We start from the raw sequence: 55,928 nt of genomic DNA on the forward strand, positions 1-55,928 counted from the left end.
GAGGGCGACATCGATGGGCGAAAATGCCGGCACGCTACATCTGGGGGAGGCCGCGATGGCCACGTTACGGCGCAGACTCGTCACCCTCTCCGAACACAGATTGAAGGTGGTCGATGACTTCGCTGTGTACGCGGACCTCGCGAGTCTGTTCTCAGACATCGGACGCATGGCGGGGAATGGGTCGTCGGCGAGCAGTTCTCCGGACCGGTCACGGCGGACAGTGCGTCTCGAAGTGGCGAGGGCGGTGTGGGTGTTACGTCAGGATCCGGCGAAGCCTTGGTCCGTTCGCGCTCTCGCTTCCGAGGTCTCCCTATCGGAATCGCAACTGACACGACTCTTCCGGGAGGAACTCGGAATCGGGCCTGCTGCATTCCTCTGGAACGTGCGGATCGATCGCATGGCCGAGCATTTGGTGGAGAATCACCTCTCTGTCGCGGAGGCATCGCGTGAGACTGGCTGGTCGAGCCGCTCCGCTGCGAGTCGCGCATTCAAACGACGCTATGGGATCAGCCCGGTCGAGTTTGCGCGTGAGCGGGCTGAGCGACTGCTAATTCCGGAGTGACTCGGACACTCGGGCGACGTCCGGAGTCGGCAGTAGGCGTTTGCAAGAGGGATCGCGGCAGGTCGGCTGCTATGTCAATGCTGGAGAGGGCTCCGGAGAGTGACCCGTCCAAGTCCTCTACTCCTGCGAGAGAGCGCTTGGGCTGTCGATAACGAAGCGGAACCGCCCGATCGTCGTTTCTCCAGACCTTCGCTCGGTAAGCGAGAGGCCGACGACGACGGTGTCGTCTCTCGCCCAGCCGATGTGGAAGGACTTCCGATGTCTATTTGGCCAAGACAAGGTGAGCTTGCCGCCGCGCGTGAGCCGCCATGTCCCTGTAGTCGTGGACAGCCCTCGGGTATGAACGGTGCGGCCATCGGCGTAGAACCGGTGAGTCGATTCGTCGTTGTAGACCAGGTCCGCTCCGAGAAGAGCGGAACGGTAATCCGCGAAGCACGAGCCGACGAACATGTCCTCGGGTGTATTGAGAGGCTCAATATCCATATCTGCTGTGTCCGGCCGGCAGTGCGCAGCTATTCGGCCAGGTGCGCGAAGAGGAACCATCGGTCCTTCGCGAGCGTCTGCATGACGGCGATCGCGACGTCGTGACTTGGAAGGTCGACTCCGTCGAGACCTTCGATGGCAGCTTGCGTGTCGTCGATCACGATGTCGAGGTCCGCAACCAGAGCTCGCACCGCGTCGTCCCACTGACTGAACCCAGCGGTGACGTGCGTCGAAGTACTCGAGGCAAGCCGTTCTACGCGTGCGTCGACCGGCATTCCCAGTGCGATGATCCGCTCGGCGGCTAGATCAGCACTGGCGTGGGCGTTATCGACGATTGAGTCGAGAAGTTCGTGGATCGCGAAGAAGTTCTGGCCGCGTACGTGCCAGTGTGCATGCTTGCCGTTGACAGCGAGAGCCTGGAGCCCAAGCACTATCGGCGCGAGAAGTCCCGACGCCACCACCGCGTCGGGTGCGGTCTCGAGGGTCGATTGAGTGTCGGACATCTTGGCGCGCCTCCGCATCGGCAGTCTCCGTGTACTTGGTCCATTGTGGTCCTTAAGGTCCAATCATGTCTAGTGTGGACGTGTAGCGTCGACCGTTGCAGACACCATTACGGATCTGTCCTACGAGGGGGGAACCCGATGGAAGCCGATCCAGAAGACCGCTCGCCGAGCGTGGCGGAAGCGCGTCGGTCGCTCTTGGCTGCGGGACTCACATGCGCTGACGTGACAGATGCGTTGGGACGAGTACATCGACACCGAGCACACGTCACCGGGCTGATAAGCCCCGTTCCCTCGCGCGGCATGTTTGGCCGAGTCATCACTATCTCGTTCTTCCCCACTTGCGCCGAGCGGCTGAACCCCGGGGAGTTCAATTTCGGCCGGTTGTTTCATCGGGCGGTGCACGGCGCATCAGCTGATCCTGCGCACACTGTTCTGGTGATGGCGAGCAACGGCTACACGGAGACGTCACTCGCTGGAGGAACCAAACTCTCTCGACTCGCCAATGCCGGACTCGCCGGAGTGCTGACCGACGGTCGACTCCGTGACTTCGATGAACTGGCAGACGAGCCCTACGCTGCCTGGTGTTCGGGGGAAGCTGTGGCATGGGGTGGAGGTGACGTCACGCCGTTCCAAGCAAATGTCCCCGTCGTGATCGGGGGAGTCGGTGTACATCCTGGACAGTACGTTCTCTGCGACTCATCCGGCGCGGTGTTCGTTCCCGAAGTCGACATCGACGCGGTGCTTGAGACCGCCCATCAGATCCGAAGAGATGACGCCGACTTCCGCAGCGTGATCGCACGGGAGAACAGCGATGAGGCGCACGGGACTGAACGTTGACCCATCAAACGCAAGATCGCGCGACGCCCGACCTCGAGTCGATGACTCTAGGGGACCTCCTCGAGCGGGTACCAGAAGGCTGGACGCGTGCGATCTACAACGGGCGAAGCTACGGATTGGCGCGCTCCACTCGCGCACACGGGCGAAGCGTCACGATCTCGGCTCGAGAGCTCGGTGGCACCGATTACGTGAGCGCGAATATCTATCGAACCGCCGCTGCGGATCACCTACGAGCTTGTGAAATCCCCCCATCCAAGGTGGTCGCGTTCCTCCGTGCGTGGACGCCTGCATGACTCAATCCCTCAGCGCTGCATTGCTTGCTGCCTTCGCCGCGCTCGCAGAAGAGCGACGACCAGGCTCGTGGGCGGAGATGGCTGCTGTGGACCTCGCTTTCGAGCGGTCCCGGACCCGTGACCATGGCGACTGGGCCTCCAATGCTGCCCTCAAGCTCGCTAAGAGCTTCGGAGCCCAGCCGCGCGAGCTCGCGATAGAGATCGCGCGGCGTTTGACCGAAACGCCAGGTATCGCGAACGTCGAGGTCGCGGGTCCGGGCTTCATCAACGTTCGCCTAGACACGGCGGCTAACGGCGCCATTGCCAAGACGATCGTGGAAACAGGAAAAGCGTTCGGTTCGAACTTCACACAGCGCGGTCGACCAATCAACCTCGAGTTCGTGAGCGCGAATCCCACCGGGCCGTTGCACATCGGCCACGCCCGTTGGGCCGCACTCGGCGACTCGATCGGGCGGCTGCTACTCGCCAGTGGCGCCACACTCGTACGGGAGTTCTACATCAACGACGCCGGGGCTCAAGTGGAGCGTTTCGGCCGCTCGGTGCTCGCCGCGGCGAAAGGTGACCCGACGCCGGAGGACGGCTATCCCGGCTCGTACATAACCGACCTCGCGATGCGGGTGATCGCTGCGCACCCTGACTTGCTCGGGCTGTTGGTGGAAGCGCAGCTGACGACAGCCCGCGACCGCGCCTACGACCTCCAATTGAGTGATCTACGCTCCTCGCTCGCGAAAATCGATGTGCACTTCGACATGTGGTTCTCGGAGCGCGAGTTGCACCCAAAGCCTGAGAACGGCGGTCCAAGCCTCGTGGACCGGGCCGTCGCCCGGCTGAGCGAGAAGGGCCACGTGTTCGACGAGGAGGGTGCGGTGTGGGTACGCACAACCGACTTCGGCGACGATAAGAACCGAGTCATCCGGCGGTTCAACGGCGACTACACGTACTTCGCAGCCGACGCCGCGTATTACTTCAGCAAGGGTGACCGCGGCTTCGCCCATAAGATTTACCTGCTCGGTGCTGACCACCACGGCTATGCGCCGCGGCTCAAGGCTCTCGCCGGCGCCGCCGGGGACGACCCCGAGAAAGACATCGAGGTGCTCGTCGGACAGCTTGTGTCGATCGATGGTGCGCGCCTGAGCAAGCGCTCGGGCAACATCATCGAACTCGACGACTTGCGCGACTGGCTGGGCACTGACGCCCTGCGCTATTGGCTCGAGCGCTATCCCATGAGCTCGCCGCTCTTGCTAGACGCGGAGATTCTTCGCAAACGCACGAACGACAACCCGGTCTTCTACGTGCAGTACGCGCACGCTCGCACGCATAATGCTGCGCTCAAGGCCGCAGCATCAGGCGTCACGCGCGACGAGTTCTCCCCCGGCCTGCTCGCACACGAGACCGAGTCGGTACTTCTGGTCGCGCTGCACGAATTTCTTTGGATCGTGTCCCTTGCCGCGGAACTGCGCGAACCGCACCGCGTCGCCCACTATCTGGAGGAGCTCGCAGGCCTCTACCACCGCTGGTACGACCAGTGTCGAATCACTCCAATCGGCGGAGAAGCCGTCATGACAGTGCACCGATCACGGTTGTGGCTCAATGATGCGACCGGCCAGGTCCTCCGCAACGGGCTCTACCTACTGGGCGTAAGCGCACCGGAACGGATGTAGACACCACGTCCGGGCGCAGGTGAGAACGGTCGACTGTCGTCAGGGACTGACGGCGTGGGCGCCCACCCTGGCTGCCACCTTCCAGCCCTGATCGTTGATTGCCGATCGTGTGGAGCACTTGGAGTGGGGCCCGGGCGTCCGCTGGGTCGACGACCGAAGGGGTGATCGGGAAGCGGCGGCATGGGTGCTCGGCGGGCGTTCGGGTGGGCGTACCTGGCTGGCACGGGTTTCGCCGGGCAACGGCGGCGAACATGCTCTGAGAGCAGGTACTCCATGCCGCACGAGGTTCCGCATGCCTATGGGTCCGGCGATCTTCCTGTCGAGATCGACCGGGACGGAGCGGTCATCTTCGGTGGGGACGCTGTCGGGGTCCTTCCCCGGCTGGCCGCCGGAGTGGCGGATGCGCTGGTGACAGACCCGCCCTATGGCCTGGAGTTCAACGGGCACGCTTGGGACGGCGCCGCGGGGTTCGCGGAGTCGCTGCCGGACGTCGACCTGTCGACCATGACCGGGCCGGAGGTGTTCGAGGCGTGGTGCGCGGCGTGGGCGCGCGGCGCATTGCACGCGTTGAAGCCGGGCGCGCACTTGGCGGCGTTTGGCGGCACCCGCACGTGGCATCGGATGGTGCGCGGGATCGAGGACGCGGGGTTCGAGGTGCGCGATCAGATTGCGTGGCTGTACTCCTCGGGGATGCCCAAGAGCATGGATCTCGCGTATGCACTGGACAAGCGCAACGGGGTGCTGCGCCCGGACCGGGTGGTGCAGGAGTCAGAGCGGGAGGGAGTGCTCGGGACGACACGTCGTGTCGTGCAGCAGGGCGCACCGGTCAGCGAGGACGCGAAGCAGTGGGCGGGCTGGGGCACCGGGTTGCGGCCATCGTTCGAGCCGATCATCATCGCCCGCAAGCCCGTCCCAGGCACGGTGGTCGATAGCGTGCTGACGCATGGCACCGGGGCGTTGCACATCGACGCGGCACGGTTCGGTGAGGGCCGGTGGCCGGCTAATGTGGCGTTGGATGGCGCGCAGGCCGAGGCGCTGGATCTGCTGACCGGCTCGTGGCGTGGAACGCCGGCCTCGAGTCGGTTCCCGATCTTCCGTTACGAGCACAAGGCGCCGGGAACGGAGCGGCCGCGCGCGTTCGGGGTCTCGCATTCGACGGTGAAGCCGCTGTCGTTGATGCGGTGGCTGGTGCGCCTGCTCACCCCGCGGGGCGGCCTCGTGCTCGAGCCGTTCGCCGGCTCGGGCGCGACGGTGGAGGCGGCGCTGGAGGAAGGGATGCGGGTGGTCGCGATCGAGAAGGACCCCAGCTTCGTCCCGCTGATCGCCTCACGCATCGACCGCGTCGCGATGCGGCACACCGACCCCTGACCCGCCGGCCGGGCGAACACCCGGAGCGGGTTGAGAAGACCGCGGAAGGAAGCGACCATCGAACGCTCGTGAGCGGCGCCTACCTCTGTGATGTGCGCGAGGAGTGCGCACCAGAGAGGTAGGAGGGACCATCATGGCGGAGCTTCCCGATGACGGCGACCGTGGCGAGCTATGGCGCGTGCGGGTACCGGTCGTGTTTGACATCGCCGCACGCTCCTGGGCGCAGGCTCGCGGGATCGTCGATCAGGCGCTCACCTCACGGTCTATCGGAGCGCTGGCCGCGCCCGAGGGACGCGAAGGCATCCGCGGCTGGTCGCATCAGGAGGACTCCTACCCGGGGTTGAACACGTCGGCGTCCACGCAGCAGACGTTCCTCGCAGACCTGACAACGATCGAGGTGCTCCGCGCTCTCGTGGAGACCGAGGCGCAGGAGCCGGGCACGCTGCGCGTGCTGACCGACGCGGAGGTGCAGCAGCTGCGCATCACTCTGGCGGCGACGGACCGGTACGTGGAGATCCCGAACCCGGAGTACCCCGAGTCCGATCCGCTGTTCGCCGGCCACGCCAGCGAGGCGGCACCCGAGTTGCCCGACGGGTTGTACGAGGGCAAGGACTTCAGCGGGCGGCCGGTCCGACTCGCCGTGGGCCCGTCCCGCCTGAGCCCGCTCGGGCGCACGGCCGCAACCCTGCCGGTGGGCAACGTGGACTCCCGTTCCTTGGCCCAGATCGCCGAGGCGCTACAGGACTACGACCGCACCCAGCACCCGTCCGCCGCACTGGAGCAAATCTCCCACCTGATGCGGGCCGCCGGTCACGACGGCCTGGACTCCCGGGAGCTCCTCGCCAACCGCGCGGCGAGAACGCGGCCACAGGTCGTCACGGTCGGGTTAATCACGTGGTCCGACGACCCCGACGTCGAGCCCTCGATCCTCATCGGCTCCCGCAGCACCGATCTCGCCCGCCGCGTCGCGACCCAGCTCTACGAGGAGCTCGCAGAGTCCGAAGCCTTCGCCGGCGGCCGCGAGTTCATCGACAAGCACACACCGATCCAGCAGTGGAACACACCCGCGGACGTCGATCTGTGGCTCGAGGCTCTCGCCGACGAGACCCCGATGCCGCGGGCGACCATCACCCAACTGCCCGTCGCCGATCTGACAGGTTCCGGTGGGCAGTACGCGCGGGACCTGTCCTACGCGCTCGCCCGCCGTGCCTCGCAGCTCGCCGCGGGAAAGGCAGCGCCGTCCCGCTCGGACGCCGGGCCGGCACGCGAGCTGTGACCTACCTGACCCTCAGCGCCCACGGCAGGACGAGGAGCACACCATGACCGACGCAGAGCAGAAGTTCACCATCCCGGTCGTCTTCGAGGTCGCCGGGACGACGCGGGAGCAGGCGGCACAGGTGCTGCACGCGCTGCTGTCCCGAGCGGACCGCTTGTTGACCGACGCTGCACCGCTGCGCGACCTCGGCGACGTCTTCTCCCCGCTGGAGGATCGATGGTTCCCCGAGGCCGGGCTGAAGCACATCGACGGGAACAGTCACGCCGACCTGCGGCTGCGAGAACCGCACGCGTTCGCCGACACCTATGCGGAGACTCCTGTGTTCGACATGCTCGCCGAGATCTTCCCCGAGGAGCCGGACCCGGATGCGTTCCGTGATGAGCACGGTGAGGTGGATGAGAACGCCTACGGGGCGGCGTTCGACGAGTTCACCGAGCAGGCACTGGATATCGCCATGTACCTGCGGCGTCCCACCTACCTCCTCGAGCGCGTCGAGGAGGTCCAGCGGCTACGCGAGGGCATCGCGGCACTGCTCCAAAAACACCCGTTGCCGGCGGAGCCGCGCCGCCAGGACTACCTGGTCACGATCGCACCCGGCTACGAGGGCGAGATCGAAGGAGCCCGTTACGCCTGGGACCACACGCAGTGGCAGGCAGACTTCACCCGGATCGCTGGGGCCCGCGAGCAGCGGCTGCGCCGCCTCCTCGACACCGACACCGTGAACGCGACCTCTTCACAGTCCAACCACCGTGTGGCGCCAGCTCAGCAGGCCAAGAGAGCCGAACCAGAGATGAACGAGACGGCTCGGTCTGCTCGATCGACCACACCGGCCGTAGACGCCTCACCCGCGCAAACCCAGCCACCCGAAACGAAAGAGCTGTGGACCTATCGCGTTCCGGTCGAGTTCGAGGTGTCCGCGCACACCGCACACGAAGCGCGCACGTTGGTCGACGACGGCCTGACCGGCGACGCTCCCCCAGGAACACCCGCGGCCGTGCAGCAGCGGCAACGTGTTCTCGCAGATGGTGACGTGCACGGAGTGCTCGGCTGGCGCCACCTCGGGAACCACGACACACTCCCGTCGCTCTCCTCACGTCTCGAGCGGGGAGCGCTGCTGTCAGACCTGCTGCGCGATCGCGGTCACCGGCTCACCGGGCACGAGGCCACCGGTGACCTAGAGGCACATCGGCGCGGACTGCGCCCGGATCTACCCGGCCGGTGACCCGGCTACGTGTCCGGCCACTCGACATCACGTCCGGACGGGAGCAGTTCTGCAACTTCGAGCTGGAGCGCCTGCGCTAAGCGCACGAGCATCTTCAACGAGGGGTTGGCCGGTGACCCTGCCTTCCAGAACCCGCGCTCGAGCTGCTGGTAGTGCGTGCGCGTGAGACCGGCCCGGTGGGCAAGGTTCTCCTGCGTGACATCCAGCGCGATCCGGCGACGCTGCAGTTCAATTCCGAGGTTCTTGGCGTACTCCTCCCAAGACAAAGGCGCGGGAGAGGAAGGCACACCTCTACGCTGACGAGACCCGTCCCTATCGTCAGCCAGAAATATCAGGCATAATCTATCTGGCTTAAGGTCTCGAGCTCCCCACCTGCGCTCAGCACAATCGGCAGCGCCGGGATCGTCCACTCCCCCGGGCGTACCAGACGTAGGACGTGTCCGAATCGCGCGTCTTCGTTGCTCAAGCGCGCATATCAACACCAATCGCTGGACGGAACCTTTTCGACCAGGTTCCGATCGGTAGAAGCCGCACCTGCGTGTTCGAGGCAGCAACACGCCGCATCGAGGCCACCCTAGCGGCGCCGGGTTACCGGCTGATGACGCGCACCTGACTCTTGCAGTTCGGCGCTCGTCGCCTGAGCTGCGGGAGGAGGCAAACAGTGATCGAGAGGCTGCACGAGACCCTGAGCGCCGTGCGTTCGCACGATGGCACCCTGCGGGACGCCGCCCTGATGTATGCGGCTGCCGGCCTGGACGTGTTCCCCTGCGTCCCGGGCGGCAAGCAGCCGCTGACCACGCGCGGATACCGGGACGCGACCACTGGCGCGCGCCGTATCCGGGGATGGTGGGCCTGGAGGCCCGAGGCTAACATCGGCATCGCCACGGGACACGGGCTGGACGTGCTCGACATCGACGTGCACGCCAGCGGCGACGGCTACCGCACCCTCGAACGCCTCCACCGCGCGGGCATGGTGCCCGGAGCGCTCGCCGCGGTGCGCACACCGTCCGGCGGCACGCATCTGTACTTCCCCTCCGATCCCGACCGGCCACAACAGACATGGTCCCGCGGCACACGGCACGTCGACTTCCGCGGCACCGGCGGCTACGTCCTCGCCCCACCCTCGACGGTGATCGATCAGGGACGACGAACGGGATACACCATCCTCACGCTCAACGCGAGACCGCGCCCGGTCGACGGCGACCGGATCCGCGAGCTGCTCACCCCCATCCGCCCCCGCGTCACCACACCACGAAGCGACGCAGCGTCACGGGGCGGCGAAGAACTGACCCGCTGGCTCTTCGGCGCGGCCGACGGCAACCGGAACGCCAGCCTGTTCTGGGCATCGTGCCGCCTGGCCGAGCAGGGCTTCGACGAGCAGGGCATCCACGATCTGCTCGACCGGCCCGCGCTCGCCGTCGGACTGGGTGCCCGGGAGATCGAGGCGACCATCCGATCCGCGTGGCGCACCATCCAGCTCACACCCGCGGCCGATGACGGGGGCCGATCGTCCAGTGCGATCCGGGGAGCCGTGCGGCGATGAGCACTCCCGCCCCGCCCCGCACCGCCGAGCTGGCGGATGCAGGCGTGGCCGGGCCCGGAAGCGGGGTGCCGCGACTGGTGGTCGCCAGTAGTGTCACCGGCACCCTGGTTCTCGCGCTGGGCGCGTTCTGGCTGTCCTTCACCACGCTGCAGGACCTGGCGATCATGGCCGGCATCCCTGCCGGGCAGGCGTGGGTGTGGCCGCTGATCGTGGACGGCGTGATCCTGGAGGCCACCATCTCCGTCGTCGCGCTGCGCAACCAAGCACCGGCCGCGCGCCGCTACGCGTGGCTGCTGCTGGCCTCCGGCGCCGGCGTGTCCGTCGCGGCGAACATCACCCACGCGATCGTCGCCGCCGACGCCCGCGTGCCCGCGGTGGTCGCGGCACTGGTCGCCTCCGTGCCGCCGCTGGTGCTGCTGGCGATGACCCACCTCACCGTCGAGCTCACCCGCAACGCCGCCCCCACACGCAGCGACGCGACACCGCCGGCTCGTGAGGATGAGCGCGCCACGCCGCGCGCCGAACGGACGCGCCCAGTGTCCGCGGGGCGGGAGCGAGTGCGCGGCGATCGGGAGACACGAGAGCAGGCGGCACGGCTCGCAGCCGACGGGGTCTCGCAACGGCAGATCGCAGCGCAGCTGGGCAAACACCCGACCACGATCGGCCGGTGGCTGGCCGTACCTGACGAGGACACGGAAGGAGACCCGTCATGACCGACCCCGCACTTTCTGATCCCGCAGGCAGCGGGAACCCAACCGACACAGAGCGCCCAGGTACGGAGCGTGCCGACACCAAGCGGCCCGATACGGAGCGCCCTGATACGGAGGGCGCGCACGTGATCGCCCGCCACGGCGACCCGAGCGTGGGACGCACGCCCGCACCGGCCGGACACCCGGAGACCCATGTGGAGTGGGTGCGTCCCACCGACATGGCCGCTCGCGCCGGCGCGCGCGTGATGGAGAAGACCGCGGACGTGAACCAGGACGTCCACGAGCTCGTCCGCCAGGCCTCCCGCGACGGCGCCGCCCGCATCCGCCGCGCGCTGTCACACCGCAAGGCGGATCTCGTCCCTGATGCATCGACCAGCCCCGCGCAGCCCGTGCTGGGCAGGCAGGGGGTGAGCCGGTGACCTCTGCCTGCCCGGGCAGCCACCCGACGCCCGGCCCCGCATCCACCACCTGACCGACTACCCCGCCGCCGCGACACTGCGGCGGCCCCGTGCAGCGCGACAGCACCGTGTGCGTCGCGGCGCGGCTCAGTGACGCCTGAAACGAGCGCCCCGCCTGGAGGCACGTGCCACCGGTGAGGGCGCGGCGGGTGTCTCGCGGATGCGGGTTCATACCTCGCTTACACCCAGATCCGCACAGGGAGTCGCTATGCACGATCCATCCGTCCCAGACCGGACGAGTCCGAACTTCACAACCCCGGAGGGCCTGCGCCAGGTCCTCATCGACCTGAACACGCACAACGCGTGGGCGACCAGCTCGGTGGCCGCCGAGCTCATGGTCTACGCCACCGCGAAGTACACCCCGGTCGCCCGCGCCTGGCACCGCGACCCGGCCGATGCCGCCTACGAGGCGTTCATCGCCATGCGGCAGTCCACCACGGTGAAGGCCGACGATCCGTGGGCGGTGGTGACCCGCGCGGTCGCGCTCGGCATCGCCGCCGAAGCTCACGCCGACCGGGGCATGACCAGCCAGGACAAGGCCCGCCGCCCCTCCAAGCGCCCGAGCGAAGAGCCGGTACGTGCGGGGCACTACGAGGAGTTCTTCTACGACGTCCACCCGCACGCCACCGAGCTCGTCGGCGGCGCCGGCCGGGACGATGACGGCTCCGCGGACCCGGTGATCCGCACCGTGTGCGTGTTCCTCGTCGTCGCCGGGTGGCCCGCCCGGCAGGTCGAGCAAGCGGTGGACTACATCGCCCACCGCGTCGCATCCCTGTCCTCGGGCGGTTCCGCGGTGGAGATCGTCTCGAAGGACCTCAGCATCGCGGTGCGCTTCGGGTACCGGCGGGAGGAGTGGGCAGAGCTCGTGCGCCTCCTCGTCGGGATCCCCGCCGGGCGCCGCCGGGCCGGGCGGTACGGGCTGCTGGCGCGGGTGCTGCTGGGCGACGACGTCGCGGACCTGCTCTCCGATACGGCGCTGGTCGACGTGGTGCGTCGGATGGCTCCCGTACCTGACGTTCGGGAAGGACGGTGAGCCGAGGTGGCGCGCGGGCATCTGGTGCTGGAGCAGGCGATCGATCAGATCCGTCGCGGCTCGCAGTACCGGCGCGACCCGGACGAGGACCTCGACGAGCTGTGCGGGTCGCTGGAGCGCGTCGGGATCCTCAACCCGCCGGCGATCACCGAGGACGCGGTGCTGATCACCGGGAACCGGCGCCTGGCGGCGATGGAGCGCCTGGGCTGGCGGGTCACCCCGGTGTGGGTGGTCCCGGATGTGTCCGACAAGCTCTCCTACGTCCTCGCGATCCGCGACGAGCAGACCCTGCAGAAGGCCCTGAAACCGCTGGAGCAGGCAGAGCTGTACGAGGAGCTGAAGGCCCTCTACGCGGAGGACGCGCAGCGTCGCGACGCGGCCACCCGGTTCGGGTCCCCGGATCGTGACGCCCGCGTCAGCGAGGCACGGGACGGGGGTGCCGAATCGGCACCCCCGTCCGGCGGCGGCAAAGCCCGAACGCAAGCGGCCCGTGCGGTCACCGGGCGGGACTCGCGGACCATGCTCGAGCAGATCAACGAGCTGCGCCGCATCGCCGCCGATGACACTGAGGACCCGTACGTGCGGCAGGAAGCAGCCGAGGCGCTGATTGAGCTGAACACCGATGGGAAGGTCAACGGCCGCTACCTCGCTGTCAAGACCGCGCAGAACCTCGCTGGCATCCGCCGTGCCGCTGACGACTCCGACGCACCGGACACGGTGCGTGCGTCGGCGCGGCAGGAGCTGCAGACCTTGGAGAAGCTGGAGCGACCTGCCGAGGTCGCGAGAGAGTCTGGGCTGGCTCTGGCCCGCCTCACCCAGTTGCGCGAGAGCGCCGCTGGCGTGGAGCGGGTGGGGTGGAAGGATGCCGACCCGCTGCTGCGGGAGAAGCATCAGATCCGCAAGCTCGTCGATCTGCTGCGCCGCGAGCACGGCTGGTGGGACCGGTTTGACCCGTCCGACTTCGGCCGCCACGCCGAAGCGGACCAGTGGGAGCTCGTGGAGACCTACATCGATGCGTCCGCGGCATTCCTGGACGCGGCGCGCACGGCCCGGGAGGAGACGGTCGATGCCGACGTTTGAGGACCCGGCCAAGGATGCCGACGAGCTCGGCGAGGCCGCCCGCGGGCTGGCCTACGCCACCCGCCGCATCTCCGTGCCGGATGACACCTACCGGGTGCTGGGCTCGATGCACTCCGCGCTCACGAGCGTGCAGCAGTCGCTTCGGCAGTTGGCGGACTGGCACGAACGGCACAGCCCGTTCGCGGCGACCGATGATGGAGATCGAGCTGCGGGCCAGGAGCAGGCGGCCAAGGCGTCGGGTTGGCTGACGATCGCCGCGGCATCGCTGGACCAGGTCGTCCAGCTCGTCATGACCGCGCAGAGCGAGAACGGCCGGATCGCCTGGCAGCCCGAGCCCAGCCCGCTCGATCAGGCCCTTCAGGAGCGTTCCGCAGTCCTCGACGCGGACGCTCTGGCAACCGAGCAGGCGCGTGAGGACTTGGGGCGCCGGTTGGAGTGACCTGCGCGGGTGCGCACCTGTGAGGTGCCAGACGACTCGGACAGGAGGCACCCCGTCATGACCGACCCCGCCCGCACCGGCCCGGACCGGACCCGCCGGCTTCGGCTGATCATCTCCCTCGCCGCCGCAGGCATCATCCTGGCCGTGCTGACCGGCGTCGGTATCTACGGCCTGGTCGCCGGACCGCCCATCCCACGCCCGGCACCGGCTGACCCGACGGGATCGTCGACGCCGGGCACCGTGGCGCCGACGTCTCCGACCCCCGGCGCCACGGAGCTGGCGCCGCTGCCGGAGACGAGGAGCCCGGAACGGTTCGCCGAGGCCGTGACGGAGGCACTGTTCGGGTGGGACACGTTCACCACCTTCAGCCCCGACGATCACCGGGCGGTGCTGCTGGAGGCTGCGGACCCGTCCGGCGCGGAGACGCCGGGACTGATCAGCGACCTGTCCCGCTACCTGCCGTCGGATGCGACGTGGCGGGACCTGCAGGAGTACCGCACCGCGCAGTGGATCGACATCGACCGGCTCTACGTCCCCGACCAGTGGTACGAAGCGGTCGCCGCCGCCGACGGACAGCTCGCCGACGGTCTGGTCGCCTATACCGTCGAAGGCACCCGGCACCGCACCGGGGTCTGGTTCGACGAGCAGGTCACCTCGGAGCATCCGGTGGCGTTAACGATGTTCCTGTCCTGCCCGCCGGCCACCGACCGGTGCGTTCTGCTGCGCCTGTCGCAGCTGGACAACCCGCTGCGCTGAACCCGGGAGCGGCGTGATGAAGAAGGCCCTGGTCGCCCTCGTGGCGTGGGTGCTGCTGGCACCGATGCTTGCCCTGGTCGGCGTGGGGGTGCTGGTCAACCCGGCGGTGACGAACCAGGCGATGTGCATCGCCAGCGGCGTCGTGCTCGGACCCGTCCCCGACGAGCTGGAGGTCTCCACCGCGGACGGGGCGACGTTCACCCTGAACCGGCAGCAGCTCACCCACGCGGCCACGATCATCGAGACCGGCGCCCGCACGCCCGGAGTCGGTCGCGACGGGATCCTCATCGCGCTGATGGCGGCCCTCACCGAGTCCACGCTGCGGCAGCTCGCCAACACCGGCGCGTACCCCGAGTCGGGCGAGTACCCCAATGACGGCAACGGGTCAGACCATGACTCGCTCGGGCTGTTCCAGATGCGCCCCGCATCCGGGTGGGGCACGGTCGCCGAGCTGATGGACACCGGCTACCAGGCGCGCGCGTTCTACGGCGGACCGGACGGCCCGAACTATCCGTCGCCGCGGGGGCTGCTGGATATCCCCGGGTGGCAGCAGATGGACAAGGGCGAGGCCGCCCAGGCGGTCGAGGTCTCGGCCTACCCGGACCGGTACCGCAACTACGAGCCCACCGCCCGGACGATCCTGCAAGCCCTCACGACCGGCGGGAGCAGCGGAGGCGGGTCGGGGGTTCCCGGCGACGCGGACATCCCGGAGACCACCGCACTGGTGTTCCCGCTGTCCAACGGCACCTACACGCACACCTCGGACTTCGGATGGCGCAGCGACCCGTTCACCGGCGAGCGGAGCTTCCACGCCGGCACCGACTGGGCCGCCGCCGACGGCACACCGATCTTCGCCCTCGCCGACGGCGTCGTCACCTACGCCGGGATGGTCGGAGGCACGTCCGGGCAGATCACCATCGAACACACCATCGACGGCGAACGCATCGCGAGCGTCTACATCCACATGTGGGCGCACGGCATCCACGTCCAAGCCGGCGACCGGGTCATCGCCGGGCAGCACATCGGCGACGTCGGCTCCAGCGGCCGCTCCACCGGCCCGCACCTGCACTTCCAGCTGCACCCCGGCGGCGCCGGCGCCTCCCCGGTGGATGCGATCCCGTGGCTGGCCGACCACGGTGTCGAAGGCCTCGACGCCCCGACCAGCGGCGGCCCAGGCTGCGCCTTCTAGGACCCCACCACCGGGGCCGGGTGCGCACCTGTGCGGTGACCAGCGTGCTGTGACGGAGAGGAACCGCTGTGGATGTGTACCCGGACTTCGATGCCGTCGGCGGCCGCTCGACCCTGATCGGCATCGTCGGCGCCCTGCTGACGATCACCCTCATCATCGCGGTGCTGATGCTGATCATCTGCGCCATCGTGTGGGCGGTGTCGTCCTCCACCGGCAACGCCACCTCCGCCGCGCGCGGCCGGGTCGGTGTGTTCGTCTCCATCGGCGCGGCCGCGCTCGCCGGTGCCGGTGTGGCGTGGCTGAACTTCCTGCTGCGCGTGGGCACCACTCTCTGAGGACGCCATGGCCGATACGCAGCCCCAGCTCACCAGTCATCAGCTCCTCCAGGTCCTCGAAGAGGAGCACCGTCCCGGCGGGGCGTGGATCTACCACACCGACCCGGACTGGCCGCCCAGCGCGGCGATCGTGTTCCCCGAACGGATCCTGCTGCGCATCACCACAGCGGCAGGCGATGCCGGATACGTGTGGGGCGTCGAGGAGTGGGACGGCCGGGATGAGACCTACCGGCCCGTCCCGGGCGGCGCCGGCTCAGCGGCCACGCCGGACGAGATGATCGGGATCGCTGCGACGTTCATCGACGAGGAGAACATCGGCGAACCTCTCCCGCTGACCACGTATCCGCTGGCCGAAGAGCTGGCCGAACGCATCACTGCCGGCTACCCGCATGCGCACTGGCGCTCCTACGTCAACAACGCCTACGGCAACGTGCTCGAGTACCCCGAGCGGCAACGGTTGACGTTCTGGGACGACGCGAACTTCATGGGCTCCGTCGACGGGTACACCTGGGTGATGGAGGTCTGGTCGACCCGTCAGCAGAACTGGGTCGAGGTCGAACCGTTCAGCGACGTCCTCTCCATCACCGAGCTGCGTGCGGTCATCAGCACCTTCCACGACGAGAACGAACGCGACCTCGCCGACGAACGAGCCGTGCTCCGGGGCGGCGGCGAACCGACGGCGCGGGCACTGGCCCGTGATGCCGTGCACGCCTCACACAGGGCGACCCGGCTCACCGAACAGCTCGCCGCACGCGCCGAAGAACTCGACCCGGACTCCGCCGGCCCGAGCGGCCTGCGGGCAGGCGTCTCGCGTACCGCGCCCGCGGCACGGCGGCTGGGTCTGTAACCGGAACGCGGGGTCCGCACCTGTCGCGATGAGCCCCGCACCGGGCAGGGCTCACACATTCGTGAAGGAGCCCCGCATGACCCTCATCCTCGACGCCCTCGCCCAGGCGGCGACCGTGCTGCCGGCGCAGATCGACATCAACCCCAACGATTCCGGCCTGCCGGGCATCGCAGCGCTGCGCACCATCGTCGGCGCCGTGATGACCGTCGGGCTCATCCTGTCCGTCCTCGCCCTGATCATCTCGGCCGTGGTCTGGGGCTTCGGTGCCAACAGCTCCAACCCGCACCTCGCCTCCCGCGGGAAGCTCGGTGTGCTGATCTCCTGCGGTGCCGCGATCATCACCGGCGCGGCGGTCACGCTGATCAACTTCTTCTGGAACGTCGGCCAGACCGTCTCCTGACCCGCCCCCTTCGACTCATGAGAGGAGGGGAACGGTATGGACGGGATCTGTGACGTCCCCATCATCAGCAACGTCTGCGACGTCGCCGGCGAGACCGCCGCGACGCTGATCAGCGCCCCGTTCGACTGGCTCGCCCAGGCCGTCGGGCAGGCTGCGTCCTGGATGTTCCAGGGCGTGTGGTGGCTGTTCGACACCACCACCCTGGTCGACCTGACCGCACCCGGCTACATCACCGTCTACAACGTGATGTTCGGGATCGCGATCTTCATCATGCTGATCTTCTTCTGCCTGCAGCTGATCACCGGCCTCATCCGCCGCGACCCGTCCGCGCTGTCCCGCGCCGCCCTCGGGCTGGCACGCAGCGTGCTCGGCTCGTTCCTGGTGCTCACCCTCACCACCACGCTGCTGGAAGTCGTCGACCAGCTCACCATCGGGGTCATCCAGGCCACCGGCACCACGTTGGAGGAGATGGGCGCGAAGATCGGGCTGCTGGTCGCCGGGCTCACCGCGATCAACCTGACCGCCCCCGGGGCCGGGGCGATCATCACGATCTTCTTGTCGTTCCTCGCGCTCACTGCCGCGGCAATCGTGTGGTTCAGCCTGCTGATCCGCAAGGCGCTCATCCTCGTCGGTGTCGTGCTCGCCCCGATCGCCCTGTCGGGCGGGTCCTGGGATGCCACCCGGGGGTGGTTCGGGAAGTGGGCGAGCTTCGTGCTCGCGCTGATCTTCTCCAAGCTCGTTATCGCGGTGGTGTTCCTCGTTGCGATCAACCAGACCAACGCGCCGATCGACTTCGACCTCGCCTCGATCGCCGACCCGGTCGCGGGGATCGTGCTGATGTTCGTCGCCGCGTTCGCCCCGTACATGATGTACAAGTTCATCTCGTTCGTCGGCTTCGACATGTACCACGTGATGTCCGCCGAACAAGAGGCGAAGCAGTCCATGAACCGGCCGCTGCCGATGTCGGGCAAGCCCGACGGACCCGCTCCCAAGCAGGTCCTCGACGGCGCCGGCGACGACGGACCCGGCGGCGCCGGGGGCAGTGGTGGGCCTGGCGGACCGCCGCCTCCGCCCGGAGGCGGCCAGGCGGCCCCCGCCGGGCAGACGGCGGGGGCAGGCGCGGGTGCCGGCGGTGCGGCGGGTGGAGGCAGTGCCGGCGCGGCCGGGGGCGGGGGTGCGGCCGCGGGCGGGGGTGCAGCTGCCGGCGGTGGTGCAGCTGCCGGCGGTGGTGCAGCTGCCGGCGGTGGCGGTGCCGCAGCAGGCGCTGGCGCAGGCGCCGCGGCCGGGCCGATCGGAATCGCCGCGGTGGCCGGCGCGAAGATCGCCAAGGGCGCCGCGGAAGCCGGGCCCAAGCTCGGCGGCGCGGTCGGCCGCAGCGCCGAAGGACATGCCTCCGCGGCGCAGGAGGGCCAGAGCACCCCTCCCACCGGGGCGCAGCAGCGTCAGGACACCCCGCGCCCCGCACCGTCGCAGATCGGGGCCTCCACCCAGCCGGCCACGCCGCCGGCGAACGACCCGCAGGGTGGGCGGCCTCCGGCGAACGACCCGTCCCAGCGACGCTCCCAGCCCCGGCCGACCTCGCCGTCCCAGCCGTCGCCGTCGCAACCGGCGTCGCCGCCCCCGCAGGCGCAGGCGGAGCCACGCACCTCACCACCACCAGCGGCGCCGCCCCCGACGGATCCGGGCATGCGGTAACGCCCATCGGGCACGTCGAGAGGAGGTGAACTCGCCTCGCCCCGGAAGCGGCGGCGCACCCGGCTCGGTCAGCTGTAGCGACCTGACCGAAGCCACGGAGCGTCGCCGCTTCCGCACGTCCAGGGGCGCGATGCGTACCTGGCAGACGACCACACCGTATGCGTCGTCCGAAGGAGCGTCATGGCCACCACCGACTACGAGCTGAGCCCGGTGAAGTTCTCCCGGCTCACCACCCGCGGCATCATCCTGGGCCTGTCGCTGCCACAGGTGATCGCCCTCGCCACCGGCGCGGTCATCTTCATCGCCGCCCTGTACGCCGGCGGCCCCGCAGCTCTCTACACCGCCCCGGTGTGGCTGACCATGGCGGCGCTCGCGGTCGTCGGAGTCGGCGGGCGCAAGCTCATCGAGTGGGTGCCGATCACCGGGCACTGGGTCTGGCGCAAGGCGGCCCGGCAGACCGCCTACCGGCGGCGGATCGTGGGGCCCCGCCCCGCCGGCACCCTCGCCCTGCCCGGTGACGCGGCCGCGCTGCGGCAGTACGAGGATCCCGAGTCCGGGGCGGTGATGGTGCACGACCCGCACGCGCAGACCCTGACCGCGATCCTGGAGGTGACCCACTCCGCGTTCGTGCTGATGGACCCCGGTGAGCAGGAGCGGCGCGTGCACGGCTGGGGTCGGGTGCTGTCCACGGTGTGCCGCTCCGGGCGGATCGCCCGGGTGCAGGTCCTCGAGCGCACCGTCCCGGACTCCGGGTCCGGTCTGTCGCAGTGGTGGGCCGAGCACGGCCGCGACGACGGGTCGTGGGTCGCGAAGACCTATGCCGAGCTGATCGAGCGCGCCGGGCCCGCCGGGGAACGGCACATCACCACCCTGTCCCTCGCATTGGACATGCGCGCCGCCTCCCGGCAGATCCGTTCCGCCGGTGGCGGGATCAAGGGCGCCGCCGAGGTGCTGCGGCAGGAGATGCACACCCTCACCACCGCGCTGCGCGCCGCGGACTTGAAGCCCTCCGACTGGTACACGCCAGGGGATCTCGCGGTGATGCTCCGCACCGCCTACGACCCGCAGATCGCCGCCACCCTCGACCGGGCAGGAGACATCGGCCGCGACCTCGCTACCGCCGGGCCCGTCGCGGTCGAAGAGACCTGGGTAAGGCTGCGCTCAGACTCCGCCCACCACGCGGTGCTCTGGGTGTCGCAGTGGCCTCGCTCCCAGGTCTACCCGGGATTCCTGGCCCCGATCCTGCTCTCCAGCGGCATCCGTCGGGCGGTGACGCTGCTGTACGACCCGGTCCGCTCGGACCAGGCCGCCCGCGATATCCGCAAGAAGAAGACCGAGTACATCAGCGACCAGAGCCAGCGGCAGCGGATCGGGCAGATCGAGGACGCCTCGCAGTCCGCCGAGTACGCCGACGTGCTGCAGCAGGAGGCGGACCTCACCGCCGGGCACGGCGTGCTGCGCTACACCGGGCTGATCGCCATCTCCGCCCCGAGCATCGACGAGCTCGACGCGGCGGTCGCTGCGATCGAGCAGGCCGCGATCCAGGCCTCCTGCGAAACCCGCCTGCTGGTCGGGCAGCAGGCGCAGGCGTTCGTCGCCGCAGCCCTGCCGCTGGGCCGCGGCCTGTGACCCGCACCTGACCACCGGAAAACGCAGGCGAGGGAACGGGGTGCGCGATGGGCGCGGACGACACACGCAGGAAGCTGTACTCGACGGTCTTGGTCGAGACCGGCAAGGGCGACCGGAAGGCCAGGCGGCAGCGGCAGCGGGCCGCACGTCAGGTCCTCGCGCAGGACCTGGCCACCACACGCGCCGCAGCCAAGGCGCGATACGAGGCGGAACGGGCCGAGGCCCGCGCGACCACATACCTGCCGCGTGGCGGCGAGCCGGGGCCGGCGGCGCTGCGCTCACCGCGACGGTTCCGGGTCCCTGCCCACCAGGACACGTCCGCGGCGTTGCAGGGTGCGTACCCGTTCCTCGCCGAGGGCGGGCTCGGCTCGAACGGCGTGTTCGTCGGCCAGGACCTCTACAGCTCCGGGTCGTTCGTCTACGACCCGTGGGTGCTCTATCAGCGGGGCATCATCACCGCCCCCAATCTGGTGTTGGCCGGGATCGTCGGCAGCGGAAAGTCCAGCCTGGCGAAGTCGCTCTACACCCGGTCGATCGCGTTCGGTCGCCGCGTGTACGTGCCCGGTGACCCGAAGGGCGAGCACACCCCAGTCGCGCAGGCCGTGGGCGGGAAGGCGATAATCCTCGGCCACGGGCTCGGCGCCCGCCTGAATCCGCTGGACGAGGGCTACCGCCCGGGAGGGGTCGCCGACGACGAGTGGGCCACCACCGTCGCCGCGCGCCGGCGGGATCTGATCGGAGCGCTCGCGGAAACGGTGCTGGAGCGGTCGTTGACGCCGTTGGAGCACACCGCGATCGATGTCGCCCTGCGCGCCACGGTCTCGCAGAGCTCGGTGCCGGTCCTGCCGATGGTGGTCGACCGCATCCTCGCCCCCGACCGCGCCGAGGACACTGACGGGCGGCTGGCCGAGGACGGGCGGCTGGTCGGGCACGCGCTGCGGCGTCTGGTCGCCGGGGACCTGCAGGGCCTGTTCGACGGCCCGTCCACGGTCCGGTTCGACCCGTCGCTGCCGATGCTCTCGCTGGACCTGTCCCGCGTCGTGGAGAACAGCACCCTGATCTCGGTGCTGATGACGTGCTCGTCGGCGTGGATGGAGTCCGCGCTGCTGGACCCGAACGGTGGGCAACGGTGGGTCGTGTATGACGAAGCATGGCGGCTGATGTCGCACCCGTCGCTGCTGCGTCGCATGGACGCCCACTGGCGCCTCGCGCGGCACTACGGCCTCGCGAACCTGCTCATCTTCCACAAGCTCAGCGACCTCGAGAACGTGGGAGACCAGGGATCGGCGATGCGCGCACTCGCGTCCTCGCTGCTCGCGAACGCGGAGACCAGGATCATCTACCGGCAAGAATCCGACCAACTCGGCGCCACCGCGCAGGCGCTCGGGCTGACCGGCACAGAGCGGAAACTGCTGCCCTCCCTGGGCACCGGGCAGGGGCTGTGGCGGATCAAGGAGTCCTCCTACGTCGTGCAACATCAGTTGCACCCTGCTGAGTTGCAGGCCTTCGATACTCGGTCTCGGATGCTTGATGAAGGTAACGGGTTCCGTGGAATCCGTTCGGAAATCCAGGGAATCTGAGTGCTCACGACCGGTTTCAGGGTCGTCGAGCGTGCGGGTTCGGGGAACTGGAGCCGTCATCGTTTGAGGGTGACGTGCTCCTCGGCGCGTCGATGGTGTCGGTCGGCGTGGCTCGGACCAGGGCGATACTGGTTGGAGGGGTTCACCTGCGTTGGAAGGGAGATGCGATGCGTTCGACCACCCCGATGGAGGGTAATCCGTGGCCGCATGACGTGGTCATCTCGGTGGACAATGTCGCGCGTCAGACTTTGTGGCAGGGCTGTTAGTTGAGTCCTGAACGGAGAATCTGAACATGGGTAGACCCCCATCGATCCCGGCTGAGAAGAAGTCGCGGATCGTGCTCTCGGTCCTTGCCGGGGAGCTCACGATCGCTGAGGCCGCGCGGCGGGAGAAGGTGTCCGAGCAGTCCATCGGGAGGTGGAAGGCTGACTTCCTCGAGGCCGGCAAGACTGCTCTTGCGGCGGGGAGGTCGGGGCCGTCCTCGCGTGAGGAGCAGCTCGAGGCCGAGGTCGCGGAACTGACCCAGGCGCTCGGTGAGGCGGCGGTCGAGATCCGGGTGTGGAAGAAGTCCGCCGAGGGCCGCTTGGGAAATTCGAGGACCTCGAGGTGATCCGCACCGAGGCGGGCATGTCGACCGCGAGGTTCTGCGAGCTGTTCGACATGCCCGAGCGGACGTGGCGGCGCCGGCAGGCCAGGGCAAGGGTCGGGCACCCGGCGAAGGGGCCGTGGCCGGCGCCGGCCAGGGATGCGGCCAGGCAGCTGGCGGTCAAGCACGCGACCGCGCATCCGGCGTGGGGGCACCGGAAGGTGTGGGCGATGGTCCGCCACGACGGCCACCGGGTGTCGCAAGCCAGCGTGCTGCGGCTGCTGCGCGAGGAGGGCCTGATCCTCGAGGCCAATTACCAGGCCGAGCGGCGCAAGCACGCCGATCGCCGCAAGGCCACGTTCGCGAAGGAACCGACCGGGCCGAACCAGGTATGGCAGTTCGACTTCAGCGAGTTCGAGACCACGACCGGTGGGACATGGCGGATCGCGGCGTGCCGGGACTACTGGTCCAAGTACGAGTTCGACGCGCACGTGTCCCCGACCGCGAACAAGTACGACGCGATCGAAGCCGTCGAGAAAGCCCTCGCCGAGACCGAACGGCTCCTCGGTGCACCGTTGATCGACTTCGCGCCCGTCGACCCCGACACCGGTGAGGTGACCCCGGTCGTCACGCTCGTGACTGACAATGGCGGCCCGTTCCGGTCGTTCACGTTCGAAGCGTTCATCGCGACCCACCCGGAGCTCAAGCACGTGCGTACGAAGGCCCGCACGCCCGGGCAGAACGGGTCACGCGAACGCGGATTCGGGACGCTGAAATACGAATGGTTGTTCCGCGAGGAGATCGATCACGGGCTGTCGCTGGTCGAGCAGGTCGACGCATACCGGCACGACTACAACCACGTCCGCCCGCACGAAGCGATCGCGTGGAACCGGCCCGCCGAGGTCCACGCCGGGCTCGCCAGCCCGACCATCCCCAACTTCGAAATCGAAGAAACCCTGCCAAAAAGTTGACGCGGGACAACAACGACTTCTATCGGCTCTTGGAGTTGCTGTGGATTCGTGAGGCGTGGGGTCTGCTGCCGGCCGGTGATGACCTTCCCCCCTTGCTCGTGGACCCGCCTGCGCGAGCCGGTGATCCGGATGATCGTGATGCCTGGGAAGCGGCGTGGCCGGAGGTCTGGGAGGACGTCGTAAGTCACGCTGCTGTGCTGGTCGAGCCCTCCATGTTCGAGGAACTGACACACTCCGTGGACGGGTCGAAGGAGCGGGCGGAGCTGATTCGCCGGTTGCAGGGGCCGACCTGGCGAGAACATTTCGGCGATGCAGCATTCACCGAGGAGTATCGGGCGTGGTCCGACGCGCGGTTCCACGCGCGTCGTGACGATCACCCCCGTTCCCTCGCCGAGTCGCCCGAGCGTCAGTCGATAGACGCACTGATCCCTGCGTGGCGCGCGGGGCTATCGAAGGTCATAACCGTCCCGTGTCGCGGCGAACACACCCGCATTGTCGGCGGCTCGACGCTCCTGATGACCGAAGCCACCCGCAAGGACCCAGACCGATACGCGGCCGCGTTAGCAACGTTCGCGCGGAGATGAGCTACCGGCACCGTCGTCAGTCGAGAGCGCGGGTTCGCGCAGCGGGTGTTCCGTCGCGAAGCGGGGTGGCCGAGGGCGATTGCGCAGCGCATGGCGGCTTCGATGCCGACGCCGAACAGGTCGCAGATGCGTCGGGCATCGCCGCCCGTAGCCTGGATAGCGGTTTACGGATAAATGGCGAGCCTCCAGGTGCTGTCCCGGCGCGTGTAGACGCTGGACAAGAGTGCGACGAACGCAAGCTCGTCGTCGTCACGGTAGGCGCATCCGGCGCAGATCGATAGCTCGATCCGTTGCAAGGACCTCCTTCACGATTTGCGACGTATAGTCGCTCGGCTCGCTCCGTGGGTGAAGCTGACGATCGTGCGCTTCAGCTGGCCGGCGCTGAGGCGTAGAGGCGTGTTACCGCGTCGATGAGTTCAGTGAGCCCATGAGGTCGATCGTCGCTCCACCATGCCAGCCGCACTGGGACACGCGGGCCGTCCTTCACGGGCCGGTAGACGATGCCAGGCCGTGCATGATGTGCAGCGGTCGCAGCTGCCGTGGTCCCCACCCCGCGCCCGGCTGCGATCGCGTCGAGCCAGTTGTCGACGTCAGCGGACTCGATGAACCGCGGCCGATGCTCGTGACCCTGCCACAGTTCTCCGCTCGTCGTTCCGACCCGCGAGTCAATGACCACGGTGCGCTCGGCGATCTCGGCCATGCTGATCTGCCGCCGCCTGGCCCACTGGGAATCATCCGCCGCGAACGCGACGACGCGACGTTCCAGCCCGACCACGACGGAATCGAAACGGTGCCCGTCGATCGGGCGGCGCACGATAGCCACGTCGCATAGTCCTTCGGACAGCCCTGCTGTCGGGGAGTTGTGACGCACAAGTTCGAGTTCGATGGCCTCGTGCTCGCGTGCCCACTCGCGCTGCAACGGGGCTGTGTGTCGGCCGAGCGCGGCCCAGGCGTACCCGACCCGAAGCTGCCCGCGACGGGTCTGCAGGAACTGCTCGAACCGCTCCGCTTCGCCGAGTAGCCGCCTCGCTTGCGGCAGAATCGCGCTGCCAAAGCTGGTCAGCTCGCAGCCGCGGGGCACCCGTCGCAGCAGTCGATTCCCCACGCTCCGCTCGAGTGAGGCGATGGTACGGGAGATGGCGGCTTGGGAGACGTGCAAATCGGTGGCCGCGTCGGTGAACGATCCGACCGTCGCGCAGGTCACGAACACCCGCAGTTCTCGCAACGTCAAATCCATAACCAGAGCGTATGGCACGAGCGATACATGCACTAGGCGAACCGTCCACCTGATACCTAACGTGGACCGCGTGAATACCCCCCAATCCCCTGCGAGACCGCAGACTCCCGCCCTCTCGGCGGAGAGCGCGGGGCCGCGCCAGCGAGCCGCGGGCATCGCCATGATGCTGAGCAGTTCGGCATCGAACCAGGTGGGCGCGGCGCTCGGGGCGCTCGCCTTCCCGGCCATCGGTCCGGTCGGGGTGGTCGCGGTGCGGCAGCTCGTCACCGCGGCCGTGCTTGTACCGGCCGTGCGGCCACGCTTCCGAGGGCTGAGCCCAAGCCAGTGGCTCCCAATCCTCGGCCTCACGCTCGTATTCAGCGTCATGAACCTCACCCTGTACGCGGCGATCGAGCGGATCGGGTTGGGGCTTGCAGTCACGCTCGAGTTCCTGGGACCGCTCACCGTCGCTATCGCGAGCTCGCGCCGCATCCTCGACATCGGGGGCGCAGTGCTCGCAGGCGTCGGAGTCATCGTGCTCACCAACCCAGGCCCGACGACCGACATGCTCGGAATCGTGCTCGCCCTCATTGCCGCCGCCGCATGGGGTGCCTACATTCTCTTGAACCGCAGCGTGGGCCAGCGCCTCCCCGGTCTACAGGGCACCGCCGTGGCGAGCGCCGTCACAGCCGGCCTCTGGATCCCGGTAGCAGTGGTCTGGTTCTTGGTGCACCCGCCCACCCTGCTCGCGCTGCTGCTTGCTGCCGTTTGCGGGCTGTTGTCTTCCATCGCGCCCTACGTCGCCGACATCGCGGCTCTCCGTCGCGTCCCCGCCTCGATGTTCGGCACCTTCACGAGCATCAACCCGGTTTGGGCGGCACTCGCGGGATGGGTGGTCCTGCACCAAGTTCTCGCCCTGAACGAGTGGATCGGCATCGTCCTCATCGTCCTCAGCAACATCATCGTCTCCGTGAGCGGAGTTAGACGATCAAACCGCTCCAGATAAGACGCCAAGCCCACGAAAGGTGGCTTCTGTGATCAAACAGATTCGACTGACTCACAGCACGCGATGTCGCCACTGATGCACTCATCGGGTGCTCGAAGGCGGCGGCGTAGTGATCCGAGCCCGCAAGACCCCGAGTTCACACAGTTCGCAGACACGGCGGACATCGCCATCGACAGACGACGCAGATCTCTCAAGAGTTCGATCACCGTAGAGTGACTGCGCGCCCGGGGCTTGCACCTTCCGAGAGAAGGGAACGCCCAAGCTCCTGGTGGAAGAACGCACCTGACGAGTATGAAGCGTCGCGACGAATCGATAGCACTAGAGAAGTCCGCCACCGGCTTTCCGAGCGGGGCAACTGGGCACGGCACGGAAGACGCCCAGTGATCGGCCGTCGACGACAGCTCAACCCTCCCGGGCACACTCCGCCGGTGCTCCCGCAGATCATCGCCGAGTTCGTTTCCGCGGAGCACGTCGTGCTCACCGTGAACGGCAAACGGCTGCTGTCGACGCCGACCCGCCGCGATGAGCTCGGGCCGGCGATCGCCGAACTCATCGCCCGGTTCGCCAGCCCGACCCGGGTCGAGGTCCGCGAGCTCGACGGCAGCGTCTACGCCGACATTCTGACTCCCGACCCTGATGGCGCGGCACCACTCGACGAGTCTCCGGAGCGGCCGCGGCCGGAGCTGGTGGAGTTCACCGCGGACGGGTTCGTGCCCGGTGAGGACGTCGCGATCGCGCTCGTGCTGCGCCATACCTCCGCCGCAGGCAACGGCACCGCCCGGGCGCTGCTGGACCGTGCCGAACACGCGACTGTGACCGGGGAGCTGATCCTGCTGGGCCGGATCTCCGGGACCACCACGGTGCGCCGCATCGACTGAACTCCGCACCTGCCTCCTGAGCTCGCCGACACGCGGCGAGCTCAGGAAGGACCTGCCCATGCCCTCCGCTCACCCCCGGCCCGCGAATGACGCCTTCTTGAACATCGCACTCGGCGGCCTGGTCGCCGTCGTCGCCTTCGGCGGCGTGCTCGGTCTGGCCGGCAGTATCGCCGCGTTCCTCACCGGCCACCCGCAACCGACTGCCGGCATCACCGACGGGCTCGGCGTGCTCGCGAGGCCCGCCGACCCCGGCACCGCGCTGGGAGCTGCGGGGCTGAACCCGTTCGCGTACTGGACGGTTGTGGTCCTGCTGCTGGGGATCCTCGCGGCCGCGGGGGTATTCGTGTGGCGGGCGATCAGCCGCGCACGCGCCGCGACGAACCCGCACCACCTTGCCGGCACCGCCAGCGGCGCCGAGGTCGCCCGCGTCGCGTCCCCGAAAGCGCTCGTCAAGCGGGCCGGCACGCTCCGCCCGTCCCTGACCGGGAAGCCCGAGCCGGGCGATGTGGGCTACCTGCTCGGGACGAGCAAGGGCGGGCAGGTGTGGGCGACTGTCGAGGACAGCATCCTTCTGATCGGGCCGCCCCGCTCCGGCAAGGGCCTGCACGTCGTCATCAACAGCGTGCTCGACGCGCCCGGCGCGGTGATCACCACTTCCACCCGGCCCGACAACCTCACCGCGACCCTCCGCGCCCGGGAACGCAAGGGGCCCGTCGCGGTGTTCGATCCGCAGCAGCTCGCTCCCGGCCTGTCCGCGGGGATGCGATGGTCGCCGGTGCGTGGCTGCCAGGACCCCCTCACCGCGATGATCCGTGCCAAGGGGCTCGCGACGGCCACGGGGTTTGGTGGGGTGCAGGACGCCGGGTTCTGGGAAGGCAAGACCACTGCCGCCATCCAGGCGCTGCTCCACGCGGCTGCGCTCGACGGCCGCGACGCAAGCACTCTGTACCAGTGGGCGCTGAACCCGACCCTCGCCGGTGACGCCGTCCGCATCCTGTCCACCCATCCCGGTGCGGCCGACGGGTGGGCGGACTCGCTTGACGCGATGGTGCAAGCCGATCCCCGCACGCGCGACTCGATCTGGCAGGGCGTGTCCCTCGCCCTGGCGGCGCTCGCGGACCCGCGGGTACTCGACGCCGTGTCTCCGGCGGTCGGTGAGGAGTTCGATCCGGAGTCGTTCCTGCGCGACGGCGGCACCCTCTACCTGCTTGCCACGGGTGCGGGGGCCGGGGCATCGGCGGCGCTCGTGGCGGCGTTCATCGAGGACCTCGTCGAGGCAGCGCGGAAGATCGCGGCACGGTCACCGGGCGCGCGGATGGACCCGCCGTTGCTGCTCGCCTTGGACGAGATCGGGAACCTCTCGCCGTTGCCGTCGCTTCCCACGCTGATGGCCGAAGGCGGCGGCACCGGCATCACCACCTTGCCCGTGCTCCAATCGCTCGCGCAGGCGCGGGAGAAGTGGGGCGAGAACAACGCCAACGCGATCTGGGACGCCTCCATCGTGAAGGTCATCCTCGGCGGTGCATCCAACAGCCGCGACCTGCAGGACCTGTCCACGCTCATCGGGGACCGCGACGAGACGACCGACAGCGTCACCACCGACGCCTACGGCTCGCACTCGACCCAGCGCTCAGTGCGGCGGGTCCCGATCCTCCCACCGGACGTGCTGCGCACTCTGCCGTTCGGCACCGGCGTCGTCATGCTCCGCACCGCCCGCCCGATCATCACCACCCTGCGTCCCTGGCCGAAGCGAGCCGACGCCGCCCAGCTGCGCGAGGACCGCGCCCACGTCGAACGCCTCCTGCGGCCAGGCGCGTGACCTGCTGGTCGCCGGCCGTACCTGACCTGTGACCCCGCAGCAGCGGGCGAACCGATCAAGACCCTGAAGGAGGGTTCATGGCCATTCCCACCCGCGAGGCCCTGTCGGGGTTCATCGCCACCGACCCGCAGCTGGCCGAGACCAGCAACGGCGGGCACCGCTTCTATGCCCGCGTCGGCATCGAGCAGTTCCAGCGCAACGAGGACGGCTCTTTCACGCAGCTGGAGAGCGAGTTCACCAACCTCGTCATGTTCGACAAGGCCGCCGAGCGCGCGCACGAGAAGTTTCAGAAGGGCGACAACTTCGTCGCCGAAGGCCGCAGCAACGTCCACGAGTACCAGGGCGAGCAGCGCGAGCAGTTCATCGCCTCCCGCATCGGCCACGACAACAACCGCACCACCTACACCGTCGACCGCTCCCGCCAGGAGCGCGCCGGCGCGGACCGCGAGGCGCCGGAGCGAGCGGCCGGGGAACGAGACCCGGCCGCGGTCGCGCTCGCACAGCGCGAGCAGGCACTCCAGCCCGAGACGACCGCCACCAGCGGCACCGTCCAGGCCGACCGCGCAGCGGTCGCCCGATGAGCCGGGTGCCGCCGGCGGCCCCGCAGCCACCCGCCGGCGGCACCCTTCCTGTTTCCGCCCTGTGGACGTAAAGGATCGACATGCCTGACGTGACTGACCCGGAGGCTCCGCTCCCAGACGACCCCGGCGACGAGGTGCGCCGGATCGTCGAGCAGCAGTACGCCCAGCACATCAACGACGTCCTCGGCGAGGTGCCCCGGCCGATCAACTGGCGAACCCTGCCCCCGGAAGACCTCGAGCATGAGTTGCTCGAGCTCAACGCGTGGGTCGACTGGCTCCGGCACGAGTACGGCCTGCCCGCCCAGATCATCCCGCCCATGTGGCACCGCCACCCCGAGCTGCTCTGGGAGTTCTCCGCTCTCCGCCAGCACTGGTTGTTCTGCTTCGACCCGCAAGCCAAGGGCAACCAGGCGCTCGCCTGGCACCACGACTTCGCCATCGCCCGGGAACGCCTGCGCGACTGGGTGACCATCTCCGGCACCCGGCTGGACCGCGACCGGCCCACCCGCGTCACCCCGTGGCCCGGTGGTGAAGCCGAGCACTGGGCGGAGCCCGACACCACCGAGCAGCTCGTGACCGGGCGCACCGAGGACTTCCTCGCCTTCGTAGAGGAGCAGATCCGCGCCCGACAGCAGGAGCAGGACGCGACGATCCGCGAGATCGCGAACACGGACTGGAGCGACCGGCCATGAGCGAGAGAGGCGCTGAGACGCCATTGGTGTCGCCGCTGCTCGACAGCCGCGAGGTCGCCGCCTATCTGAAGGTCTCGGAGGCGACCTTGTCGCGGTGGCGCACCGACAAGAAAGGGCCACCGTTCCTGCGGATGGGCGGGATCACCCGATACCGCCTCGACGCTGTCGAGGCGTGGCTCGCGTCGCTCTCCGCCGATGAGCACGTCTGAGAGCGCCCCGGCGGTCCCTCCGTTCGGGGTGAAGGTCACCACAGACCTCGAACACCGTCCCTCCGGCATCCGAGCGCGAGCACGCTGGATCGACCCGCAGACCCGACGGCGCGTCGTGCGCGCACTCGTCGTACCCGACGAGGAAGCCGCCGAGGCATTCTTCAACGATCTGCTGAAGTCCTCCGAGATCGGCATCGACCGCCGCATCACCTTCGCGGACTACCTCGCGACCATCGGAGACCGGTGGACGCGCGGCCTCGACCCGACCTCCACCGCCGACGGCTACAAGGTCGGCCTGCGTCTACGCGTACTCCCCGCGCTCGGACACCTACCGCTCTCACAGATCACCGCCGGAATGATCGACCGCACCATCGACGACTGGGAGAAGGTGCACTCCGCCTCGACGATCAAAAACAGCATCGCACCGCTCGTGCGCGTGCTCGACGAGGCCGTACGCGACGACGTGCTCGCCAGCAACCCGGCCCGCAATAGGTCCCGGCGAAGCCTCGGCAAGTCCGCTCTCATCATCCCCGTCGAACAGACCTCGCCGCGCGCTCACGCCCTGCCGGATCTGGCCACACTGAACCGGCTCGCCGAAGCGTGCGGCCAGGTGCACCAGAGCTACTCGGACTTCGTCATGCTCAGCGCGCTCCTCGCCTCCCGAGGTTCCGAGATCGCAGGGCTCCGCGTGGGCGACGTCAACTCGGAGACGAACATCGTGACCATCGAACGGCAGACCTACCCCGGATCCGGCGGCCTGGTCACTAAGCAGACCAAAGGGCGAGCGGCGCGCCCGGTCCCGATCCTGAACGCGCTCAAGCCGGTGTTGGAGCGTCTGACGGCGGACCGCGAGCCCGACGAGCGGCTGCTGCGCGGCCCCAGAGGCGGCGTCCTGACCACAGCGACCGTGCGCGACGCGACCAAATGGGACGACCTCGTCACCGGTCTCGGACTGCCCTCACTGACTCGGCACGGGCTCCGCCACACAGGCGCGACCTGGATGGCCGACGCAGGCATCCCGCTGCACGTGCTGCAACGCATCCTCGGGCACAAGTCCATCGAGACCACCCGTGGCTACCTGCACCCCGACACCCGCCACCTCGTCTCCGCCGCCGAGCAGGCGAACGCATTCCTCGAGGCACAAGAACAGCGGCAGACGCCCTCCCGAACCTCCGGCGGGACGCGACCCTCGCCGCACCGCTGATCTCTGTCACGAGCGTCGAACGGGGCGCCGGTGTCCCGGCTGTGTCCCGGCGCTTGGCACCGCACCCACTCATGGACGTTGCGACGCAATGCACCTCAGTTCTCGAAGGTCCCCATAAACCCTCGGACGGGAACGACGAAGCCCAGGTGAGAAATAGGCTCTCACCTGGGCTTTTCTGTCGGGATGACAGGATTTGAACCTGCGACCCCCTGACCCCCAGTCAGGTGCGCTACCAAGCTGCGCCACATCCCGTTGTTCACTTTTCAGGCTGAAACAGCCGCTCCCGCACTTGACCCCCAGTCAAGTGCGCTACCAAGCTGCGCCACAGCCCGTGGACGACCGCGCTTTCGCGCGGGCAACTCCCCCATCCTAGCCGACGAGAACGGGCGTCGCGAACCGGGGCGGCCGGGCGTGGCGCGCACCATCCGTTGCCGATGTCGGAGACCTCGCCTAGCGTGCCGCCCATGGTCACGATCACCACCGAACGCGCCACCCGGGCCCGCTGGGACGACGTGCAGCACTCGCTCACCGGAGGCGGCGACGGCCGTAGCTGCCAGTGCGTCTGGCCCATTCTGCGCAACAAAGACTGGAACACCACGACGGTCGATGACCGTACCGCCCTGTTCCACGACGAGATCGACGCTGGCCCCCCACCAGGGCTCGTGGCATACGTCGATGGAGAGGCAGCAGGCTGGATCCGCATCGGCCCCCGCACTGCGCAGCTTCGCATCCCGAATACGAAGGCGATCGCGGCAGCGACGCACGAGCCGCTTGACGACCCCACCGTCTGGGCCGTCACGTGTTTCGTCGTGCGCCGCGAGCACCGCGGGCAAGGTCTCACCTCCGCCCTCCTGCGATCGGCAATCGAATATGCCCACGATTCCGGCGCCCGCATCATCGAGGGCTATCCGGTCGACACCTCACACGGGCGCGTCCCGTCGAACGACCTCTTCCATGGCGCCCTCCCGACGTTCCTCAACGAAGGCTTCCAACAGATCGCGCCCCTCACCCGCGGACGTGTGCTCGTCAGCCGCGCCACGCCCTGAAGCGGGCGATCTCCGCGGCATCCGAAATACGATGAATGGATGCCACGCAGCACCACTCTTGCTCTCACGTGGTTGCCCTACGTCGCCCTCTCCGTCATCCACGTCGCCTCGCTGGCGATGGACAGCCCCGCCGCGCAGCCGACCAAGCTCACGCTGATGCCGCTTCTTGCGTTACCCGTGCTCGTCGCCGCACCGCGTCTGCGTCCCCGCGCGGCCGTCGCGCTCATCTTGAGCGCGCTGCTGTTCTCGTGGCTCGGCGACGGCGCTGGCGCGCTGTTCCCCTCGGCCCCTGAACTGCCGTTGATGTTGCTGTTCTTCGGTATCGCCCACATCGCCTACATCGTTCTGTTCACGCGCTTCGCCAGCATCCGGCGCCTGCCCGGGTGGGCCGCCATCTACGCCGTCTGGTGGGTCGGGATGCTCATCATTCTCGGCCCGCACCTCGGCCCACTGATCATCGGGGTCGCACTGTACGGCGTCGTGCTGGCTGGCACAGCAGCGACTTCCTCACGCTGCCACCGCCTCGTCGCCATCGGCGGCGCGTTCTTCTTGGCGAGCGACACGATCCTCGCATTCCGGCTTTTCCTCCCCGATCCGATGCCCGCCTGGACAAGCCCGGCCGTCATGCTGACCTACACGCTCGGTCAGGGACTCATCATCGCGGGCCTCATCCGCACACTCCGCCGCAAGGAGGAACGATGACCGACACCATCCGCCCCGTTCGGATCGACAGCTGGCTCTGGGCCATCCGCATCTACAAGACCCGTTCTGCCGCGACGACAGCATGCCGCGCAGGACATGTACGAGTGAACGGCGATCGCACGAAGGCCGCGCAGACCGTCAAGCCCGGCGACGAGGTGCGGGTGCGCATCGCCGGGTTCGACCGGATCCTCACCGTTCGACAGACGCTCTCCAAGCGCGTCGGCGCGCCCATTGCGGCCACGGCATATGAGGACCGCACTCCCCCGCGCGAGCCCACGGCGATGCTCGCGGTTCGTGACCGCGGCGCGGGCCGGCCGACCAAGAGGGAGCGTCGCGAGATCGACAAGCTTCGGGGAAGAGACGAGTAGGGGGCTGGGGCGCCCTTCGTCTCGGGCGCCTGCGGCGTCCTCGCTCAGGGACCGAACTCAGCGCCCTTCGTCTCGTCGCTGCGCTCCTCGCTCAGGGACCGGGGTGAGCGCCCTTCGTCTCGGGCGCCTGCGGCTTCCTCGCTCAGGGACCGAAACAGCGCTCCTCGCTCAGGGACCTGATCAGCGCGGGGCGGGCAGCTGGTTCAGCAGCCAGGCGGCGGAGTCCACGTGGGCACCGATGCGCTCGGCGCGCTCGCGCAGCCCACGGTCGCTGGTCACGAGAGTGACGCGATACTCGGCATCCAGCAGCCGCTGCACCTCGACCACGATCCCATCGTCGCCATGTCCGGGCGCGCGCACCGTCGTCACCCGCGCGATATGCGCCGAACCGACCGGCCCCACGGGCATCCCCGCAGATGCGGCCGACAACTCCTCACCCGAGACCTCATCGTGAACGCCTTTGGCTGCGCCCTCCACGACGAACGACACCGGCGGGTACCAGCGCTCGCATCCGAGCCCCAGCGCCGCCGCCGGCACTCCGGCCCGCGCCCACGCCTCGACCCGCGCACGCAACCGCGCCGCGGCCCCCGCGCGGTCTTTCCACCACCCGTCCGGCTTCGAGCCGACGACATTCGCGGCATCCACCACGACCACCGGCCGCACGTCCAGCAGATCTCGCAACGTCTTCCACGCCTCCGCGAACCCCGGATGCAGCGGCCGATCATCGACCTCCGCCACGGGAACCCACTCCAGCGCCACGCTCTCGGGATCGCTGATCACCGGCTCGAACGGTTCGAGAACATCGGCGACGACCGTCGTGTACGACCAGATCCCGATGTCATGCACGCTCGCGAACCGCGCCCGTACAGCGCCCTCCGGGATTCCGGCTTCCTCCTGCGCCTCGCGCAGTGCACCGTCCAGCGCCGACTCGCCCTCGTGCAGTGCACCGCCAGGCAACGCCCACGTGCCCCCGAAGTGACTCCACGACACCCGGTGCTGCAGCAGCACACCACGCTCGGGGTCATAGGCGAGCAGCCCGGCGGCGCCGTAGCGCCCCCAGTACCGCTCCCCCGAATCGGCGACCACCCAGGCGTCGCCGCTGTCGCGCGGCCCGTCAGGCCGTCGCGGTTCGCCAGGCTGGGGAGGAACGATCGTCACCTCCCCAGCCTGTCACAGCTGAGGCTGATCCGCCCCGATCAGCGAGCCGAGACCGAAGCCCCGGCAGCCAGACGCGACGCTGCAAGCTCCTCGGCCGCGGCGATCGGGGTGATCCCCCGCTCCGCCGCGTCGTCGAGGATGCGACCGACCGTGTCGCCGATACCGGCCACACGCGCCATGATCTCCTCGCTGGTGCCGATCTGCTTCGCCTCGAGGTCGAGGTAGATCACGCCACCCGCGTTCACCACGAAGTCCGGCGCGTAGAGGATGCCGCGACCAGCCAGGCGCTCAGCACCCGCACGCTCTGCCAGCGGGTTGTTCGCCGGGCCGCACACGGCCGCGACGTCAAGCGAATCGATGACCTCATCGGTCAGCGTGCCGCCGATCCCGGCGGGCACGAACACGTCGGCGGGCAGCAGGTGCTCGGTGCCGGGCTCAGCCCACGTCGCACCGATCGACGCCGCGAACTCGCCACGCGCCGGGTTGATGTCGGTGACGGTCAGCTGCGCGCCCTCCTCAGCGAGCCGCTGCGCCAGACGACCACCCACCTGACCAAGGCCCGACACGGTGATCCGTCGTCCGGCGGGATCCGCCGAACCGGCCACACGCTCGAGCACGGCACGCAGCGACGCGTACACACCCAGGCTCGTGGGTCCGGCAGGCTCCCCCGAACCGCCGACGGTCGAGGGCAGACCCACGACGTGCGCGGTCTGCTCGCTGACGGTCAGCATGTCCTCGGTCGTCGAGCCGACATCCTCTGCGGTGCGGTACAGACCGCCCATCAGCTCCACCGCGTCGCCGAGGTCGAGGAACGCCGCCCGGCGACGGTCGGCATCCAGCGTCTCACCGGGCTTGAGCCCGATGACCGACTTGCCGCCACCGGCATCCAGACCCGCCGCAGCGTTCTTCAGCGTCATCGCCGCCGACAGGCGCAGCGCATCACCGAGCGCGTCGCTCCAGTGCGGATACGTCCACAGGCGGGCGCCGCCGAGGGCGGAGCCGAGAACCGACGAGTGCAGCGCCACAGCGATGAAGAGTCCGCTTCGTCGCCCCGTGGTCACCTCCACCCGTTCGTGAGTGAATTCAGGCAGGGGCAGGGTGTGCGTCATCGCGGTCTCTTTCGGCTGGCCTTGTGGGCATGCGCTGCGGATGCCGCGGTGTTACGGCATCCACAGGCAATTATCGCTCAGCCGGCGACCGACCTGCTACCGCTGGCGCCGCTCCCTGACCCGCATGTTGATCACGATCGGGGTGCCCTCGAAGTCGTACAGCTCGCGCAGGCGGCGCTGGATGAATCGGCGGTAGCCGGGGTCGAGGAACCCGGTCGTGAAGAGCACGAATGTCGGCGGACGCGTCGACGCCTGCGTACCGAACAGGATGCGCGGCTGCTTGCCACCACGCAGCGGGTGCGGGTGGGCGGCGACGAGTTCGGTGAGGAACGCGTTGAACTTGCCGGTCGGGATGCGACGGTCCCAGTTCTCCAGCGCCGTCTCCAGCGCCGGCACGAGCTTGTCGAGGTGACGACCCGTCTTCGCCGAGATGTTCACCCGGGGCGCCCACGCCACGTGCGCGAGATCCTGTTCGATCTCGCGCTCGAGGTAGCGGCGACGATCCTGGTTCTCGTACTCGGGGGTGTTCAGCACGTCCCACTTGTTGAACGCCAGCACCAGGGCGCGCCCCGACTCGAGCACCATGTCGATGATGTTGAGGTCCTGCACGCTGATCGACTGGCTCACGTCGATGACGACGACCGCGACCTCCGCCTTCTCGAGCGCGGCGGAGGTGCGCAACGAGGCATAGAAGTCGGCGCCGTGCTGCAGGTGCACCCGGCGACGGATGCCGGCGGTGTCGACGAACCGCCACAGCTTGCCGCCGAGCTCGACGATCTCGTCCACCGGGTCACGCGTGGTGCCGGCGAGGTCGTTGACGACCACGCGCTCCTCCCCCGCCGCCTTGTTCAGCAGCGAGGACTTGCCGACATTCGGACGCCCGAGGATCGCCACGCGACGCGGACCACCGATCTCGTGACCGGCGACCGCCGACACCTCGGGCAGCTTCTCCATCACGGCATCGAGCAGGTCGGCGACACCGCGACCGTGGATCGCCGAGACCGGGTATGGCTCGCCGAGCCCCAGGTTCCACAGCGGCGCCGCTTCGGGCTCCTGGCGGGCGTCGTCAATCTTGTTCGCGACGAGGAACACCGACTTGCCGCTCTTGCGCAGCAGACGCACGACGTGCTCGTCGGTCGAGGTCGCCCCGACCATCGCATCCACGACGAACAACACCAAGTCAGCCAGGTCGATCGCGACCTCGGCCTGGGCTGCCACAGAGCGGTCGATGCCCTTGGCATCCGGCTCCCAGCCGCCGGTGTCGACCAGCGAGAACCGCCGGTCGTTCCACTCGGCCTTGTACGTGACACGGTCGCGGGTGACACCGGGCGTGTCCTCGACGACGGCCTCGCGGCGCCCGAGGATACGGTTCACGAGCGCCGACTTGCCGACGTTCGGTCGCCCCACGATCGCGACGACCGGCAGGGCCGGAAGGTACTCGATGCCGTCTTCACCGAGAGTGACGCCATCGAGAAGATCGGCGTCCTCCTCGTCGAGCTCGTAATCGGCCAGCGAGGCGCGCATGACCTCGGCCTTCTGCTCGGCGAGAGACTCGTCGAGCTCCGCCATCCGCTCGGCGAGCTGGTCGGGCGCGCCTTCGTACTCGTCGTCAGCCATTGTGTGCTCCTCTTTCCGCCCCACGACGTCGCTCGATCACCGTGAGCACGGCGTCGATGGTCTGGGGGAAGTCCAGTTCGGTCGAGTCGACCACGTCAACGCCGGGTGCGGCGGTGAGAAAGTCGACCACGGCGCTGTCGCTGGCGTCGCGCTTGTGCAGCGCCTCAGCCACGGCAGCGGCGTTCTCGCCGGCGAGTTCGCCGGCACGGCGCGCAGCGCGCACCTCGGGGGCCGCGGTCAGCAGAATGCGCACGGGCGAATCCGGGGCGACCACGGTGGTGATGTCACGCCCTTCGACGATGACGGCCGGGTAGGGTGCCTCGGCGACGACGCGACGGAACAGCTCGTTGACCTGCACGCGCACCTCGGGCACGCGGGCGACGCCGCTCACCGCGGCCGAGACCCGCGGTTCACGGATCGCGTCGGTCACCTCGACGTCACCGACGAACACGCGCCGGTCGTCGGGGTCGAGTGCTTGACGCAGGGGGAAGACGGATGCCGCAGAGCGCACGGCATCGGCATCCGCGGTGTCCGCACCGCGCTCGAGCACGTGCCATGCCAGCGCACGGTACGCGGCGCCGGTGTCGAGGTAGCCGGCCCCCAGTCGCCGGGCGATCGCCTTCGACACGCTCGACTTGCCGGAGCCGGCCGGGCCGTCGATCGCGATGAAGTCGACGCTCTGGGTCCCTGAGCTTGTCGAGGGGGTCCCTGAGCCTGTCGAATGGGTCCCTGAGCTTGTCGAATGGGTCCCTGAGCCTGTCGAAGGGTCAGTCATTCGTGTTCCCCGCAATCCGCCATCCACGTTCTTCCAGTCCTTCGATCGCGCCGCGCAGGGCCGCCGGCTCCACGCTGATCTCCGCGAGACCGAACTGTGCGCCCGGCGAGTGCTCGAGACGCAGATCTTCCACGTTCACGCCCAGTTCACCGAGCTCGCCGAACAGGCGACCAAGCTGGCCGGCGGTGTCGTCGACCATCACGACAAGAGTCTCGAAACGGCGGTTCTGGCCGTGCTTGCCCGGCAGCCGCTCAACGCCGTCGTTGCCGTGCCGGATCGCGTCTGCGAGCGTACGGCGGGCACCCGCGGCATCCGGTGCGCGCAGCGCGCCCGCAACCTCACGCAGGTCGTCGGCGAAGGCCTCCAGGATCTCGACCACCGGCGCCGCGTTCGCCCCGAGGATCTGCACCCACAGCTCCGGAGCGGATGCCGCGATGCGGGTGGTGTCGCGCAGGCCCTGACCGGTCAGGCGCAGCGCGCCCTCCTCGGCATCGGCCAGCCGCGCGGCGAGCAGGCTCGCGATCACCTGCGGTACGTGCGAGGTGAGCGCGACGGAACGGTCGTGCTCTTCGGGCGTCATCTCCAGCGGCGTGGCACCGAGCTCCAGGGCGAGCGCCTCAACCAGCGACAGGTCGGCGGCGCGCGTCTCCTCGTCACGGCAGACCACCCACGGCCGGCCGATGAACAGGTCGGCGCGTGCCGAGATCGCGCCACCGCGCTCACGACCCGCGAGCGGATGCGAACCGATGTACCGGGTCAGATCGACCCTTCGACGCTCGAGTTCACGCAGCGGCTCGAGCTTGACGCTCGCCACGTCGGTGACGACAGCATCCGGATGCGTGCGCAGCTCCTGCTCGATGACATCGGCGACGACGTCGGGCGGTACGGCCACCACGACCACCGCGGGGTCGTCACCGGCCGCTGCCGCACGCCCGGCGCCATAGTCGATCGCGAGCCTCAGCTGGGCCGGCGAGGCATCCGCCAGGGCGACGTCGATGCCCTTCGCCCGCAGGGCGTGCCCGATGCTGGAGCCGAGCAGCCCCGCACCGACGACCCGCACGGTGCCCGAAAGCCGCGACGCGACCTTCGTCGCGCGCGTCCCTGTGGAATCGCTCACTCGTTCTCCTGCATGCTGTGCTCTTCGGGGCCCGGCGATGCCTGGGAATCCTGGCGCGCCAGAGTCAGCAGTGCGCCACGTTCGATTTTAGTCAGCTCCCTGGCCTTGCCCGCAGGGAGCGTTCCCAGGTGCAGCGGGCCGAACTGGCGCCGCACGAGCTCGGTCACCGGATGCCCCACCGCAGCCATCATGCGCCGCACGATGCGGTTGCGCCCGGAATGCAGGGTGAGCTCCACCAGGCTCTCGCCGCGCGAGGCATCCAGCAGTCGCGCCTTGTCGGCCGCGATCGGTCCGTCTTCCAGCTCGATGCCCCGCGTGAGCGTCGCGATCGTCTGCGCGGTGACGGTGCCGCTGACGCGGGCGATGTACACCTTCGTCACCCCGAACGATGGGTGTGCGAGCACATGCGCGAGGTCGCCGTCGTTGGTGAGGATGAGCAGACCGCTGGTCTCGGCATCCAGGCGGCCGACGTTGTAGAGCCGCTCGTCCCAGTCCTTCGTGAACCGGCGCAGATCGGGTCGCCCGTTCTCGTCACGCATGGTGCTGACCACGCCGGTGGGCTTGTTCAGCATGACGTAGCGCTTGGAGACGTCGAGCTGCACGGCCGTGCCGTCGACGTCGATCAGGTCGTTCTCGGGGTCGATCCGGGTGCCGAGCTCGGTGACGGTCGTGCCGTTCACGCGGATGCGTCCCTCGACGATGTACTGCTCGACCACGCGGCGCGAGGCCACACCGGCATTGGCGAGCGCCTTCTGCAGACGCACACCCTCGGGTGCGGGGGTGTCAGCGGTCATCGGGTGAGTCCTTCCTCGAAACCGTCTGCACCATCGTCCAGCAACGGTGAGATCGGCGGCAGTTCGTCGAGCCCGTTAATGCCCAAGTGCTCGAGCAGGGCATCGGTCGTGCCGTAGTTGATGGCGCCGGTCTCGGCGTCGGCGAACAGTTCGGTGATCAGCCCACGGGCGAGCAGGGTGCGGACGACCGAGTCGACGTTGACCGCACGGATCGACGCAACCTGACCGCGCGTGATCGGCTGCTTGTACGCGATCACCGCCAGGGTCTCCAGCGCCGCCTGCGACAGACGCGCCGGCGCCTGCCCGCCGACGAACTCCGCGACGAGGCCGTCATGGTCCTCGCGCACGTACAGCCGCCAGCCCCCACCGACTTCGCGCAGCTCGAATCCGCGCCGCGGGCCGTGACCGCGACCGTCGTAGTCATCGACGAGGGTCTCCAGCGCCTGCCGCACCGCGGCGACCGGAGCGCTCACGGCGGCCGCGAGCGCGACCAGGCCCAGCGGCTCGTCGAGGATCAGCAGGATCGCCTCGAGCTTCTCGGTCAGGGGTGCATCCATCACACCGTCGGTGCGCACCTCGGCATCCTCGGCCATCCTCGCTCCCTGCGGGTCGCTCGTCGTCTCATCGGTCATAGTCGGCTCCCAACGTGGCCAGCTGCTCATCCGACCAGCTCTCGGCCGACCACCGCAGCGTCAGCTCGCCCAGCGGTTCCAGTTGTTCGAATGACAGCGCCGCATGACGGTACAGCTCGAGCACCGAGATGAACCGCGCGACCACGATGCCGGGCTCGGCCACCCCCGAGACCAACTCGCGGAACGTCAACGACTCGGTGCTGCGCAGCAGCGTCACCACGACCGCCGCCTGTTCGCGGATGCTGACCAGCGGCGCGTGCAGGTGGTCGAGTCCCACGGAAGGGATCTCTTTCGGCGCGAACGCCAGCAATGCCAGAGCCGCGAAATCATCGACGCTGAGCGACCAGACGAGCTCGGGTGTGCGTCGACGATGCTTCTCGTCGAGCGGCACCGCTCGCACGTGGCGACGATCCTCGCGCTGCAGACTGCGCGCGAACCATGCCGAGACCTCTTTGAACGCGCGGTACTGCAGCAGGCGGGCGAACAGCAGGTCACGGGCTTCGAGCAGTGCGACGGATTCAGCATCCACCAGCTCGCCCTGCGGCAGCAGACCGGCGACCTTCATGTCGAGCAGCGTCGCGGCCACCACGAGAAACTCCGACGCCTGGTCGAGCTCTTCATCCGGACCGAGCTGCTTCAGATACGAGATGAACTCGTCGGTGACCCGGCTGAGTGAGACCTCGGTGATGTCCATCTCGTGCTTCGAGATGAGCGAGAGCAGCAGATCGAAGGGGCCGTCGAAGTTCGACAGCGCGACCTGAAACCCGGCAGGAGACTCCTGCTCAGGCGACAGCGCCACGGGCGACCAGCTCCCGCGCCAGTCGCAGGTACGCCTGGGCGGCGGCGTGCTCGGGCGCGAACTCGGTGATGGGGACGCCGGAGACCGTCGCGTCCGGGAACTTCACGGTCCGACCGATCACCGTCTCGAGCACGTCGTCACCGAAGGCCTCGACGACTCGCTCGAGCACCTCACGCGAGTGCAGGGTGCGCGGGTCGTACATCGTCACGAGCAGACCGTCGAGCGTGATCGACGGGTTGAGCCGGTCGCGCACCTTGTCGATGGTCTCGATGAGCAAAGCGACGCCGCGCAGTGCGAAGAACTCACTCTCGAGCGGAATCAGCACGCCGTGCGCAGCGGTCAGCGCGTTCACGGTGAGCAGCCCCAGGGAGGGCTGGCAGTCGATGAGGATGACGTCGTACTCACCCGAGACCTGACGCAGCACGCGCGAGAGGATCGTCTCGCGGGCCACCTCGTTCACCAGGTGCACCTCGGCGGCGGAGAGGTCGATGTTCGCGGGCAGCACGTCGAGGCCCGGTGTCGACGACGGCACGATCGCGTCGTGCGGGTCACGCTTGGTGTCCAGCAGCAGGTCGTAGACGGTGGGCACGTCGTGGGTGGGGATGCCGAGGCCGGCCGACAGCGCACCCTGCGGGTCGAAGTCGACCGCGAGCACCTTGCGCCCGTATTCGGCGAGGGCGGCGGCCAGGTTGATCGACGTCGTGGTCTTGCCGACGCCACCCTTCTGGTTGCACAGCGCGATGATGCGCGCGGGCCCATGCGATGCCAGCGGCTCGGGAGTCGCGAAGCCCTGATAGGGACGCCCGGTGGGCCCGATCGGGGTGTCGTCACCCTTCGAGGTCGCCGCCCTGGACTTCGTCGCTTTCTGCGCCACCGTTTCCTGCCTTCCGTGCTTGGACGAGTCTAACGGGAGCGGGTGCGCCGCCGCCTGAGGCCACGCGGGTCAGCGGGCGCGGGGGTGCGATGTGGCGTACACGTCGCGCAGCGCGTCGACCGACACGTGCGTGTAGATCTGCGTGGTCGCCACGGAGGCATGGCCGAGGAGTTCCTGCACGACGCGCACGTCGGCGCCGCCCTGCAGCAGGTGGGTGGCGAAGGAGTGCCGCAGCGTGTGCGGCGACACCTCTGCGGTGATCTGCGCGGCCTGCGCCGCTGCCCGGATGATCAGCCACGCGCTCTGCCGCGACAGTGGAGCGCCCCGCGCCCCGAGGAACAACCGAGGCGTCGCCGCCCCTTTGACGGAAAGACCCGGCCGCACCCGGGTCAAGTACGCGTCGACGGCCGATCGCGCATACGACCCCACGGGCACGATGCGCTCCTTGTCGCCCTTGCCCCGCAGACGCAGCACCTCACCGTGAGCGAGGTCGTCGACGTCGAGCGACACCGCCTCGGAAATCCGCGCGCCGGTCGCATACAGCAGCTCGAGCAGGGCCCGATCCCGGATGCCGAGCGGGTCGTCTGCCGAGGGAGCGGCGAGCAGGCGCTCGACCTGCTCGATCGTGAGCGCCTTGGGCAGGCGGCGCGGCGTCTTGGGTGGGCGAAGCCTGCCCGTCGGATCATCCTGTTCGATGCCCTCCCGGGCGAGGAAGCGATGCCAGCCGCGCACGGAGGACTGCAGGCGGGCCAGGCTTGTCGCTGCCGGCGACGGATCGGCACCCGCGCGCTCGGCGATGAAGGCACCCACGAGCGCCGGTGTCACAGCCGAGGTGTCAGCGATGCCCTGCCCGCTCAGCCAGTCGAGGTAGCCGTCGAGATCGCGCCGGTAGGCCGCGACGGTGTGCGCCGACAGACCGCGCTCGATCGTGACGTGGCGCAGGTAGGCGTCCAGGGCACGATCGAGCCGCACGGCTACTCCCCCGCCGTGGCCCGCCGCTCGGCCGCGAGCACACGCTCGGTGGCGAGCACACGCTCGGTGGCGAGCACGCCGATGGTGAGGATGCCGTTGTGCATCCGTCCGGAGAGCACCGCGTCGACGGCATCCGACAGCGCGACCCACTCGGTGCGGATGTCGGCCTCTTCGTCCTCACGGTCGTGGGCGGCCGACGCTGCGCTCACACCGGTGGCGAGAAACACGTGGATCATCTCGTCGTTGCCGCCCGGCGTCGTCCACGACGACACCAGTAGCCGCCAGTCGCGCGCGACGAGATCTGCTTCTTCTGCCAGCTCCCGCTGCGCCGCCGCCAGCGGCTCCTCACCGGCGACGTCGAGCAGCCCGGCGGGCAGCTCCCAGTCGCGGTGCCGGATCGGATGCCGGTACTGCTGGATCAGCAGCACCCGCTCCCGCTGATCCAGCGCCACCACGGCGACCGCGCCCGTGTGCGCGACGTACTCGCGCACGATCTCGCCGTCGCCGTAGGCGAAACGATCCGAGCGGACATCCCACACGTAGCCCTGGTGGACGAGCTCGCTCTGGATGACCCGAGGGTCGAACGGCTCGTCACGTAGGGCGGACGCGTCAGTCATCTTCGCTGAACAGCTCGCTGGCGTTGTGACGGTCGATCGCGGCGCCGACAAGGCCACGGAACAGCGGGTGCGGCGACGTCGGACGGGAACGCAGCTCGGGGTGCGCCTGGGTGGCGATGTAGAACGGGTGCACGTCGCGCGGCAGCTCGACGTACTCGACGAGGTCGAGCTCGGGGTTCAGACCGGAGAAGACCAGGCCGGCATCGGCGAGGCGAGCACGGTAGGCGTTGTTGACCTCGTACCGGTGGCGGTGACGCTCCTCCGCGCGCTCCGAGCCGTACAGGTCACGGGCCAGCGAGTCCTCGGCGAGCGCCGCCTCGTACAGGCCCAGACGCATGGTGCCGCCGAGGTCGCCGCCGTCGAGGATCTCGACCTGCTCGGCCATCGTCGCGATGACCGGCTCGGTGGTGTCGGGGTCGAACTCGCTGGACGAGGCACCGGCGATGCCTGCCACGTCACGGGCGTATTCGATCACCATGCACTGCAGGCCCAGGCACAGTCCGAGCGTGGGGATGCCCTGCTCGCGCGCGAACTTCAGCGCACCGAGCTTGCCCTCGATGCCGCGGATGCCGAACCCGCCGGGCACGCAGATGCCGTCGAGCTGCGACAGCTGCTCACGTGCGCCCTCGGGCGTCTCGCACAGGTCGGAGGGGATCCACCGGATGTTGACCTTGGTCTCCTGAGCGAAGCCGCCGGCCTTGAGAGCCTCGGTCACCGACAGGTATGCGTCGGGCAGGTCGATGTACTTGCCGACCAGGCCGATCGTGACCTCGTGCTTGGGGTTGTGCACGGCGTGCAGCACCTTGTTCCAGCGCGTCCAGTCGACGTCGGCGGCCTTCGCGTCCAGACCCAAGCGGCCCACGATGTAGGAGTCGAGGCCCTGCTCGTTCAGCGTCGAGGGGATGTCGTAGATCGACGGCAGATCGACCGTGTTCACGACACCTTCGAGGTCGACGTCACACATGAGAGCGATCTTGTTCATGTTGCTCTCGCTGACCGGGCGGTCGCTGCGCAGCACGAGCGCGTCCGGCTGGATGCCGACCTGGCGGAGCGCGGCGACGGAGTGCTGCGTGGGCTTGGTCTTCTGCTCGCCCGAGGCGCCCATGAACGGCACCAGCGAGACATGCACGAAGAAGACGTTGTTGCGGCCGAGCTCGTGACGAAGCTGACGGGCCGACTCGAGGAAGGGCTGCGACTCGATGTCGCCGACGGTGCCGCCGACCTCGGTGATGATGACGTCGGGGCGCGGCTCTTCGGTCGCCTGCAGGCGCATGCGGCGCTTGATCTCGTCGGTGATGTGCGGGATGACCTGCACGGTGTCACCAAGGTACTCGCCGCGGCGCTCGCGCGCGATGACCTGCGAGTAGATCTGGCCGGTGGTCACGTTGGCCGCCTGCGACAGGTTGATGTCGAGGAAGCGCTCGTAGTGTCCGATGTCGAGATCGGTCTCGGCGCCGTCATCGGTGACGAAGACCTCACCATGCTGGAACGGGTTCATCGTTCCCGGGTCGACGTTCAGATACGGGTCGAGCTTCTGCATCACGACGCGCAGTCCGCGAGCGGTGAGCAGGTTGCCGAGGCTGGCCGCCGTCAGGCCCTTACCCAAAGACGAAACGACACCGCCCGTCACAAAAATGTGCTTGGTGGTGTCGTTCTGGGGCCCCGCGTCTGAAGAGTTCATCACGGGCTTCGATCCTATCAGTTCGAAACGGGAGTCGGCCAGATCCCGGATGCCGGGAGCGGATGCTCAGTCCGCTCCCAGCTCCCAGAGCTGCGTCCCCTCGCCGCCGATCAATCGCCAAGCACCTCCGTCGCTCGGGTAGGCCCGAGTGGAGTAGGTCGCCCGGCCGTCCACGAACGCTTCGACCACACTGCCGTCGACGAAGATGCGCAGCGACACGGGATCCCCTCGGTGCACGAACACCTGCTCGTCACCGAGCCACAACTCCACTGCCGCGGTGCGCCCGTCGACCTCGAAAGCGGATGCCGCAATGGCACCGCCGGCGTCAGGGCTGATCCCGCCGCGGCGCAGGCCGATCAACTCCGCGGCCGGGCGCGCCCTCAGCGCGCCGGCCTGGTCGATGTAGAGCTCCTGCGGCAGGCTGAGCGCGCCCGACCAGCCGGCCGCCTCGGCATGCGTGTCGCCCTCTGGTTCTCTGAGCCACCCCCACATCAGCGAGCGTGTGCCGTCTGACATCACTTGCGGGGCGTAGAAGGTGGTTCCGGCGTCGAGGAACCCGGCGCGCTCTGGGCGGAACCGCGGCCCGTCCGCGGTGTCGTCCAGGTCACCGACCAGCCAGGCGACGGCATCCTCGCGCACGGGCCCGGTGGCGTCCCGCCACACCGAGTACAGCAGCACCCAGCGCCCATCGAGGGCGAACAGGTTGGGGCACTCCCAGATGTTCGAGGGGCCGAGCGTCGCGGCGACCGGATCGGTGCCGTCCAGCAGGACCCCGCGCGGCTCCCAGCGGTTCAGGTCGTCGCAGGCGTAGACCTCGATGCGGCCGTTCCCCCCGCGCGCGCCCGCTCCCTGTGCGGCGTACCGATGGCCACCGAGGGTGAACACCACCGGATCGCGCACTTCGAGTTCGGCAGGATCAGCCGACCCGGGGATGAGCCGCTCCCCGGCGGACCATGAGCGCAGCTCGGGGTCTGTGGGCGTGGCTCGTACGACACCGGCAGAACCAGGTTCGCTCGCCACCGCCGTGTACAGCAGGGTGGGCACGCCGTCGTCGATGAGCATCGACCCACTCCAGCATCCGACGCCATCCACGCCGCCCGCTCGGGGGGCGAGCGCAACCGGCTGCTCGTCCCAGTGCAGCAGGTCTCGCGATGTGACGTGCCCCCAGTGGATGTCGCCATGCACGGGCGCCGCCGGGTTGAACTGGAAGAACACGTGATACACGCCGTCGACCAGCCCCACCCCGTTCGGGTCGTTGAGCCACCCGGATGCGGGTCGGATGTGCAGCCGCGGCAGATCGAGGTCGATCCCGGTCACTTGCCGCTCCCCGCGGTCAGGCCCTCGCGCAGCGGACGCTGGCCGAAGATGAACACGATGAGCGCCGGGATCATCGACAGCACGACGCCCGCGAGGACGGTCGAGACACTGCCCGTTCCGAGATTGCCCTGCAGCGTCACGAGCCCGAGTGGCAGCGTGAAGTTCTGCTCGCTGATGGTCATGATCAACGGGCGGAAGAACTCGTTCCAGTGGTAGTTGAAGGCGAGGATGCCGACGATCGCGAGACCGGGAGTCGATAGCGGCAGGTAGACGCTGAAGAACACCCGCCAGGGCCCGGCCCCGTCGATCTCGGCCGCCTCGCCGAGCTCGGTGGGCATACCCATGAAGTACTGCCGCATGAGGAACGTACCGAACGCGGTCGGCAGCGCCGGGATGATCAGCGCGAGCAGGGTGTCCGCGAGCCCCATGCCCCGGATGAGCATGAACACCGGCACGATCGTCACCTGCATCGGCACCATCATCGTCGCGAGGATGACGCCGAAGGTGAGGTTCTTGCCGCGGAACTCGTAACGGGCGAACACATAGCCGGCCATCGCCGCCGACAGCATCTGGCCGCCGGCGACGAGTCCGGTGACGAGCACGCTGTTCCACACCAGCAGCCAGAAGTCGACCTTGGTGAACACATCGGCGTAGGCGGAGAAGCCGAACTCGGTCGCTCCTGTCGCCGCATCCTTGGGCGTCAATGACGCGATCACGGTCCAGATCACGGGGCCGAGCGTGAGCGCGGCCGCGACGATGAGCAGCACGTATTTCGCCGCCGTGCCGAGCGGTTGCAGCCGCGCGCGGCGGCGAGCGGTCAGTTCAGTGGACATCAGTCGTTCCTCACCCGTAGAAGACGAATCGGCGGCTGAGTCGGAACTGCAGCGCGGTGACGAGCATGATCAGAAGGGTCAGCACGATGCCGATCGCCGAAGCGCGACCGAACTCGAGCTGCTGGAAGGCGGATTCGTAGATCACCATGACGGCTGTCCTGGTCGAATCCCCTGGCCCACCGCGGGTGAGCACGTACGGCTGGTCGAAGATCTGCAGCGCGCTGATGATCGCCATCACACTGGCCACGAGCATGGTCGGGCTGATCAGCGGCAGCGTGATCAGCCGGAACTGCTTCCAGCCGGTAGCACCGTCGATGGATGCCGCCTCGTAGACCTCCTTGGGGATCGACGAGATGCCGCCGATGAACAGCAGGAAGGTGAAGCCGAAGTTCTGCCACACGTACACCAGCACGGTGACGACCTGCGCACCGAACCCGGTTGTCAGCCACCCGACCTTGGCGATGCCGAAAGCACCGAGGATCTGATTGACCAGACCGAACTCTTGGTTGAACAGATAGGCCATCACCAGCGAGACGGATGCTGCCGAGAGGATCAGCGGGAAGAACAGCGATGAGCGGAAGAACGCCCGCAGCCATGACGGCATCCGGGACTGCACCAGCACCGCGAGCCCCAGCGCGAGCGCCAACTGCAGCAGCACCGCGACGATCACGAACAGGATCGTGTTCAGAAAGGACACCCGCACCGTGGGATCGACAAGGATGTCGGCGAAGTTGTCGAAGCCGACGAACTCGGGATCGGTGATGATGTCCCAGCGGAAGAAGGCGAGGACGAACGAGGCGATGATGGGCACGACCGTGAAGATGCCGAGCCCGATCACCGTCGGCGCGAGGAAGAGCGGCACCAGGCCCTTGCCTTTGGTGCGCCGCTTGGGCACCCGGCGAGCGCCGAGCACGACCGTGCGTGTTGTCGTGGTGGACATCAGCGTCCCTTCAGTGCGAGTTCGAGGTCACGCTGCATCGTCGCGAGACCGGGCCGGACGCCGTCGGGCCCCTGGGTGATGGCGGAGACGACGTTCTTGATCAGCGCCGTCTCCACCGCTGCCTGCTGGGGCGGCGCGGGAATGGGCGCGGAGTCGGGGAAGGCGTCGAGGGTGTCGTAGAACACCTTCCAGTGCGCCGGCCCCACCCCGCGGTAGAACGATTCGTTCACCATCGAGCGGCGGGCAGGCGTCGTGTTCGGCGTCGGGATGGTCAGCTGCATGCCCTTCTTCGAGGCGCAGAACTTGATCCATTCCCACGCGGCGTCCTTGCGCTGCGAGGTGCGCATGATGGCGTAACCGGCGGTGCCGAACTGCGCCCGCTGGCTGCGCATCTTCGGGAAGTAGGTGACGTCGTAGTCATCGGGCGTCATGCCACCCTCTTTGAGCCCCTGCACCCAGAAGCCGCCGGCCGGCGTCATACCGATCGAGCCCTCCGCGAATCGCGACACGAGTTCATTGCCGCCGCCCTGTGCGGGGCTCGCCGCGAGCCCCTCGCGCACGAGCTGTTCGAGGAACTCAAAGCTCTCCACGGCGCGCTCGTTGGTCGCATCCGCCCCCTCCCAGAGGAAGCCGCCGCCGCGCGGGGCGTCCGTGGGGTAGAACTGCGACCACATCCAGTCACCGCCGCGCGCCTTCTCCTCGGTGAGGACACTCGTGTTGTTCGCGTACAACCACGGGACGACGCCGCCCCAGAGCCGGTTGGTCCAGAAGAACGGCAGGAAGCTGCCTGTGGCCGATGACTTCATGGCGCGCGCCACCGTGAGGAACTCGTCCGTCGTCCAGTTCTCGGAGGGGCGATCCAGTCCCGCGCGCTCGAGCGCCGAGGTGTTGTAGTAGATGTTCGCCGCATTGAAGTCCATCGGCAGCTGGAAAAGGCTCCCCTGGTACATGAATGCTTCGACCAGGGACGGATGTACATCGGCGAAGTACTCCGCCATGTCGGCGGCGTCGCGCTGCACGTATTCATCAAGCGGGTGGGCGAGGCGTGAAGCGAACAGCTGCGTTCCCTCGGTGGCCACCGACACGACATCCGGCGGGGTACCGGCGGCGACCATGGTGAGGATCTTCGCGAAGTAGTTGCTCCAGTCCTGCCCCTGAATGGCCTGGATGCGGACGGGGATATCGGGATGTTCGCGCTGGAACGCCTCGACGAGGGCCTGCCGGCTGGCAGCGTCCTGGGCGTTGCCGAGGATGGCCACGGTGAGGACGTCCTCGCCGCGACCGGGGATGTCCGCTCCGGTGAGCCGGGGCCACGACAACGCGACGCCCAGCGCGCCGACACCCGCGACGCCGAGCAGTGCTCTTCTGGTGAGATCAACCACGATGTTGCTCCTGACTGAGTTGCTAAATTGATTCAGCACTGCATGCTAACCCGATGGACACCGCACGGACAAGGGTTTTGCTGAATTAATTCAGCAAAACCCTCGAACCGGCTAGGATCAGAACACCGTCGGAGGGAATCAGGCAGCCATGGCCACACGCAAGACCCGCCCCACCCTCGCCGACGTCGCCGCGCGTGCCGGCATGTCGAAGACGGCCGTCAGCATGGTGCTCAACGACCGCCCCGGGTCGCGCCTCTCGGCAGATGCCGCCGACCGCATCCGCGCGGCCGCCGCCGAACTCGGCTACCGTCCGAATCCGGCCGCGCAGAGCCTGCGCCTGGGCAAGACCCGCACGATCGGTTTCGTCTCCGATCGAGTGACCGTCACGCGCTACGCCTCCGGCATGATCCGCGGCGCCCTGGAAACCGCACGCGCCCACGGTCATACCGTGCTCATGGCCGAGACGAGCGGCGACGAGAATCTCCTCGGCGAAGCCGTGCAGTCGATGATCGACCGCCGCGTCGACGGGCTCCTCGTCGGTCTGATGAACGCCCGCCTGATCCAGCTGCCCCCGGTGCCACGAGATCTGCCTGTCGTCATCGTCAACGGGCGCACGAGCGAGAATCACCCCAGCGTCGTGCCGGCCGAACGTGCGGCGGGAGGCACCATGGCGCGCCTGCTGAGCGATGCCGGCCACCGCCACATCGCGCTGATCGGCCCGATTCCGAAAGTGCTCGACGATCCCGCCGAGTCCGTGAGCATCGGTGAGCGCTTCCGCGGCATTGACGCGGCATTCGCCGAGGCCGGCGTGCACCCGATCGTCTATGAGGTCGACGGGTGGTCCCCGGCGATCGGCTACGAGACGACGCTGCGCGCGATGACGGCGCACCCTGAGATCACCGCGATCCTTGTCGGCAACGACAACATGGCATTCGGCGCGTACCAGGCGCTGTCCGAGCTCGGTCTGCGGGTACCGGCCGACGTGTCCGTCGCCTCCTTCGACGACGAGGAGCTGGCCGAGTATCTGCGTCCCGGCCTCACGACCTCGCGCCTGCCCTATCCCGAGATGGCTGCACTCTCGGTGGAGATGCTCCTCGAGATCCGTGAGCGCGGCCACGAGAGCGTCGCCATGCCCACGGTCGTGCGCGCCTCGGTCGCGCCGCCGCGCGCATCGTGACTCAGCCCTCGCGCAGTGCGAGGAGTTCGCGGGCGTGCGTGAGCGCCGCATCCGAGTCGGTCAGGCCGGAGAGCAGGCGAGCCATCTCTGCCTCACGAGCATCGCCGTCGAGTCGGGTGACGCTCGAAGCCGTCACGGTGCCATCGTTGGCCTTCACCACCGAGAGGTGATTCGACGCGAACGCGGCGACCTGCGCGAGGTGGGTCACGGCGATCACCTGCGAGTTCTCCGCGAGGCGCGCCAGACGACGGCCGACCTCGATCGCCGCTGCGCCACCGATGCCGGCATCCACCTCATCGAACACGAACGTCGGCACGGGGTCTGTGCCGGCGATCACGACCTCGATCGCCAGCATGACGCGCGACAGCTCGCCGCCCGACGCGCTGCGCGCCACGGGGCGCGGCTCCGCACCCGGATGAGGGGCAAGCAGGATCGCGACGTCATCGCGTCCGCGCGTGCTCTCCGCCGCTTCCGACACCCGCACCTCAAGCCGCGCATCGGGCATGGCCAGGGCGTGCAGTTCCTCGGTCACCGCCACCGACAGCCGTGCGGCTGCCTCGGTGCGGGCCGCGGTCAGCGTGGCAGCCGCCTCGTCGAGCTGCGCGCGGACCGCCACGGCCTGCGCCTGCAGGCGTTCGATGCGGTCGCCGTCGTCGTCGAGTTCGGCCAGCCGGTCAGACCCGGTGCGCCAGAGTTCGAGCACCTCATCGAGCGAGCCGTGCTGGCGGGTCAGCACACCGAGCGCCGCACGGCGCTCCTCGACCGCGGCGAGCTCGTGCGGCCCGGACTCGTCCAGGTCAGCCAGGTACTGCGACAACTGGCCCGCGGCATCCGCCACCCGGTACCCGAGATCTGTGAGCGTCTCACTGACACCGGACAGCGCCGGATCGTTCGCGCGCTCCAGGGCGCGACGCGCCTCAGCCAGCAACGATTGCACATCGGGCACGTCGTCTTCGCCCGACAGCGCGTCATGCGCGACGGATGCCGCCAGGCGCAGCTCTTCGGCATTGGACAGGCGCTCCGATCGCTCGGCGAGAGCCTCGTCCTCCCCCGGCTGCGGATCGACGGCCTCGATCTGGGCCAGTGCCTCACGCAACCGCGCTGCTTCATCGGCGCGGCGATCGCGGTTCTCGGTCAGGTCGACGATCTCGGCATCCAGCTCGCGCCAGCGCGCGTACTCCTCGGCGTAGGCCGAGCGCGCGGCGGTGATCTGCTCACCCCCGAAACGGTCCAGGGCGTCACGCTGCGCGGCCGTCGACTTCAGGCGCAGCTGTTCGGACTGCCCATGCACGACGACGAGTTCCTCGGCGAGCGAGGCCAGCACACCAGCGGGCGCGGCGCGCCCGCCGACGCTGGCGCGGCTGCGCCCCTCGGCGGTGAGGGTGCGCGAGACGTAGAGCTCGGCGGCGTCGCCGGCCGGCTCGAGTTCGCCGCCGGCGTCGGTGACAATGTCGGCGACGGCACCTTCCGCGGGCACCAGCCAGACACCGGCGACCGAGGCCTGGGCGGCTCCGGCGCGCACGGCGCCGGAATCGGCTCGCGCGCCGAGCAACAGCCCGAGCCCGGTGACGACCATGGTCTTTCCGGCGCCCGTCTCACCCGTCACGGCGGTGAACCCCGGCCCGAGCGGCAGCACCGCGTCGTCGATGACGCCAAGACCGCGAATGCGCATCTCGTCGATCACGCCTGCGCCCCCTGCCCTCGCCATCCCGCGACCGGCAGCTGGAACTTGCGCACCAGGCGGTTCGTGAACGCGGTCGGATGCAGGCGCGCCAGGCGAACCGGGCGCGACGAGCGTCGAGCCACGACGCGGGCGCCGAGCGGAAGGTCGAAGGAGCGCCGACCGTCACACCAGAGGATGCCGGTGCCGCCTGCCCGCTCCAGCATCTCGATCGCGACGGATGCCTCGGGGCCCACGACCAGCGGCTTGGCGAACAGGGCGTGTGCCGACAGCGGCACCACGGCGATCGCCTCGACGGTGGGCCAAATCACCGGACCGCCGGCCGAGAAGTTGTAGGCGGTGGAGCCCGTGGGAGTGGAGATGACCATTCCATCGCAGCCGAAGCTCGACAGTGGGCGTCCGTCGATCTCGACGACGACCTCGATCATCCGCTCGCGGCTGGCCTTCTCGACGGTCGCCTCGTTCAGCGCCCACGTCTCGTAGACCACGTTGCCCTCGACATCCTTGACCCGCACCGACAGGGCGAGCCGCTCCTCGACCTCGTAGTCGCGAGCGATCACCCGGTGCACGGCGGCATCCATGTCGTCACGGTCGATCTCGGCGAGGAAGCCGACATGTCCCATGTTGATGCCGAGCACGGGAGCCGATCCGTCGCGCACGAGTTCGGCCGCGCGCAGGATCGTGCCGTCGCCGCCGAGGACGATCGCGAGCTCCAGCTCGCTCAGCGGCACGTCGCGACCCAGCACGGCGACATCGGCGAAGCGCGGATCCACCGCCATGAGGTCGTCACGGTCCTCCGGCGAGAGGACGGGGCGGGCGCCTGCGGCGGTCAACGCGCCGACGACACGGAGCGCGGCGGCCACGGTGTCCGGTCGGCCTGCATGGGCGACGACCAGGATGCTGCGCTCGTTCATCGTCCTCCTGCCAGCTGTGCGATCTGCTGCGTCCATTGTGTCGGATCCTCCCCGCGCCCGGGCGCGAGGTGCACCAGGTACTCGGCGTTGCCGTGCGTGCCGAGGATCGGTGACGGCAGGATGCCGAGGATGCCGAGACCCGCGTCGTTCGCACTCCACAGCGTGCGTTCGACGGCATCGACGCGCGCCGTAGGATCGGTGACCAGGCCCCCGCGGACGGCCGTGCGACCGACCTCGAACTGCGGTTTGATCAGCAGCACGACATCGCAGGTCGCCGTGGCGACCGCCGCGACGGCGGGAAGCACATGATCGAGGGAGATGAAGGAGAGATCGCCGACGATGACGTCTGGCTGTGCGCTCACGCCGGTGACCTCCGCGAGGTTCTCCCGGGTCATGTAGCGGACGTTGTACCCCTCAACGGCGATCACCTCGGGGTCGGCGGCGATGTCGGCGGCGAGCTGACCGTGGCCCACGTCGACAGCCAGCACAGGGCGGGCGCCGCGTTCGCGAAGCACCTGGGTGAATCCCCCCGTGGACGCCCCCATGTCGAGGGCCACGCGGCCGTCGACGGCGATACCGAAGCCGTCGAGCGCGGCGAAGAGCTTGTGTGCACCACGGCTGACGTAGTGGTCGCTGCTGTCGACCGTGATCGTCGCGTCGTCAGCAACGGGCGCGGATGCCTTGACGATGGGGCGTCCGTTCACGCGCACAAGCCCCTCTGCGATGAGCGTTGCGGCGTGGGTGCGCGACCGTGCGAGTCCCCGCGCGGCGAGGGCGGCGTCGAGCCGGGTCACCGGGAGCCCGGTGTCGTGTCGCGACCGTCGATCTTCGGAGTGCTCTCCAGGCGTCGCATGAGCTCGTCATGCACCGAGGTGTACGCGGCGGCCCGGTCTGCGAGCGGTTGCCCTTCGATCAGGCGGAGGCGGCTCCACAGCGCGTCGGTCGGCTCGTCCCGCGTGTGCTCCATTCGTCCACTCTAACCCGCGTGCAGCGCGCTGCCTGAGCGGCGCTCAGGGCTTGTGGAAAGGATCGGCGTACAGCGCTTCGGGCACGCGGAACGCGTAGATCGCCAGGCCCGTCGCCCAGATGGCCGCGGCACCCGCGCGCAGCAGGTTGATCTGCGAATCGCCGGCGGCGAGGATCTGCACATCGGCGTTCACGACGCGCACGGATGCCCCGCCGACGGTGAACACGCCGTCCTTCTCGCGGGTCTGCGGGTAGGGCTCGTGCAGTTCGCGCAGGTCGCTGAGGATGTAGGTCGGTCGTGACCCTTGCGGGGCGGCGAGGACGTGCTTGGGACGATCGATGCCGGTGAGGACGAGTGCGGAGTCGATGCCCGCGCGGTCGGCACCCATGATGTCAGTGTCGAGGCGATCGCCGAGGAAGAGAGCGTTCTGAGCGCCGAAGCGCGCGAGTGCCTCTTCGAAGATCGGCGTCTCCGGCTTGCCCGCCACGGTCGAGAGCCGGCCAATCGCGGTATGCACGGCCGAGACCAGCGTCCCGTTGCCCGGCGCGACGCCGCGCTCGCGTGGGATGGTCCAGTCGGTATTGGTGGAGATCCAGGGGATCCCGCCCTCTTCTTCGGGCAGCTGCAGCGCAAAGGCCGCCTCGGCGAGGTCGGTCCAGGCGACATGAGGCGCGAAGCCCTGAACGACGGCGGCGGGTGCGTCCTCGGCGCTGCGGGTGACGGTGTAGCCCGCCTTCTCCGCCTCGACGACGAGGCCTTCTCCCCCGACGATGAGGATCGTCGCCGGAGCCGGCACGATGCCAGCAAGGAG

59 protein-coding genes and 1 tRNA gene (1 of these 60 running past the window's edge) are annotated in these 55,928 nt (G+C 68.8%); 34 read left to right on the top strand and 26 right to left on the bottom strand.

Going from position 1 to position 55,928, the window contains the following annotated elements:
- The coding region (locus WDU93_RS13855; RefSeq protein ID WP_337321662.1) for a helix-turn-helix transcriptional regulator at window positions 1–562 on the top strand (562 nt) is incomplete at its 5' end.
- Between the two features lie 117 nt (window positions 563–679).
- Here WDU93_RS13855 and WDU93_RS13860 read toward each other — a convergent pair.
- Both WDU93_RS13860 and WDU93_RS13865 read right to left on the bottom strand, forming a co-directional pair.
- Window positions 680–1,045: a hypothetical protein gene (locus tag WDU93_RS13860; protein WP_337321664.1), complete on the bottom strand. Its 366-nt coding sequence runs from the start codon at window positions 1,043–1,045 to the stop codon at window positions 680–682.
- A gap of 29 nt (window positions 1,046–1,074) precedes the next feature.
- Entirely contained in the window at window positions 1,075–1,548 is a 474-nt protein-coding gene (locus WDU93_RS13865; RefSeq protein WP_337321665.1) for a Dps family protein, read from the bottom strand.
- A gap of 138 nt (window positions 1,549–1,686) precedes the next feature.
- On the opposite strand from WDU93_RS13865, the gene WDU93_RS13870 reads away from it, so the two are divergent.
- The 5 genes from WDU93_RS13870 to WDU93_RS13890 all read left to right on the top strand — a co-directional run bounded on the left by WDU93_RS13870 (window position 1,687) and on the right by WDU93_RS13890 (window position 8,205).
- On the top strand, window positions 1,687–2,385 hold the full coding sequence (locus WDU93_RS13870; RefSeq protein ID WP_337321666.1) for an RraA family protein: 699 nt from the start codon (window positions 1,687–1,689) through the stop codon (window positions 2,383–2,385).
- Between the two features lie 289 nt (window positions 2,386–2,674).
- The gene (locus tag WDU93_RS13875; protein WP_337321667.1) at window positions 2,675–4,339 is read left to right on the top strand and encodes an arginine--tRNA ligase; all 1,665 of its coding nucleotides are present in this window, start codon (window positions 2,675–2,677) and stop codon (window positions 4,337–4,339) included.
- Between the two features lie 273 nt (window positions 4,340–4,612).
- The gene (locus tag WDU93_RS13880; RefSeq protein WP_337321669.1) at window positions 4,613–5,707 is read left to right on the top strand and encodes a DNA-methyltransferase; all 1,095 of its coding nucleotides are present in this window, start codon (window positions 4,613–4,615) and stop codon (window positions 5,705–5,707) included.
- Between the two features lie 133 nt (window positions 5,708–5,840).
- A complete protein-coding gene (locus WDU93_RS13885) occupies window positions 5,841–6,983 on the top strand; it encodes a hypothetical protein (protein ID WP_337321671.1) in 1,143 nt (380 codons plus the stop codon).
- A 43-nt stretch (window positions 6,984–7,026) separates the two neighbouring features.
- On the top strand, window positions 7,027–8,205 hold the full coding sequence (locus tag WDU93_RS13890) for a hypothetical protein (RefSeq protein ID WP_337321673.1): 1,179 nt from the start codon (window positions 7,027–7,029) through the stop codon (window positions 8,203–8,205).
- A gap of 5 nt (window positions 8,206–8,210) precedes the next feature.
- Here the strand turns inward: WDU93_RS13890 and WDU93_RS13895 are convergent, their stop codons facing one another.
- The gene (locus tag WDU93_RS13895; RefSeq protein WP_337321675.1) at window positions 8,211–8,492 is read right to left on the bottom strand and encodes a helix-turn-helix domain-containing protein; all 282 of its coding nucleotides are present in this window, start codon (window positions 8,490–8,492) and stop codon (window positions 8,211–8,213) included.
- 374 nt (window positions 8,493–8,866) lie between these two features.
- Here WDU93_RS13895 and WDU93_RS13900 point away from each other — a divergent pair, with 374 nt between their 5' ends.
- The 17 genes from WDU93_RS13900 (at window position 8,867) to WDU93_RS13980 (ending at window position 24,040) form a co-directional block, all read left to right on the top strand.
- A complete protein-coding gene (locus WDU93_RS13900) occupies window positions 8,867–9,748 on the top strand; it encodes a bifunctional DNA primase/polymerase (protein WP_337321677.1) in 882 nt (293 codons plus the stop codon).
- A complete protein-coding gene (locus WDU93_RS13905) occupies window positions 9,745–10,461 on the top strand; it encodes a DUF2637 domain-containing protein (RefSeq protein ID WP_337321679.1) in 717 nt (238 codons plus the stop codon). Before WDU93_RS13900 ends, WDU93_RS13905 begins: the two co-directional genes overlap by 4 nt.
- Window positions 10,458–10,877 carry a hypothetical protein gene (locus tag WDU93_RS13910; RefSeq protein WP_337321681.1) on the top strand — a complete coding sequence of 140 codons (420 nt, stop codon included), beginning with the start codon at window positions 10,458–10,460 and terminating at the stop codon, window positions 10,875–10,877. The genes WDU93_RS13905 and WDU93_RS13910 overlap by 4 nt, the downstream gene beginning before the upstream one ends.
- A 247-nt stretch (window positions 10,878–11,124) precedes the next feature.
- Complete coding sequence (locus WDU93_RS13915) at window positions 11,125–11,949, top strand: hypothetical protein (protein WP_337321684.1); 825 nt, start codon at window positions 11,125–11,127, stop codon at window positions 11,947–11,949.
- A 6-nt stretch (window positions 11,950–11,955) separates the two neighbouring features.
- The gene (locus WDU93_RS13920; protein WP_337321686.1) at window positions 11,956–13,029 is read left to right on the top strand and encodes a ParB N-terminal domain-containing protein; all 1,074 of its coding nucleotides are present in this window, start codon (window positions 11,956–11,958) and stop codon (window positions 13,027–13,029) included.
- A complete protein-coding gene (locus tag WDU93_RS13925; RefSeq protein WP_337321688.1) occupies window positions 13,016–13,468 on the top strand; it encodes a hypothetical protein in 453 nt (150 codons plus the stop codon). Before WDU93_RS13920 ends, WDU93_RS13925 begins: the two co-directional genes overlap by 14 nt.
- Before the next feature lie 57 nt (window positions 13,469–13,525).
- On the top strand, window positions 13,526–14,224 hold the full coding sequence (locus tag WDU93_RS13930) for a hypothetical protein (protein ID WP_337321690.1): 699 nt from the start codon (window positions 13,526–13,528) through the stop codon (window positions 14,222–14,224).
- Between the two features lie 16 nt (window positions 14,225–14,240).
- Window positions 14,241–15,413, top strand: a complete 1,173-nt coding sequence (locus WDU93_RS13935) for a M23 family metallopeptidase (RefSeq protein WP_337321692.1) — start codon at window positions 14,241–14,243, stop codon at window positions 15,411–15,413.
- Between the two features lie 68 nt (window positions 15,414–15,481).
- Window positions 15,482–15,748 (top strand): DUF6112 family protein, encoded by a 267-nt coding sequence (locus tag WDU93_RS13940; protein WP_219869363.1) that lies wholly within the window; start codon window positions 15,482–15,484, stop codon window positions 15,746–15,748.
- A gap of 7 nt (window positions 15,749–15,755) precedes the next feature.
- Entirely contained in the window at window positions 15,756–16,595 is an 840-nt protein-coding gene (locus tag WDU93_RS13945) for a hypothetical protein (protein WP_337321697.1), read from the top strand.
- Window positions 16,596–16,671: 76 nt separating this feature from the next.
- Complete coding sequence (locus WDU93_RS13950; RefSeq protein ID WP_337321698.1) at window positions 16,672–16,995, top strand: DUF6112 family protein; 324 nt, start codon at window positions 16,672–16,674, stop codon at window positions 16,993–16,995.
- Between the two features lie 36 nt (window positions 16,996–17,031).
- A complete protein-coding gene (locus tag WDU93_RS13955) occupies window positions 17,032–18,690 on the top strand; it encodes a conjugal transfer protein TrbL (RefSeq protein WP_337321699.1) in 1,659 nt (552 codons plus the stop codon).
- 180 nt (window positions 18,691–18,870) lie between these two features.
- Window positions 18,871–20,319 (top strand): SCO6880 family protein, encoded by a 1,449-nt coding sequence (locus WDU93_RS13960; RefSeq protein WP_337321701.1) that lies wholly within the window; start codon window positions 18,871–18,873, stop codon window positions 20,317–20,319.
- A 47-nt stretch (window positions 20,320–20,366) separates the two neighbouring features.
- The gene (locus WDU93_RS13965) at window positions 20,367–21,899 is read left to right on the top strand and encodes an ATP-binding protein (RefSeq protein WP_337321702.1); all 1,533 of its coding nucleotides are present in this window, start codon (window positions 20,367–20,369) and stop codon (window positions 21,897–21,899) included.
- Between the two features lie 292 nt (window positions 21,900–22,191).
- The gene (locus WDU93_RS13970) at window positions 22,192–22,509 is read left to right on the top strand and encodes a transposase (RefSeq protein ID WP_337321705.1); all 318 of its coding nucleotides are present in this window, start codon (window positions 22,192–22,194) and stop codon (window positions 22,507–22,509) included.
- Window positions 22,506–23,456, top strand: a complete 951-nt coding sequence (locus WDU93_RS13975) for an integrase core domain-containing protein (RefSeq protein WP_337321707.1) — start codon at window positions 22,506–22,508, stop codon at window positions 23,454–23,456. The genes WDU93_RS13970 and WDU93_RS13975 overlap by 4 nt, the downstream gene beginning before the upstream one ends.
- Window positions 23,453–24,040 carry a hypothetical protein gene (locus WDU93_RS13980; protein WP_337321709.1) on the top strand — a complete coding sequence of 196 codons (588 nt, stop codon included), beginning with the start codon at window positions 23,453–23,455 and terminating at the stop codon, window positions 24,038–24,040. The genes WDU93_RS13975 and WDU93_RS13980 overlap by 4 nt, the downstream gene beginning before the upstream one ends.
- A 367-nt stretch (window positions 24,041–24,407) precedes the next feature.
- Here the strand turns inward: WDU93_RS13980 and WDU93_RS13985 are convergent, their stop codons facing one another.
- Window positions 24,408–25,277, bottom strand: coding sequence for a LysR family transcriptional regulator (locus tag WDU93_RS13985; protein WP_337321711.1), 870 nt, complete (start codon window positions 25,275–25,277; stop codon window positions 24,408–24,410).
- Between the two features lie 160 nt (window positions 25,278–25,437).
- Here WDU93_RS13985 and WDU93_RS13990 point away from each other — a divergent pair, with 160 nt between their 5' ends.
- The 7 genes from WDU93_RS13990 (at window position 25,438) to WDU93_RS14020 (ending at window position 31,645) form a co-directional block, all read left to right on the top strand.
- Complete coding sequence (locus tag WDU93_RS13990) at window positions 25,438–26,262, top strand: EamA family transporter (protein WP_337321714.1); 825 nt, start codon at window positions 25,438–25,440, stop codon at window positions 26,260–26,262.
- A gap of 428 nt (window positions 26,263–26,690) precedes the next feature.
- Window positions 26,691–27,140 carry a hypothetical protein gene (locus WDU93_RS13995; RefSeq protein ID WP_337321716.1) on the top strand — a complete coding sequence of 150 codons (450 nt, stop codon included), beginning with the start codon at window positions 26,691–26,693 and terminating at the stop codon, window positions 27,138–27,140.
- Window positions 27,141–27,198: 58 nt separating this feature from the next.
- The gene (locus WDU93_RS14000) at window positions 27,199–28,959 is read left to right on the top strand and encodes a TraM recognition domain-containing protein (RefSeq protein ID WP_337321718.1); all 1,761 of its coding nucleotides are present in this window, start codon (window positions 27,199–27,201) and stop codon (window positions 28,957–28,959) included.
- A 77-nt stretch (window positions 28,960–29,036) separates the two neighbouring features.
- Window positions 29,037–29,540, top strand: a complete 504-nt coding sequence (locus WDU93_RS14005; protein ID WP_337321719.1) for a single-stranded DNA-binding protein — start codon at window positions 29,037–29,039, stop codon at window positions 29,538–29,540.
- An 80-nt stretch (window positions 29,541–29,620) separates the two neighbouring features.
- Window positions 29,621–30,232 (top strand): hypothetical protein, encoded by a 612-nt coding sequence (locus WDU93_RS14010; protein ID WP_337321721.1) that lies wholly within the window; start codon window positions 29,621–29,623, stop codon window positions 30,230–30,232.
- Window positions 30,229–30,441 (top strand): helix-turn-helix transcriptional regulator, encoded by a 213-nt coding sequence (locus WDU93_RS14015; RefSeq protein ID WP_337321723.1) that lies wholly within the window; start codon window positions 30,229–30,231, stop codon window positions 30,439–30,441. Before WDU93_RS14010 ends, WDU93_RS14015 begins: the two co-directional genes overlap by 4 nt.
- Window positions 30,428–31,645 carry a tyrosine-type recombinase/integrase gene (locus WDU93_RS14020; protein ID WP_337321725.1) on the top strand — a complete coding sequence of 406 codons (1,218 nt, stop codon included), beginning with the start codon at window positions 30,428–30,430 and terminating at the stop codon, window positions 31,643–31,645. Before WDU93_RS14015 ends, WDU93_RS14020 begins: the two co-directional genes overlap by 14 nt.
- Before the next feature lie 178 nt (window positions 31,646–31,823).
- Here the strand turns inward: WDU93_RS14020 and WDU93_RS14025 are convergent.
- A tRNA-Pro gene (locus tag WDU93_RS14025) sits at window positions 31,824–31,897 on the bottom strand.
- Window positions 31,898–32,109: 212 nt separating this feature from the next.
- On the opposite strand from WDU93_RS14025, the gene WDU93_RS14030 reads away from it, so the two are divergent.
- From WDU93_RS14030 to WDU93_RS14040, 3 genes are read left to right on the top strand one after another with little or no spacing between them, the layout of a single operon-like run.
- Entirely contained in the window at window positions 32,110–32,691 is a 582-nt protein-coding gene (locus WDU93_RS14030) for a GNAT family N-acetyltransferase (RefSeq protein WP_337321727.1), read from the top strand.
- 39 nt (window positions 32,692–32,730) lie between these two features.
- On the top strand, window positions 32,731–33,393 hold the full coding sequence (locus WDU93_RS14035; protein ID WP_337321729.1) for a lysoplasmalogenase: 663 nt from the start codon (window positions 32,731–32,733) through the stop codon (window positions 33,391–33,393).
- The gene (locus WDU93_RS14040; protein ID WP_337321731.1) at window positions 33,390–33,761 is read left to right on the top strand and encodes an RNA-binding S4 domain-containing protein; all 372 of its coding nucleotides are present in this window, start codon (window positions 33,390–33,392) and stop codon (window positions 33,759–33,761) included. Before WDU93_RS14035 ends, WDU93_RS14040 begins: the two co-directional genes overlap by 4 nt.
- 180 nt (window positions 33,762–33,941) lie before the next feature.
- Here WDU93_RS14040 and WDU93_RS14045 read toward each other — a convergent pair whose 3' ends face one another.
- The 16 genes from WDU93_RS14045 to WDU93_RS14120 all read right to left on the bottom strand — a co-directional run bounded on the left by WDU93_RS14045 (window position 33,942) and on the right by WDU93_RS14120 (window position 50,378).
- Window positions 33,942–34,919 (bottom strand): NUDIX domain-containing protein, encoded by a 978-nt coding sequence (locus tag WDU93_RS14045; RefSeq protein ID WP_337321733.1) that lies wholly within the window; start codon window positions 34,917–34,919, stop codon window positions 33,942–33,944.
- Between the two features lie 38 nt (window positions 34,920–34,957).
- Window positions 34,958–36,028, bottom strand: a complete 1,071-nt coding sequence (locus WDU93_RS14050; protein ID WP_337321735.1) for a Glu/Leu/Phe/Val dehydrogenase family protein — start codon at window positions 36,026–36,028, stop codon at window positions 34,958–34,960.
- 96 nt (window positions 36,029–36,124) lie between these two features.
- The gene (gene der / locus WDU93_RS14055; RefSeq protein WP_337321737.1) at window positions 36,125–37,645 is read right to left on the bottom strand and encodes a ribosome biogenesis GTPase Der; all 1,521 of its coding nucleotides are present in this window, start codon (window positions 37,643–37,645) and stop codon (window positions 36,125–36,127) included.
- Window positions 37,638–38,420, bottom strand: coding sequence for a (d)CMP kinase (gene cmk, locus WDU93_RS14060; RefSeq protein ID WP_337321739.1), 783 nt, complete (start codon window positions 38,418–38,420; stop codon window positions 37,638–37,640). Before cmk ends, der begins: the two co-directional genes overlap by 8 nt.
- A complete protein-coding gene (locus WDU93_RS14065; protein WP_337321741.1) occupies window positions 38,413–39,537 on the bottom strand; it encodes a prephenate dehydrogenase in 1,125 nt (374 codons plus the stop codon). Before WDU93_RS14065 ends, cmk begins: the two co-directional genes overlap by 8 nt.
- A complete protein-coding gene (locus WDU93_RS14070) occupies window positions 39,534–40,331 on the bottom strand; it encodes a pseudouridine synthase (RefSeq protein ID WP_337321743.1) in 798 nt (265 codons plus the stop codon). The genes WDU93_RS14065 and WDU93_RS14070 overlap by 4 nt, the downstream gene beginning before the upstream one ends.
- Window positions 40,328–40,924, bottom strand: coding sequence for an SMC-Scp complex subunit ScpB (scpB, locus tag WDU93_RS14075; RefSeq protein ID WP_337321774.1), 597 nt, complete (start codon window positions 40,922–40,924; stop codon window positions 40,328–40,330). Before scpB ends, WDU93_RS14070 begins: the two co-directional genes overlap by 4 nt.
- Window positions 40,925–40,952: 28 nt before the next feature.
- Entirely contained in the window at window positions 40,953–41,762 is an 810-nt protein-coding gene (locus WDU93_RS14080; protein WP_337321745.1) for a segregation and condensation protein A, read from the bottom strand.
- The gene (locus WDU93_RS14085; RefSeq protein ID WP_337321747.1) at window positions 41,746–42,636 is read right to left on the bottom strand and encodes a ParA family protein; all 891 of its coding nucleotides are present in this window, start codon (window positions 42,634–42,636) and stop codon (window positions 41,746–41,748) included. The genes WDU93_RS14080 and WDU93_RS14085 overlap by 17 nt, the downstream gene beginning before the upstream one ends.
- Before the next feature lie 69 nt (window positions 42,637–42,705).
- Window positions 42,706–43,608: a site-specific tyrosine recombinase XerD gene (gene xerD / locus WDU93_RS14090; RefSeq protein ID WP_337321749.1), complete on the bottom strand. Its 903-nt coding sequence runs from the start codon at window positions 43,606–43,608 to the stop codon at window positions 42,706–42,708.
- Between the two features lie 2 nt (window positions 43,609–43,610).
- A complete protein-coding gene (locus WDU93_RS14095) occupies window positions 43,611–44,225 on the bottom strand; it encodes an NUDIX hydrolase (RefSeq protein ID WP_337321751.1) in 615 nt (204 codons plus the stop codon).
- The gene (locus WDU93_RS14100; RefSeq protein ID WP_337321776.1) at window positions 44,218–45,906 is read right to left on the bottom strand and encodes a CTP synthase; all 1,689 of its coding nucleotides are present in this window, start codon (window positions 45,904–45,906) and stop codon (window positions 44,218–44,220) included. The genes WDU93_RS14095 and WDU93_RS14100 overlap by 8 nt, the downstream gene beginning before the upstream one ends.
- Before the next feature lie 66 nt (window positions 45,907–45,972).
- Entirely contained in the window at window positions 45,973–47,223 is a 1,251-nt protein-coding gene (locus WDU93_RS14105) for a glycoside hydrolase family 32 protein (protein WP_337321754.1), read from the bottom strand.
- Entirely contained in the window at window positions 47,220–48,056 is an 837-nt protein-coding gene (locus WDU93_RS14110; RefSeq protein WP_337321757.1) for a carbohydrate ABC transporter permease, read from the bottom strand. The genes WDU93_RS14105 and WDU93_RS14110 overlap by 4 nt, the downstream gene beginning before the upstream one ends.
- A gap of 10 nt (window positions 48,057–48,066) precedes the next feature.
- Entirely contained in the window at window positions 48,067–48,996 is a 930-nt protein-coding gene (locus WDU93_RS14115) for a carbohydrate ABC transporter permease (RefSeq protein WP_337321759.1), read from the bottom strand.
- Entirely contained in the window at window positions 48,996–50,378 is a 1,383-nt protein-coding gene (locus tag WDU93_RS14120; protein WP_337321761.1) for an ABC transporter substrate-binding protein, read from the bottom strand. Before WDU93_RS14120 ends, WDU93_RS14115 begins: the two co-directional genes overlap by 1 nt.
- Window positions 50,379–50,526: 148 nt before the next feature.
- Between WDU93_RS14120 and WDU93_RS14125 the strand changes: the two genes are divergently transcribed.
- Complete coding sequence (locus WDU93_RS14125) at window positions 50,527–51,555, top strand: LacI family DNA-binding transcriptional regulator (RefSeq protein ID WP_337321763.1); 1,029 nt, start codon at window positions 50,527–50,529, stop codon at window positions 51,553–51,555.
- A 1-nt stretch (window position 51,556) separates the two neighbouring features.
- On the opposite strand, the gene recN is transcribed toward WDU93_RS14125, so the two are convergent.
- The 5 genes in view from recN to WDU93_RS14150 are tightly spaced (at most 43 nt apart) and all read right to left on the bottom strand, a layout consistent with a single transcriptional unit that may run on beyond the window.
- On the bottom strand, window positions 51,557–53,239 hold the full coding sequence (gene recN, locus WDU93_RS14130; protein ID WP_337321764.1) for a DNA repair protein RecN: 1,683 nt from the start codon (window positions 53,237–53,239) through the stop codon (window positions 51,557–51,559).
- Window positions 53,236–54,150 carry an NAD kinase gene (locus WDU93_RS14135; protein WP_337321766.1) on the bottom strand — a complete coding sequence of 305 codons (915 nt, stop codon included), beginning with the start codon at window positions 54,148–54,150 and terminating at the stop codon, window positions 53,236–53,238. The genes recN and WDU93_RS14135 overlap by 4 nt, the downstream gene beginning before the upstream one ends.
- Window positions 54,147–54,944 (bottom strand): TlyA family RNA methyltransferase, encoded by a 798-nt coding sequence (locus tag WDU93_RS14140; protein WP_337321768.1) that lies wholly within the window; start codon window positions 54,942–54,944, stop codon window positions 54,147–54,149. Before WDU93_RS14140 ends, WDU93_RS14135 begins: the two co-directional genes overlap by 4 nt.
- Window positions 54,941–55,117, bottom strand: a complete 177-nt coding sequence (locus tag WDU93_RS14145) for a hypothetical protein (RefSeq protein WP_337321769.1) — start codon at window positions 55,115–55,117, stop codon at window positions 54,941–54,943. Before WDU93_RS14145 ends, WDU93_RS14140 begins: the two co-directional genes overlap by 4 nt.
- Before the next feature lie 43 nt (window positions 55,118–55,160).
- Window positions 55,161–55,928, bottom strand: partial view of an HAD-IIA family hydrolase gene (locus WDU93_RS14150; protein ID WP_337321771.1) — the 3' portion only. It continues 270 nt past the right edge of the window; the window shows 768 of its 1,038 coding nt (coding positions 271–1,038); its start codon lies off the right edge, out of view; it ends in the stop codon at window positions 55,161–55,163.

It is taken from the genome of Microbacterium istanbulense, assembly GCF_037204145.1.
In the GTDB taxonomy this organism is placed as follows: domain Bacteria; phylum Actinomycetota; class Actinomycetes; order Actinomycetales; family Microbacteriaceae; genus Microbacterium; species Microbacterium istanbulense.

Coding starts and splice junctions, on each gene's coding strand:
- WDU93_RS13970 (WP_337321705.1), top strand. CDS start 22,192: ATGGGTAGACCCCCATCGATCCCGGCTGAGAAGAAGTCGCGGATCGTG.
- WDU93_RS14110 (WP_337321757.1), bottom strand. CDS start 48,056: ATGTCCACTGAACTGACCGCTCGCCGCCGCGCGCGGCTGCAACCGCTC.
- WDU93_RS13925 (WP_337321688.1), top strand. CDS start 13,016: ATGCCGACGTTTGAGGACCCGGCCAAGGATGCCGACGAGCTCGGCGAG.
- WDU93_RS13915 (WP_337321684.1), top strand. CDS start 11,125: ATGCACGATCCATCCGTCCCAGACCGGACGAGTCCGAACTTCACAACC.
- scpB (WP_337321774.1), bottom strand. CDS start 40,924: ATGGCCGAGGATGCCGAGGTGCGCACCGACGGTGTGATGGATGCACCC.
- WDU93_RS13890 (WP_337321673.1), top strand. CDS start 7,027: ATGACCGACGCAGAGCAGAAGTTCACCATCCCGGTCGTCTTCGAGGTC.
- WDU93_RS14070 (WP_337321743.1), bottom strand. CDS start 40,331: ATGACCGCTGACACCCCCGCACCCGAGGGTGTGCGTCTGCAGAAGGCG.
- WDU93_RS13865 (WP_337321665.1), bottom strand. CDS start 1,548: ATGTCCGACACTCAATCGACCCTCGAGACCGCACCCGACGCGGTGGTG.
- WDU93_RS14115 (WP_337321759.1), bottom strand. CDS start 48,996: ATGTCCACCACGACAACACGCACGGTCGTGCTCGGCGCTCGCCGGGTG.
- WDU93_RS14000 (WP_337321718.1), top strand. CDS start 27,199: ATGCCCTCCGCTCACCCCCGGCCCGCGAATGACGCCTTCTTGAACATC.
- WDU93_RS13965 (WP_337321702.1), top strand. CDS start 20,367: ATGGGCGCGGACGACACACGCAGGAAGCTGTACTCGACGGTCTTGGTC.
- WDU93_RS13910 (WP_337321681.1), top strand. CDS start 10,458: ATGACCGACCCCGCACTTTCTGATCCCGCAGGCAGCGGGAACCCAACC.
- WDU93_RS14035 (WP_337321729.1), top strand. CDS start 32,731: ATGCCACGCAGCACCACTCTTGCTCTCACGTGGTTGCCCTACGTCGCC.
- WDU93_RS14020 (WP_337321725.1), top strand. CDS start 30,428: ATGAGCACGTCTGAGAGCGCCCCGGCGGTCCCTCCGTTCGGGGTGAAG.
- WDU93_RS14010 (WP_337321721.1), top strand. CDS start 29,621: ATGCCTGACGTGACTGACCCGGAGGCTCCGCTCCCAGACGACCCCGGC.
- der (WP_337321737.1), bottom strand. CDS start 37,645: ATGGCTGACGACGAGTACGAAGGCGCGCCCGACCAGCTCGCCGAGCGG.
- WDU93_RS14005 (WP_337321719.1), top strand. CDS start 29,037: ATGGCCATTCCCACCCGCGAGGCCCTGTCGGGGTTCATCGCCACCGAC.
- WDU93_RS13985 (WP_337321711.1), bottom strand. CDS start 25,277: ATGGATTTGACGTTGCGAGAACTGCGGGTGTTCGTGACCTGCGCGACG.
- WDU93_RS13880 (WP_337321669.1), top strand. CDS start 4,613: ATGCCGCACGAGGTTCCGCATGCCTATGGGTCCGGCGATCTTCCTGTC.
- WDU93_RS13935 (WP_337321692.1), top strand. CDS start 14,241: ATGAAGAAGGCCCTGGTCGCCCTCGTGGCGTGGGTGCTGCTGGCACCG.
- cmk (WP_337321739.1), bottom strand. CDS start 38,420: ATGACTGACCCTTCGACAGGCTCAGGGACCCATTCGACAAGCTCAGGG.
- WDU93_RS14030 (WP_337321727.1), top strand. CDS start 32,110: ATGGTCACGATCACCACCGAACGCGCCACCCGGGCCCGCTGGGACGAC.
- WDU93_RS13885 (WP_337321671.1), top strand. CDS start 5,841: ATGGCGGAGCTTCCCGATGACGGCGACCGTGGCGAGCTATGGCGCGTG.
- WDU93_RS14015 (WP_337321723.1), top strand. CDS start 30,229: ATGAGCGAGAGAGGCGCTGAGACGCCATTGGTGTCGCCGCTGCTCGAC.
- WDU93_RS14050 (WP_337321735.1), bottom strand. CDS start 36,028: ATGACGCACACCCTGCCCCTGCCTGAATTCACTCACGAACGGGTGGAG.
- WDU93_RS13860 (WP_337321664.1), bottom strand. CDS start 1,045: ATGGATATTGAGCCTCTCAATACACCCGAGGACATGTTCGTCGGCTCG.
- WDU93_RS13930 (WP_337321690.1), top strand. CDS start 13,526: ATGACCGACCCCGCCCGCACCGGCCCGGACCGGACCCGCCGGCTTCGG.
- WDU93_RS13945 (WP_337321697.1), top strand. CDS start 15,756: ATGGCCGATACGCAGCCCCAGCTCACCAGTCATCAGCTCCTCCAGGTC.
- WDU93_RS13990 (WP_337321714.1), top strand. CDS start 25,438: ATGATGCTGAGCAGTTCGGCATCGAACCAGGTGGGCGCGGCGCTCGGG.
- WDU93_RS14145 (WP_337321769.1), bottom strand. CDS start 55,117: ATGGAGCACACGCGGGACGAGCCGACCGACGCGCTGTGGAGCCGCCTC.
- WDU93_RS13955 (WP_337321699.1), top strand. CDS start 17,032: ATGGACGGGATCTGTGACGTCCCCATCATCAGCAACGTCTGCGACGTC.
- WDU93_RS13905 (WP_337321679.1), top strand. CDS start 9,745: ATGAGCACTCCCGCCCCGCCCCGCACCGCCGAGCTGGCGGATGCAGGC.
- WDU93_RS13870 (WP_337321666.1), top strand. CDS start 1,687: ATGGAAGCCGATCCAGAAGACCGCTCGCCGAGCGTGGCGGAAGCGCGT.
- WDU93_RS13950 (WP_337321698.1), top strand. CDS start 16,672: ATGACCCTCATCCTCGACGCCCTCGCCCAGGCGGCGACCGTGCTGCCG.
- WDU93_RS14100 (WP_337321776.1), bottom strand. CDS start 45,906: ATGAACTCTTCAGACGCGGGGCCCCAGAACGACACCACCAAGCACATT.
- WDU93_RS14125 (WP_337321763.1), top strand. CDS start 50,527: ATGGCCACACGCAAGACCCGCCCCACCCTCGCCGACGTCGCCGCGCGT.
- WDU93_RS14135 (WP_337321766.1), bottom strand. CDS start 54,150: ATGAACGAGCGCAGCATCCTGGTCGTCGCCCATGCAGGCCGACCGGAC.
- WDU93_RS13960 (WP_337321701.1), top strand. CDS start 18,871: ATGGCCACCACCGACTACGAGCTGAGCCCGGTGAAGTTCTCCCGGCTC.
- WDU93_RS14095 (WP_337321751.1), bottom strand. CDS start 44,225: ATGACTGACGCGTCCGCCCTACGTGACGAGCCGTTCGACCCTCGGGTC.
- WDU93_RS14040 (WP_337321731.1), top strand. CDS start 33,390: ATGACCGACACCATCCGCCCCGTTCGGATCGACAGCTGGCTCTGGGCC.
- WDU93_RS13875 (WP_337321667.1), top strand. CDS start 2,675: ATGACTCAATCCCTCAGCGCTGCATTGCTTGCTGCCTTCGCCGCGCTC.